The organism is Aliivibrio sp. A6, assembly GCF_028765505.1.
Classification (GTDB): Bacteria; Pseudomonadota; Gammaproteobacteria; order Enterobacterales; family Vibrionaceae; genus Aliivibrio; species Aliivibrio finisterrensis_A.
Map to the genome: position 1 here is coordinate 1 of NZ_JARACR010000028.1, position 51,991 is coordinate 51,991.

General features: G+C 39.2%; 50 protein-coding genes and 2 pseudogenes. 27 read left to right on the top strand and 25 right to left on the bottom strand.

Translation table 11 applies throughout. The annotated features are described in order from the left end of the window. Positions 1-349 precede the first annotated feature (349 nt). The 4 genes and pseudogenes from PVK70_RS14865 to PVK70_RS14880 form a co-directional block, all read left to right on the top strand. Positions 350-2,161: a methyl-accepting chemotaxis protein gene (locus PVK70_RS14865; RefSeq protein ID WP_130047026.1), complete on the top strand. Its 1,812-nt coding sequence runs from the start codon at positions 350-352 to the stop codon at positions 2,159-2,161. A 304-nt stretch (positions 2,162-2,465) separates the two neighbouring features. Beyond that, complete coding sequence (locus PVK70_RS14870; RefSeq protein ID WP_130047027.1) at positions 2,466-2,786, top strand: WYL domain-containing protein; 321 nt, start codon at positions 2,466-2,468, stop codon at positions 2,784-2,786. A 2-nt stretch (positions 2,787-2,788) separates the two neighbouring features. Then, positions 2,789-3,316 (top strand): hypothetical protein, encoded by a 528-nt coding sequence (locus tag PVK70_RS14875; protein WP_130047028.1) that lies wholly within the window; start codon positions 2,789-2,791, stop codon positions 3,314-3,316. 197 nt (positions 3,317-3,513) lie between these two features. Beyond that, positions 3,514-3,624: pseudogene (locus PVK70_RS14880) on the top strand (transposase family protein); the annotation flags it as partial. Here PVK70_RS14880 and ltrA read toward each other — a convergent pair. Together ltrA and PVK70_RS14890 are read right to left on the bottom strand one after the other, a co-directional pair. Continuing rightward, on the bottom strand, positions 3,617-4,885 hold the full coding sequence (gene ltrA, locus PVK70_RS14885) for a group II intron reverse transcriptase/maturase (RefSeq protein WP_242504733.1): 1,269 nt from the start codon (positions 4,883-4,885) through the stop codon (positions 3,617-3,619). The pseudogene PVK70_RS14880 and the gene ltrA overlap by 8 nt on opposite strands. A gap of 460 nt (positions 4,886-5,345) precedes the next feature. Further along, a complete protein-coding gene (locus PVK70_RS14890) occupies positions 5,346-5,837 on the bottom strand; it encodes an ISAs1 family transposase (protein ID WP_130047029.1) in 492 nt (163 codons plus the stop codon). Between the two features lie 126 nt (positions 5,838-5,963). On the opposite strand from PVK70_RS14890, the pseudogene PVK70_RS14895 reads away from it, so the two are divergent. Beyond that, a pseudogene (locus PVK70_RS14895) lies at positions 5,964-6,221 on the top strand (AEC family transporter); the annotation flags it as partial. A 33-nt stretch (positions 6,222-6,254) separates the two neighbouring features. Here the strand turns inward: PVK70_RS14895 and PVK70_RS14900 are convergent. Then, positions 6,255-7,151 carry a LysR substrate-binding domain-containing protein gene (locus tag PVK70_RS14900; RefSeq protein ID WP_130047030.1) on the bottom strand — a complete coding sequence of 299 codons (897 nt, stop codon included), beginning with the start codon at positions 7,149-7,151 and terminating at the stop codon, positions 6,255-6,257. A 129-nt stretch (positions 7,152-7,280) separates the two neighbouring features. Here PVK70_RS14900 and PVK70_RS14905 point away from each other — a divergent pair, with 129 nt between their 5' ends. Both PVK70_RS14905 and PVK70_RS14910 read left to right on the top strand, forming a co-directional pair. Next, positions 7,281-7,943, top strand: coding sequence for a cupin domain-containing protein (locus PVK70_RS14905; RefSeq protein WP_130047031.1), 663 nt, complete (start codon positions 7,281-7,283; stop codon positions 7,941-7,943). A 19-nt stretch (positions 7,944-7,962) separates the two neighbouring features. Next, a complete protein-coding gene (locus PVK70_RS14910; RefSeq protein ID WP_130047032.1) occupies positions 7,963-8,121 on the top strand; it encodes an NAD(P)-binding protein in 159 nt (52 codons plus the stop codon). Between the two features lie 119 nt (positions 8,122-8,240). On the opposite strand, the gene pepE is transcribed toward PVK70_RS14910, so the two are convergent. Further along, positions 8,241-8,978, bottom strand: a complete 738-nt coding sequence (pepE, locus tag PVK70_RS14915) for a dipeptidase PepE (protein WP_130047033.1) — start codon at positions 8,976-8,978, stop codon at positions 8,241-8,243. A 322-nt stretch (positions 8,979-9,300) separates the two neighbouring features. On the opposite strand from pepE, the gene PVK70_RS14920 reads away from it, so the two are divergent. Continuing rightward, positions 9,301-10,158 carry a PA4780 family RIO1-like protein kinase gene (locus PVK70_RS14920; RefSeq protein WP_130044860.1) on the top strand — a complete coding sequence of 286 codons (858 nt, stop codon included), beginning with the start codon at positions 9,301-9,303 and terminating at the stop codon, positions 10,156-10,158. A 50-nt stretch (positions 10,159-10,208) separates the two neighbouring features. Here PVK70_RS14920 and PVK70_RS14925 read toward each other — a convergent pair whose 3' ends face one another. After that, positions 10,209-10,850, bottom strand: a complete 642-nt coding sequence (locus tag PVK70_RS14925) for an alpha/beta fold hydrolase (protein WP_130047034.1) — start codon at positions 10,848-10,850, stop codon at positions 10,209-10,211. 132 nt (positions 10,851-10,982) lie between these two features. Continuing rightward, positions 10,983-11,870, bottom strand: coding sequence for an aromatic amino acid DMT transporter YddG (gene yddG / locus PVK70_RS14930; RefSeq protein WP_130047035.1), 888 nt, complete (start codon positions 11,868-11,870; stop codon positions 10,983-10,985). A 215-nt stretch (positions 11,871-12,085) separates the two neighbouring features. Between yddG and PVK70_RS14935 the strand changes: the two genes are divergently transcribed. Beyond that, entirely contained in the window at positions 12,086-13,972 is a 1,887-nt protein-coding gene (locus tag PVK70_RS14935) for a methyl-accepting chemotaxis protein (protein WP_130060002.1), read from the top strand. Between the two features lie 27 nt (positions 13,973-13,999). Here the strand turns inward: PVK70_RS14935 and PVK70_RS14940 are convergent, their stop codons facing one another. Further along, the gene (locus tag PVK70_RS14940) at positions 14,000-14,170 is read right to left on the bottom strand and encodes a hypothetical protein (RefSeq protein ID WP_130047037.1); all 171 of its coding nucleotides are present in this window, start codon (positions 14,168-14,170) and stop codon (positions 14,000-14,002) included. A gap of 199 nt (positions 14,171-14,369) precedes the next feature. Between PVK70_RS14940 and PVK70_RS14945 the strand changes: the two genes are divergently transcribed. Beyond that, the gene (locus PVK70_RS14945; protein WP_130047038.1) at positions 14,370-15,260 is read left to right on the top strand and encodes a LysR family transcriptional regulator; all 891 of its coding nucleotides are present in this window, start codon (positions 14,370-14,372) and stop codon (positions 15,258-15,260) included. Positions 15,261-15,656: 396 nt separating this feature from the next. Here the strand turns inward: PVK70_RS14945 and PVK70_RS14950 are convergent, their stop codons facing one another. After that, positions 15,657-15,866 carry a hypothetical protein gene (locus PVK70_RS14950; RefSeq protein ID WP_130047039.1) on the bottom strand — a complete coding sequence of 70 codons (210 nt, stop codon included), beginning with the start codon at positions 15,864-15,866 and terminating at the stop codon, positions 15,657-15,659. A gap of 240 nt (positions 15,867-16,106) precedes the next feature. Then, entirely contained in the window at positions 16,107-16,316 is a 210-nt protein-coding gene (gene cspE / locus PVK70_RS14955) for a transcription antiterminator/RNA stability regulator CspE (protein ID WP_012552262.1), read from the bottom strand. A gap of 503 nt (positions 16,317-16,819) precedes the next feature. Between cspE and PVK70_RS14960 the strand changes: the two genes are divergently transcribed. After that, positions 16,820-17,035, top strand: a complete 216-nt coding sequence (locus tag PVK70_RS14960; protein ID WP_130047040.1) for a hypothetical protein — start codon at positions 16,820-16,822, stop codon at positions 17,033-17,035. 54 nt (positions 17,036-17,089) lie between these two features. Here PVK70_RS14960 and PVK70_RS14965 read toward each other — a convergent pair whose 3' ends face one another. Continuing rightward, positions 17,090-18,694 carry a mechanosensitive ion channel family protein gene (locus tag PVK70_RS14965; protein WP_130047041.1) on the bottom strand — a complete coding sequence of 535 codons (1,605 nt, stop codon included), beginning with the start codon at positions 18,692-18,694 and terminating at the stop codon, positions 17,090-17,092. A gap of 238 nt (positions 18,695-18,932) precedes the next feature. Next, complete coding sequence (locus tag PVK70_RS14970) at positions 18,933-19,454, bottom strand: NADPH-dependent FMN reductase (RefSeq protein ID WP_130047042.1); 522 nt, start codon at positions 19,452-19,454, stop codon at positions 18,933-18,935. Positions 19,455-19,631: 177 nt separating this feature from the next. Here PVK70_RS14970 and PVK70_RS14975 point away from each other — a divergent pair, with 177 nt between their 5' ends. Then, positions 19,632-20,534, top strand: a complete 903-nt coding sequence (locus PVK70_RS14975) for a LysR family transcriptional regulator (protein WP_130047043.1) — start codon at positions 19,632-19,634, stop codon at positions 20,532-20,534. Between the two features lie 11 nt (positions 20,535-20,545). On the opposite strand, the gene PVK70_RS14980 is transcribed toward PVK70_RS14975, so the two are convergent. Beyond that, positions 20,546-21,403, bottom strand: a complete 858-nt coding sequence (locus PVK70_RS14980) for a TPR end-of-group domain-containing protein (protein ID WP_130047099.1) — start codon at positions 21,401-21,403, stop codon at positions 20,546-20,548. Between the two features lie 91 nt (positions 21,404-21,494). Next, positions 21,495-22,082: a LysE family translocator gene (locus PVK70_RS14985; protein ID WP_130047044.1), complete on the bottom strand. Its 588-nt coding sequence runs from the start codon at positions 22,080-22,082 to the stop codon at positions 21,495-21,497. 108 nt (positions 22,083-22,190) lie between these two features. On the opposite strand from PVK70_RS14985, the gene PVK70_RS14990 reads away from it, so the two are divergent. Next, positions 22,191-22,634, top strand: coding sequence for an Lrp/AsnC family transcriptional regulator (locus tag PVK70_RS14990; RefSeq protein ID WP_130047045.1), 444 nt, complete (start codon positions 22,191-22,193; stop codon positions 22,632-22,634). Here PVK70_RS14990 and PVK70_RS14995 read toward each other — a convergent pair. Further along, complete coding sequence (locus PVK70_RS14995) at positions 22,631-23,314, bottom strand: cation transporter (protein WP_130047046.1); 684 nt, start codon at positions 23,312-23,314, stop codon at positions 22,631-22,633. The genes PVK70_RS14990 and PVK70_RS14995 overlap by 4 nt on opposite strands. 139 nt (positions 23,315-23,453) lie before the next feature. Here PVK70_RS14995 and PVK70_RS15000 point away from each other — a divergent pair, with 139 nt between their 5' ends. Continuing rightward, positions 23,454-24,338, top strand: a complete 885-nt coding sequence (locus tag PVK70_RS15000; RefSeq protein ID WP_130047047.1) for a LysR family transcriptional regulator — start codon at positions 23,454-23,456, stop codon at positions 24,336-24,338. A 106-nt stretch (positions 24,339-24,444) separates the two neighbouring features. Beyond that, positions 24,445-25,062, top strand: coding sequence for a LysE family translocator (locus PVK70_RS15005; protein WP_165367176.1), 618 nt, complete (start codon positions 24,445-24,447; stop codon positions 25,060-25,062). Between the two features lie 60 nt (positions 25,063-25,122). On the opposite strand, the gene PVK70_RS15010 is transcribed toward PVK70_RS15005, so the two are convergent. Further along, positions 25,123-25,539: a c-type cytochrome gene (locus tag PVK70_RS15010; protein ID WP_242504734.1), complete on the bottom strand. Its 417-nt coding sequence runs from the start codon at positions 25,537-25,539 to the stop codon at positions 25,123-25,125. A 217-nt stretch (positions 25,540-25,756) separates the two neighbouring features. On the opposite strand from PVK70_RS15010, the gene ectA reads away from it, so the two are divergent. The 4 genes from ectA to PVK70_RS15030 all read left to right on the top strand — a co-directional run bounded on the left by ectA (position 25,757) and on the right by PVK70_RS15030 (position 29,512). After that, positions 25,757-26,290 carry a diaminobutyrate acetyltransferase gene (ectA, locus tag PVK70_RS15015; protein WP_165367175.1) on the top strand — a complete coding sequence of 178 codons (534 nt, stop codon included), beginning with the start codon at positions 25,757-25,759 and terminating at the stop codon, positions 26,288-26,290. A gap of 25 nt (positions 26,291-26,315) precedes the next feature. Then, positions 26,316-27,581, top strand: coding sequence for a diaminobutyrate--2-oxoglutarate transaminase (ectB, locus tag PVK70_RS15020; protein ID WP_130047051.1), 1,266 nt, complete (start codon positions 26,316-26,318; stop codon positions 27,579-27,581). 14 nt (positions 27,582-27,595) lie between these two features. Beyond that, entirely contained in the window at positions 27,596-27,982 is a 387-nt protein-coding gene (locus PVK70_RS15025; protein ID WP_130047052.1) for an ectoine synthase, read from the top strand. A gap of 102 nt (positions 27,983-28,084) precedes the next feature. Continuing rightward, a complete protein-coding gene (locus tag PVK70_RS15030; protein ID WP_130047053.1) occupies positions 28,085-29,512 on the top strand; it encodes an aspartate kinase in 1,428 nt (475 codons plus the stop codon). A gap of 34 nt (positions 29,513-29,546) precedes the next feature. On the opposite strand, the gene PVK70_RS15035 is transcribed toward PVK70_RS15030, so the two are convergent. Further along, complete coding sequence (locus PVK70_RS15035; protein WP_130047054.1) at positions 29,547-30,446, bottom strand: LysR family transcriptional regulator; 900 nt, start codon at positions 30,444-30,446, stop codon at positions 29,547-29,549. A gap of 139 nt (positions 30,447-30,585) precedes the next feature. Between PVK70_RS15035 and PVK70_RS15040 the strand changes: the two genes are divergently transcribed. Further along, entirely contained in the window at positions 30,586-31,023 is a 438-nt protein-coding gene (locus PVK70_RS15040) for a PACE efflux transporter (protein ID WP_165367174.1), read from the top strand. Between the two features lie 96 nt (positions 31,024-31,119). On the opposite strand, the gene PVK70_RS15045 is transcribed toward PVK70_RS15040, so the two are convergent. Continuing rightward, positions 31,120-31,458, bottom strand: a complete 339-nt coding sequence (locus PVK70_RS15045; protein ID WP_130047056.1) for a cytosolic protein — start codon at positions 31,456-31,458, stop codon at positions 31,120-31,122. A 398-nt stretch (positions 31,459-31,856) separates the two neighbouring features. Between PVK70_RS15045 and PVK70_RS15050 the strand changes: the two genes are divergently transcribed. The 3 genes from PVK70_RS15050 to PVK70_RS15060 all read left to right on the top strand — a co-directional run bounded on the left by PVK70_RS15050 (position 31,857) and on the right by PVK70_RS15060 (position 33,829). Then, positions 31,857-32,144: a type II toxin-antitoxin system RelE/ParE family toxin gene (locus tag PVK70_RS15050; RefSeq protein WP_105055608.1), complete on the top strand. Its 288-nt coding sequence runs from the start codon at positions 31,857-31,859 to the stop codon at positions 32,142-32,144. Positions 32,145-32,154: 10 nt separating this feature from the next. After that, complete coding sequence (locus tag PVK70_RS15055; protein WP_105055607.1) at positions 32,155-32,472, top strand: HigA family addiction module antitoxin; 318 nt, start codon at positions 32,155-32,157, stop codon at positions 32,470-32,472. A gap of 373 nt (positions 32,473-32,845) precedes the next feature. Beyond that, entirely contained in the window at positions 32,846-33,829 is a 984-nt protein-coding gene (locus PVK70_RS15060; protein ID WP_130047057.1) for a carbamate kinase, read from the top strand. A gap of 91 nt (positions 33,830-33,920) precedes the next feature. Here PVK70_RS15060 and PVK70_RS15065 read toward each other — a convergent pair whose 3' ends face one another. The 5 genes from PVK70_RS15065 to PVK70_RS15085 all read right to left on the bottom strand — a co-directional run bounded on the left by PVK70_RS15065 (position 33,921) and on the right by PVK70_RS15085 (position 40,824). Continuing rightward, entirely contained in the window at positions 33,921-34,718 is a 798-nt protein-coding gene (locus tag PVK70_RS15065; RefSeq protein ID WP_130047100.1) for a Cof-type HAD-IIB family hydrolase, read from the bottom strand. Between the two features lie 193 nt (positions 34,719-34,911). Next, the gene (locus PVK70_RS15070; protein ID WP_130047058.1) at positions 34,912-38,064 is read right to left on the bottom strand and encodes an efflux RND transporter permease subunit; all 3,153 of its coding nucleotides are present in this window, start codon (positions 38,062-38,064) and stop codon (positions 34,912-34,914) included. Between the two features lies 1 nt (position 38,065). Then, positions 38,066-39,184, bottom strand: coding sequence for an efflux RND transporter periplasmic adaptor subunit (locus PVK70_RS15075; RefSeq protein ID WP_130047059.1), 1,119 nt, complete (start codon positions 39,182-39,184; stop codon positions 38,066-38,068). 177 nt (positions 39,185-39,361) lie between these two features. After that, the gene (gene rlmF / locus PVK70_RS15080; protein WP_130047060.1) at positions 39,362-40,324 is read right to left on the bottom strand and encodes a 23S rRNA (adenine(1618)-N(6))-methyltransferase RlmF; all 963 of its coding nucleotides are present in this window, start codon (positions 40,322-40,324) and stop codon (positions 39,362-39,364) included. Between the two features lie 143 nt (positions 40,325-40,467). Then, complete coding sequence (locus tag PVK70_RS15085) at positions 40,468-40,824, bottom strand: YibL family ribosome-associated protein (protein WP_130047061.1); 357 nt, start codon at positions 40,822-40,824, stop codon at positions 40,468-40,470. An 86-nt stretch (positions 40,825-40,910) separates the two neighbouring features. Here PVK70_RS15085 and arfB point away from each other — a divergent pair, with 86 nt between their 5' ends. The 3 genes from arfB to PVK70_RS15100 all read left to right on the top strand — a co-directional run bounded on the left by arfB (position 40,911) and on the right by PVK70_RS15100 (position 44,995). Continuing rightward, positions 40,911-41,324 carry an alternative ribosome rescue aminoacyl-tRNA hydrolase ArfB gene (gene arfB, locus PVK70_RS15090; RefSeq protein WP_130044899.1) on the top strand — a complete coding sequence of 138 codons (414 nt, stop codon included), beginning with the start codon at positions 40,911-40,913 and terminating at the stop codon, positions 41,322-41,324. Beyond that, positions 41,324-43,243 carry a RecQ family ATP-dependent DNA helicase gene (locus PVK70_RS15095; protein WP_130047062.1) on the top strand — a complete coding sequence of 640 codons (1,920 nt, stop codon included), beginning with the start codon at positions 41,324-41,326 and terminating at the stop codon, positions 43,241-43,243. The genes arfB and PVK70_RS15095 overlap by 1 nt, the downstream gene beginning before the upstream one ends. A gap of 111 nt (positions 43,244-43,354) precedes the next feature. Continuing rightward, positions 43,355-44,995: a DUF342 domain-containing protein gene (locus tag PVK70_RS15100; RefSeq protein WP_130047063.1), complete on the top strand. Its 1,641-nt coding sequence runs from the start codon at positions 43,355-43,357 to the stop codon at positions 44,993-44,995. Between the two features lie 82 nt (positions 44,996-45,077). Here PVK70_RS15100 and punC read toward each other — a convergent pair whose 3' ends face one another. Then, positions 45,078-46,271, bottom strand: a complete 1,194-nt coding sequence (gene punC / locus PVK70_RS15105) for a purine nucleoside transporter PunC (protein WP_130047064.1) — start codon at positions 46,269-46,271, stop codon at positions 45,078-45,080. Positions 46,272-46,400: 129 nt separating this feature from the next. Here punC and punR point away from each other — a divergent pair, with 129 nt between their 5' ends. Further along, positions 46,401-47,309, top strand: coding sequence for a DNA-binding transcriptional activator PunR (gene punR / locus PVK70_RS15110; protein WP_130044903.1), 909 nt, complete (start codon positions 46,401-46,403; stop codon positions 47,307-47,309). Between the two features lie 60 nt (positions 47,310-47,369). Here the strand turns inward: punR and pdxH are convergent, their stop codons facing one another. Then, positions 47,370-48,005, bottom strand: coding sequence for a pyridoxamine 5'-phosphate oxidase (gene pdxH / locus PVK70_RS15115; RefSeq protein WP_130044904.1), 636 nt, complete (start codon positions 48,003-48,005; stop codon positions 47,370-47,372). 113 nt (positions 48,006-48,118) lie between these two features. Further along, a partial coding sequence (locus PVK70_RS15120) for a tandem-95 repeat protein (RefSeq protein WP_274441623.1) occupies positions 48,119-51,991 on the bottom strand: 3,873 nt, incomplete at its 5' end.

The window sequence follows — 51,991 nt, forward strand, 5'->3', positions numbered from 1 at the left end:
TCTGGGTAGTGCTATGTGCTACCTTGTATTAAAAAAAACAATATTTAATTCCAATCACCGCTCATAATCATTCAAAAATACAACACCTTAACCCCATTTTATGGACAAATTAACAACCTACCGCCATCAATTAAAATCAACCAAAGATACCAATAAACAACATTTGAAACAAAATACCCTCATTTAAACTTACGTTGAGCCAAAAAAGTAAATGAAAGAGAGTATTTTCAATGAGAAACGCTTTTTTTCTTGCAAGAAAAGAGCATTCTTTTGATATAATGTGAATACTTAAAAACTCGGAAACGTGACTGTGATCAAGAAAATAATCTTTATTTATATAGTTCTTGTTATGATTGTAGGATCAATTATTTCAGGACTATTTTGGTTTGAAAAAAATCAAGAAAAAGATATGGAAATTGAAATATCAACGGAGTTGAATAGAAACATACTAACGGCGAATTATTACTCATCGATAGAGCAGTATCTGAACATCATGAATACGGTAGCTGATGATTTATCATTGTCTATTGATAACTTACCTCATGAAACGCTAGCTCAACGAGCAAAGACAATTGCAGAAAGATACGAGTTAATTGAAGTGCTTTTTGCAAATCGTGATGGTGAATTATACAGCTCACAAAATGGCATCCCAGATTGGAATGCAAAAGAGCGCCAACGACCATGGTTTATGAATGTAATGAATACAAATGAACCGTATTATCAATCTGATTTGTATCAATCGGTTGGTACTGGTGAAATGGTCATTACGTTCTCTGTGCCGATCTTAAAAAATGGTCAACGTATTGGTGTGGTGTTATTTGATTTACCTGGTACGCACTTATTGTCAGAGAAAAAGATGGAATTTGCGGTAACCAACCCAGAAGGTATGGTATTTGCGGCTGATCCTGTTAACAATGAAATTTTGGGGAAAAACCTTTTTGAATTAAGATCATCCTTTTTAACGGTAACAGAAAAGCCATTTATCTATCAAAACCCAAATGAAGATTGGTTCTCTGTATCTAAAACTGTACTTGATGACGGTAACTATTTATTTAATGTTGTGCCATTAAATAAAATTGTTCACAGCATTAACAACGGTATTGTATTAAATATTTTATCGCTACTGTTATTGGGTTGTGTGTTAGTCATTGCTATCTATATTTTATTAATCAAAGAATTTAAGCAATTATTACCAATAAAAAATTGGATCATTCAATTATCTAATGGGCAGTTCAATAGCAAGAAAGTAGATAAATCTAATAATGAATTAGATGAAATCACAGATGCCTTAGTGATTCTTGAGCAGAATTTAGTTTCGTTTGTTCAATCCTCACATGACACAATGAATAATCTCTTAGTTAACCAATCTGAAATTGCTAAGATTATTGTCGAAAATGAACATAATGCACAAGACGAACTGTCTTCTGTTGAGCAAGTAGCCACCGCAGCAACAGAACTAGCCGCAACCGCTCTCGATGTTGCTCACAATGCGGAGTTAGCCGAAGTTGCCGCTACATCAGCGATTGATGTGGTTGGCAGTAGTTCTGAAACATTACGCCAAGTGACTGATATTACCGAGCGTGTAAGCGTATCAATGCTAGAGTCCACAAAAATCATTAATGAGTTGCGAGTGTACTCCCAAGAGATCAGTACCGTGGTAGAGGTCATTAATACCATTTCTGACCAAACTAACTTACTGGCATTAAATGCGGCGATAGAAGCAGCTCGTGCTGGTGAACAAGGACGTGGTTTTGCGGTTGTTGCTGGTGAGGTTCGTGTTCTAGCAGGAAAAACGCAGCAATCAACCATTGATATTCAAAACATCATTACATTATTACAAGAGCAATCTAAAAAAGCAGATGTCTCTATGCGTAATAATGCGGCATTGATTGTTGAATACGAGCAAATGTTCAAAGAGCTCTCTGATGCCTTTACATTAATTTCGAATCGTGTAACTGAAATGTCTGATATCAACGCTTCTGTTGCTACCGCTTCTAAAGAGCAATCAAGCGTGACAAAGGATATTTCTCAGCAGCTAGAAAGCATTAATATCATTGTTCATAAGAACCTAGATCTAATTGCGATAACCAATCAATCAAGTGGTCATATTCAAGAATTGACGACAAATTTAGGCGACAAGTTATCCTTCTTTAAATTATAACGAGTCTCATACTAACTAAATTGATGTTTTATAATAAAGGCTAAGCAACTGTACTTAGCCTTTTTCATTTGATAGACATTGTTTCGTGCAGGATCTAGCTATTCCGTTTTAAACTCGATAAGTGCTTTTACACTCACGAGTCATACCAATGTAACTAATTAGATGATCTATTTATTACGCAGGAAAACCACTGTTTATTCCCCCTAATGCCGATCGTTTAAGATACTTGAACGATCGGCATTAATACAAGTTTTGGGTTTTGGTGCCATGCTTGCTTGGTTGCCAGACTCTCTGATTCCCTGCGATGATTGACGAAGACTTCTCGCTGGAGACATACGTCCAGCAAGGGGAAATGGGGGTTGCCCGTAATTTAGATAAATTGGCAATTAAGCTATGGGTAACACCTGTGCTTGCAAGAATTCTTGACGAAACACCACTGTGTGAAGGGCTGGTAATAGAACCTAAAGATGACGATTTTCTCATCTATGCGAGCGTGGATGACACCGATGAATTGCGCCATTGGCTTCTGTCTGTGTGTAACCACGTAACAGTGTTAGAGCTGTTGACATTACGTGAGGAAATAAAAGAAACCCTTAGAGACAGTCTCTCGTGGTATGAGGATTAAAGATGTGTAGTGAAGTTGTGCCTATTATTGATGTTTATTGGGAAGGACCATTCTCATCAGAAGCAATAAACAAGCTTAAGGGGATTAAGGGGCATTGTCTCTATCAAATTTACGGCAACCATCCTGCCTATGGTCGTGATAGTTTGCTTTACATTGGTTTGTCAGATAGGGATGAAATATTCACACGACTTAAGGAGCACACTTGGATTCAGAACCAAGCTGACCTTTGTCAAATTTACATTGCTTCCTGTGGTAATTTTACTAACTGGGAAGCTTGGAGAAAGGATGAGAGAAAACGATATGACCGTAACGAATCCAAGAACATTACCCTGTCAGCTATCGAATCACTATTAATCTATGCGCACCAGCCAAGCTACAATAGTGCAAGCTTAAAGTCGACTTCTTTTGCGGCGAAACCATTTCGCCTGTTTAATTCGGGTAAAAGAGCATTGTTGCTACCAGAAGTAAGCACACAGTTTTATTCTGATAGTAAGCAAGCACTGCCAGTGGACCTTGAACAGTCCGATTAGCATTTAATACGACAGCCTCTGTCGCATCCTCAATGCATACTCGATAGTGCCAGGGATAAGTTGCTCATCAATCATGATAGGTACAAACATGTTTTTGTTTGGAGTTATCTCTTTTGTAATTAGCCATGTAATTGATTTTAATTGTGATAATAGAAATTAGATCATGGTTACAGATTGGTATCAAGCCAGGGTGAGATCGTGAGCATTTTCACACTGTTACTGACCAACGCCAAAGTGCGAAGACCACTTATTGTCTGTTTGAGGTTCTATTTGGCTCTTTATGCTCTGTAATCGCAGGAGCTAAAGGGTGTTGAGTGATTTGAATTTCCTTCTCACCCAACGTACTAAAGTCTTATTGAAGTGTCTGAATACCGAGTCTAATTCACTACGCCTGAACTTTCCGTAATAATTTATCCAACCATTCAGCATTGGACCGAGCCATCTACTGAGTTGCTCTAAACTGTACTGAGTTTTCTGGCGTACTTTTAGCTCTTTGATTTTCCTACGCATGGCTTTCTTGGCTGCCATACTGACAGCGGGCAGAAATCGATTATAGATTTGACCTGTGCGTTTACACTTATTTGTTCTGGCCCTGAAGGTATACCCTAGAAAATCAAATTGTGTATGCTCGATATGTTTTGCAGACGCTCGTCTTATATCATCCCGGCAGTAAACAACCTTAGTTTTCGTTGGGTGCATCTCTAGACCACACTCAAGGAAACGCTGTGCTAGCTTTCTCTTTAATTTCTCTGCCTCACCCCACGAGTCAGCATGTACTAACCCGTCGTCTGCGTAACGACACCATGGGTTGTCTGGATAATTCTTCTCCAGCCATTTATCGAAAACATAGTGAAGGAATAAGTTAGCAAGTACTGGACTCACTACACCGCCTTGTGGCGTGCCTATTTCTCTGTCCGTTTTCGTCCCATCGGCTTTCTGCAACGGTGCAACTAACCACCTTTCTATGTACAAAATCACCCATTGATAATCTCGGCTCTGACTTTCTTCAGCAAGCTGAATATGTTTCCTAACCGCTTTCATCAACAAATCATGACAAATGTTGTCAAAGAGACCTTTGATATCAAACTCCAGTACCCAATCGTACTGCCAACATCGCCTTCTCGTCACCTCTATCGCGTCATGAGCAGATTTCCCCACTCGATAGCCATAAGAATCATCTAAGAAGTGATGTTCGAGCATAATTTCAAGCTTATCTCTTACCACCGTCTGCGCCACGCGGTCACCGACCGTTGGGATGCCTAGTGTTCTTTCACCACCGGACTTCTTCGGTATACTTACCGCTGCGACGGGTGGGGGAAAGTAGGCTCCCGATGACATTCTGTTCCATATCTTGTAAAGGTTGTTTTTAAGGTCTTTTTCAAAGTCCTCTATCGTTACTCCATCGACTCCGGCTCCGCCTTTATTGGCTTTTACCTTTTCGAAGGCCGTCATTACATCCCATTTGGATATTTCAAAAGGTTTTGATTGCTCGTGCGACCTCCTCCTACCTGTCGGCAGTTGAGTCGTCGTTTCAACCGACTTGACGCAATCCCTTCGCTCCACGCTCATTACAAGCCCTTCATCACTACTACGAATTGCTCCGCCCCAGTATCACGCATCGGTACTCTCATATTCATGATTTTTGTCATTTATATTTCTTCCTTAGCATCATGATGACTGGTTCCCGTGGTTCCCACAAAGAGCCTAGTACAAGGCCATGCCCACTTTACGCCGAGCACCGTACACCCAGCATTCGGAGTTCACCGGTGTACTTATCCTGAAATAACGAAACGATTTCAGTTTTGATGCTACCTTAAGTTAACGACGCGTCCACATGGGTTCGGAATTACTCATCTCCTTGCACCATACCTCGCCAGAATTCTTATTCTGATTTTCTTTCAACGCTTCTGACCATTACTCTTAATAACAGCCACTTGAAAGTGGTTTAGAGCCGGCTTCCGACAGCAGACTCTGGAGGGCCTACCTCCATCTCTTCGTGAGCTTATGCTCATCTTCCTGTTTGCCTTCCTTAGAAAACAGGGTTCAGTGCCCACGGCACACTCTCGTTAGACTTTTCTTCTGTTTTAACTTGACCAAGAACGACACCATATTCAACAGCGAAGGCGCTAACCATATGAACCAGGCAAGATTTTCTTTCTTTGTCGTAAGTACCACGAAGAGATTTACCATCAATCGCAATTGTCTTTATACGACCATCAACATGCTCAATCGATTCTTTCATCCATTGAGCAAAACAAACTGAAAACTCATCAGGGTCGACCATACTCACTGTTCTAGCGATGGTGTCATGACTTGGTACACCGTTTTCAAACTCTCTGAAGTTACGTAACCATTCCAAGTTACACTCACCGAAGGCTTCTATTTCTTTCCATCCTTTGCTTCCGCAAAGAATAGAGCACAGAGTAAGAAATAAGATATCGAAAAAGTTATGTGCTATCTTGGTTTCTTGTCGAGGGTCTGAAAGTATTAAAAATTGCTCAAATAGATTGGTCTTATTCATCTGGAGTTCCCACCTTTGCTTTAGAAAGGTATAAGATCACACATTCATGATGATTAGTAGTGATTTTTAAAATTTTCACCTAGATTTCTGAAAAATACTGCGTTTTATACATGCGTCGGCCCTGGGTTTGCGACTAGTTACAAACTGATATTAAGTCCAGTATTTATTACCATTGGAGGTATATTGTTAGGCTTTAGAGGGCTAGATTTAGGACTTTTATTCTTTATGAGTGCGGCGCCAACCGCTGCTGCAAGTTACGTAATGGCACGCGCAATGGGTGGTAACGCTACACTGGCTGCAAACATCATAGCTCAAACGACAGTAGCATCCTTAGTCACTTGTACGCTTGGGATCTTCATTTTATCTTCGTTTGGTTTGATCTAACTCTACATGTCCGTGCTTTGGTTTTATTCCTTTTCATTGTAGATACTGCAACCAATCTTTAAACGCCTTGATTTTTTCATGTTCAAGTCCATTTGGTTTCCAGACAATGTAATACGCCAATTCTATATGACATTTCAAATCAGGAAATGGCTTAACCAATCGGCCACAATCTAAATCCTCTTGCACTAATACACTTCGGCCTAATGCCACGCCTTGGCCACTAATCGCCGCTTGAATAACAGACGCCGAATTATTAATTTTCAACCCCTTTTCTGCATTTATATCATGAACATTATTCTGCTTCGCCCAACTCGACCAAGAAGGAAACCCACTCTCTTTGGGTAAAGACAGATCATGTAATAAAGGAAAATCGGTAAGGTTATCTAAACTAAACAGCCCCTTCTTTACTAAATCAGGTGAGCAAACAGGAAAGACAGATTCCGTCATTAGTAATGATTTTTCTAACCCTTCCCAATTCCCTTTTCCATATCGGACGCCAATATCGATGCTCTCAGCAAGGTAATCAAGCGTTCGAATATTGGTATCTAACCGGAGATCCCATTCAGGGTGTGATGTTTGAAAGTCATCAATACGCATTAATAGCCATTTAGCAGCAAAGGCAGGGCTAACGGCAACCGTTAAAATGGGATTAACCTCTATCGGTTTTAACTGACTTAGTCCTTGTGATAAAGCATCAAATCCACGCGTAATATCAGGTAAGCCTTGAAGTGCTTCCTTCGTTAACACTAAACGAGAAGCACCAGAGGATCGTCGTTCAAATAGAGAGACACCAAGCCATTCTTCCAGTAATTTCACTTGCTGCCCTATTGCTGCAGGAGTGACATTCAACTCTTTTGCCGCTAAAGAAAAACTCAAATGTCTTGCCGCCACCTCAAAGGCTCTCAGCCCATTTAAATGGTTAATTTTCATAATATTCTATTTACCCTATAACAATACACTAAAGAAAATCTTTATTAATAGTATAGAAGTTCTGATTTGTTACGCCTAGATAAACATTACACAATAGACTTTATTACTCGCCATTCACGCAGGTTTATAATGAAATTACATACTGACTTATCGCTACAAGCGAATGCTTTTTTCACGGAATCAACATGGGTCCCATCACCTATTAAAGAAGTATCACGAAAAATGTTAGAGCGTGATGGCGGTGAAATTGCAACCGCAACAACCTTGGTAAATTACGAACCAAACAGCTATTTCTCATCGCACGTTCATACTGGTGGTGAAGAGTTTTTAGTACTTGAGGGGATATTTGCTGACGAACATGGCAGTTATCCTATTGGCACTTATGTGCGTAACCCTATCGGCACGTCTCACGCGCCAATAGTAAAAGATGGCTGTATGATTTTAGTAAAGCTAGGCCAATATCAAGAAGGGGATACCACACCAGTACATATCAAAACTCAAGAACAAGAGTTTGTTAAAGACGATAATCGCCTAGGGGTATTATTTCAGCCGCTACACCACTTTAAGCAAGAGACCGTTCGCCTTGAAAAATGGAAAGAGGGCCAAATTATTGAGCTAGAAAACCACGGTGGAATAGAAATTCTTGTCGTAGAAGGCGAATTTACTCATCAAGGCATTCGCTATCAAAATTTTGATTGGTTACGTCTACCTATCGGGCATTTACTGCAGGCTACGACGGCTCAAACAGAGTGTCTCGTATGGATAAAAACAGGTCACCACTTACATCAGTAACAAGCGTAGGGAACGAAGAATGAAAACTAAACATCTTATTGTTGGCGCGGGCCTTAGTGGGTTATACACGGCATACCAACTTGAAAAAATGGGTAAAGACTACCTATTACTTGATGCCAGAGAACGTATTGGTATTTTGCAGGAACAGAAGCCGCACGAGAAAATGGTGGCTATTTAGAAGGTGCATTAGAAGCGGCTGATGTGGTGCTTTCAAGTCTCAGTGATAACTAAAAATAAAAGGCCAAGTTATTTGATAACTTGGCCTCTCTTAATTTATCACTCTTATAAGCTCATTACTTAGCAACTATGTTCCATTAAGAACTGTACATCGTCTTCAGCAGTATAATAAACAGGCTCTTTACCGTGAGAGAACAACTTAAGTGGTTTCTCATTGGCTGTATGGTAGCTCAACTTACCATCAAGAACATGCAACCATGTGCCTTCAGGGATCCCTACCACTGGCTCATGTTTATTCACTTCTAGAAATTCTTGAATGCGCTCATCACGAGTTTCACCAAAATGCCCTTCAACAGAGGCTTCTAGATAATGAGGATTAATTTGGAATGGTACCAAATTTAACGAAGGCAGAATTGCACCCGTAATAATAGGCATATCATTGGTCGTACGAATGGTTGGACAACCGATGTTCGTACCAGCACTCCAACCTATATATGGAACTCCATTATCTAATACCGCTTTACGAATAGGACCAACTAAGCCTAAATCATGCAATGTTTTATTTAACACCCAGGTATTACCGCCACTCACCAAAATACCATCCGCTTCTTGAATGGTTTTGACAGGATCTTCTGAGCGATGTAGACCGGTAACTTTACAATCTAACCCAAGATGATCAAAGGTTTGTTGAACCAAGGCAACACGATCATCATGGCTAGAGCGAATAACCGCATAAGGAATAAGCACCAGATTCTTGGCTTTTGTTCGTTGAATTTGCTCAACAATCGCTTCACTTGCAAATTCCATTACAAAATTGTTACCTGCAATCTTGCCATTACTTAATAATAAAATATCCATCTTCTTACTGCCTTATGTCTATTTAACACATCGTTATAGCTCTCTTCTCTTATTTTAAAGAAAATTAAGCTATGTGATGACGAAAGAGATAAAAACATATCAGAAATGATTGGCTAAAAACTTGTGTTAGATCGAATCTATAGTCTATAAATTATGGCAAAACAAAAAGAAATCACAGCATGATCACAAACAAGACAAAAAATATCTGATCATCAAAACTTGTGACCAAGGAAAATATAGGCATAATGCCCTACATAAATTAATACACAGCTCAAAAAAACGTCACACTTTACGACGTCTATCTACGCTCATATGAGGTGCAATGAAAATACCAAACAGATTACTACCATTAGTTGAAGATGGTTTAATAGATGAAGTTCTAACCCAATTAATGAGCGGTAAAGAAGCCTCGGTCTACATTGTGCGTAGTGGCGATAATATTCAGTGTGCCAAAGTTTACAAAGAAATCGAACAACGTAGCTTTAAACAAGCGGTAGCGTATCGTGAGGGGCGAAAAGTAAAAAATAGTCGTCGTGCCCGCGCGATGGAGAAAGGCTCTAAATTTGGCCGTGACGAACAAGAGAAAGTATGGCAAAACGCAGAGATTGATGCGTTATATAAGCTGTCAGAAGCTGATGTTCGTGTACCAACGCCTTATGGTTGCTTTGATGGTGTATTACTCATGGAGTTGGTTACCGATGATGAGGGCTCTGTCGCACCTCGTTTAAATGACGTAACTTTAACCAAAGAACAAGCAATGCGAGATCATGATTTAATGATCCAATATGTCACTCGTATGCTGTGTGCAGGTATTGTGCATGGTGATTTGTCTGAATTTAACGTATTGGTCGATCATCTCGGCCCTGTAATTATCGATTTACCTCAAGCGGTAGATGCTTCGGCAAATAACAATGCAAAATGGATGCTTGAGCGTGACGTAAACAACATGACTACTTACTACGGTCAATACGCTCCAGAGCTGCTTGGTTCTGAATACGCAAAAGAAATGTGGGCACTGTATGAAAGTGGTGAATTAACACCAAATTCAAAGCTTACTGGCGTATTTATTGATGATGGCAAAGATGCCGATGTTGATGGCTTAATGGCTGAAATCAATGCCGTAATGGAAGAAGCTCGATTACGAAAAGAACGCCAACTTGAAGACCAAGAATTGGATTAATCCATACTTTATCGAACATTATAGAAGTAGATAACGGACTATCTACTTTCTCATGCCACCTCTTCCTCTGATTTCTCTTCCTTTTTAAATTTATGATTCTCAATAAAGTAATCCACTTGATTTGCTGTTTCTGTCGCATAAAGCAAACTCGTGTGGGAGTAGTTTAAACATAAGTGGTCAGTCAACTCTGGAAGTAAAGTTTCTTGAACCGTCACTGTCCCATCTGAAGGTTGATGATCTCGAATCATTGGCGGACGTAAACCAATAGGTAATGTCCCAGCAATAGAACCAATAGGACAATTAGCTGTTAATTTAGCAACATCGACCAATCCCTGTCTCTTCGAGCTTCCTAATATAAAACCCAATTTTTTACTTTGAAGTTCTTTAGCAATAGAAGCGCCTTGGAGCGGAGAGCCAATCGTAACAATGGAATCTATTGGTGTATTAATATCTTGATGATAATTAGCAAAATGAACGGCTAAAATGCCACCTAAACTATGTCCAAGAACGACATTTTTTTTAGATACAGATAAACAGCTATGAATGCGCTTAAAAAGGACCATTTCATTAATACGAAGTGAATTATAGCTAATGACTTGTACCGTATGGCCTTTCTTTTTTAACCGGTCAGCAAGAGGTTTCATTACCACGCCATGCATATATAAGCCATGCAATACCACTATATTCGCCATTATCTACTCCTAAAATTCACTCTTTATAAGACTATATCAGGAGGAAATAGTTCTCATAGTCTATAAATATGATTTATTACAATTAACAATAAATCGTACAGATAACTGTGATCATCAATGTATAGTTTATATTTACTCTTTTTCTCGAGTGAACCACCAACATATCAATGAGGCTAATGTCACCATTATAACCCCTTGCCAAAACTGCATGGTTAGCTCAATATCTAAAATCCATGCAGAAAAGAAAGTTGAAAAGATCGGAGTAAAATAAGAAAACGTCGCAAGCAATACCATGTTGCCGCCAATAATTCCGATATTCCATAAAGCATAACCACTGCCCATCACTATACCAGCCAACAATAAATCGATTATTGCATCACTGGTCATCACAATCGACGCTTCATCACTAATTGTATATTTAGCCCATAGCGATATAGCGGTGGCGATAAAAAACCAAGTAATTGCATTTTTACCATTAGCTAGCTTTTTCGTGACATTACAATAAATGGCCCAAAGAAATGCCCCAGTAAATGCCAATAAATAACTAATCGGGTTAGTTGCTGCATTAGCCATTAGTTGAGAAACAGAAAGACCTTCATCCCCACTCAATGTCCATGCAACCCCAAAAAAGGACAAGAGTATTGCAGGGTAAATCACCTTACTTACAGGCTTATTACTAGAAAGCACAGCAAAAAGAACCGTTAATGAAGGCCATAAATAATTAATAATACTCATTTCAACCGCTTGATTACGGCTGTTTGCCATCCCAAGCGCTAACGATAGACATATTTCATAAGTGATGAACAACCCACCACCAATTAGTAAATAACGAATTGAAAATAAACGAAGTTTTGGTAACCCAACCACTATAATTAAAAACAGTGAGCCAACACTGTATATCATCGCAGCTCCACCAATCGGGCCAAGTTGTTCCGTTACGTTACGAATAAGCCCGACAATTAAACTCCATAATAAAATGGCAGTACACCCTGCCACGGTATACTTATATGAGGTATTCAATTTTTTGTTCCTAATTACAAGGTCTCTAATAACAAAAGACACTTTATCATTTTTAATCGACTTATATTGATATAAAAATCAATATAAGAATAGGGAGTTATTTTTAGAACATTATTATCTTCAATAGGTTTTTTATGTCATCATTTATTTTGAAGCTTAAAATTATTAAGAAAAAACAAAAAACTATTCACTATTAAAAAAGATGCTCGACTATTATGTTTAAAAATTTATCGCTTAAAAACAAGCTTGCTATCTCCGCAAGTGCCGCCATTATACTCGGGGGAGTATTAGTTGAGGCCCTTTCCTTTAAAGCCTCACTAGATCGCTTAGATACTGAAGTTGAACAGCGACTAGAAAGTACCACCGCTTCATATAATCAATACGTTACTGATTGGATTCTTTCTAAAGAACGAGCACTCACGTCATTACCTACTGAAGCCAAAAACGATGCTATCGTTACCCACTTAAAACAAATTCGCGATTCTGCAAAATTTGATAATGTATTCCTTGCTTACCCTGATGGCTCCCAAGCTAACGCAAATGGCGTTATCCTTCCTCCTGGTAATGATGACCCAAGAAAGTGGGGATGGTACATAAATGCTCTTGCTGCACCTTCTAAAGTCTTTATGGACAACCCAACTGTTGCAGCAGCAACTGGGGCGAATGTTGTTTCTTTAGGAAAAGCGTTAAATTTACATGGACAACAAATGGTTCTAGGTGCTGATGTAGAAATTACCGATATTTTAAACAGCATGGAAAAAGTTATTTTTCCGGGTGATGGTTTCATGTTTATCGCTAATGATAAAGGCAATATTTTTACTCATCCAAATACAAAGCTGCTGAATAAATCAGTCTCCACTTTAGGCTTAGATTTTTCAACAATCCAGCAAGCAACCAACAGTAACTCTGACATATCTATTGAATTAGATGGTGAGAAATACATTATGTATGCTCAAAAAATTGATGGTACGAGTTTAATTACCGTGAGCGTCATTAATTATGACTCGCTAGTTGCCCCTCTATTTGATGCCGTATCAGGACAGGTTCTAGTAACGGCAATTGTTGTCATTATCTGTACGTTACTATTCAATTTACTGTGTAATATCTTATTCCGCCCGTTAAACAATGTATCTCAAGCACTTGCACAAATTGCAAACGGCAGTGGTGATTTAACCCAACGAATTCATATTGAAAATAACGATGAAGTTGGAAAGTTAGCGAATAACTTCAATATATTTGTTGAGAGTTTACAGCAGCTCATTCAGCATATACGCCAACAATCACAACAACTCACCGCAGGCTCAGAGCAAAGTACTAACCGTGCTAATAATTCAGTGAAAGAATTAAACCTGCAACAACAAGAAATTACTATGGTTGCAACCGCAGTAACTGAAATGGCATCAGCTACGCGTGAAATAGCCTCTCATGCAGAACAAACAGCTGAAGCGGCACAAAATTCATCAAGCAGTACCCAAAAGGGACAATCTCTTGTTATTGAAACCAAGACATCAATTAGTAACCTTGCTAACGAAGTAAATGAAGCTAGTACGGTAATTAGTGATTTGCAACAACACTCTCAAGAGATCAATACTGTACTAGCAACCATTCAAGGCATTGCGGAACAAACAAATTTACTTGCGTTAAATGCAGCCATTGAGGCAGCGCGAGCGGGAGAACAAGGACGAGGTTTTGCCGTTGTGGCTGACGAGGTTCGAGTGTTATCTCAACGAACTCATACGTCAACCGAAGAGATCAAATCAACAATTGATATTCTTCAACAAACAACGAGTCGTGCGGTTAACTTAATGCAGAGCAGTTCTGACCTTGCTAATAGATCGGTAGTAGATGCAGATAGAGCAACTCTTGCCCTAGAAGAAATCAGCGCTTCTGTTACATTGATCAGCGACATGGCTACTCAAATTGCAACAGCAGCAGAAGAGCAAACCCATGTTACTGGAGAAATAACTCAAAATGTCACATCAATTAAAGATGTGACAGATTTACTTGTTATTGATTCAACAGACAGTTTAGCTCAATCTCATACACTCAAAGAACAAGCACTTGATTTAAGTGAAAAGGTGGCGGCATTTAAGCTTTCATAATATCTATGATTATAGTGGAGGTGGTGTTTAGTCCACCACTTCCACCGTTTTATGTTGAGGCCCCAAATACGTACCTTCATCTATCAAATAACGAAGTGATTCTTCACATTCAGGACACTCAAAAACCTCATTGGGTTCAATGGCTTCTTCTTCCACCCACTCCCAACCAATATGCTCTTCACAACTAGGACAATCCATATTTTATACCTCTTAACTATTTTCGCCGAGTGTCATTAACCTCAACTCGGGAGGTGAGGTTAAATCACCAACTACAAAAAGTCATCACCTCACAGCCGAAAAAATCTCACCACCCTCTTATCAAATAAGAAATTATCAATTACTCTTAATCTAATAATCTTTTGTTATCTATTTTTAGTCTCATTTATCTTGGTGATTTATGCTTAATCCTCTTTGGCTCAATACCTTTTGTACTTTGGTTGATGTCGGCCACTTTACTCACACAGCTGAAAAACTTTTTATGACTCAACCAGGAGTCAGCCAACACATTAAAAAATTAGAACTGGCGTGTGGGTACGATTTATTAAAGCGGGAAGGAAAAAGTGTCGAACTCACCGAGCAAGGCCGGCTAGTCTATGATTATGCCAAACAACAACAACGCAATGCTGATAACCTGAATGAAGCATTAAGCTTTGATGACCCATACAAAGGGTTATGTAAATTCGCCTGCTCTGGAGCGTTAGCTTTGTCTCTCTATCCAGAATGTATTGCCTTACAAAAAAAACATCCTAGTTTAGTAACTCACGTAGAGGTTGCACCAAACCATAAAATATTAGAAGACATCCAACGAGGGAATATTGATATCGGGATAGTGACTCACCAACCAGCACCGAACCTATTTCGTAGTGAAGAGATCACCAAAGAATCACTCTGCCTAGTGTTACCGAAACATTATAAAAAAACATCCGTAACTTGGGATACATTAATCGAATTAGGGTTAATAAAGCACCCTGATGCAGAGCATTACCTGTCACTTTATTTTGATCTTTGCCAAGATGCAGTCCTAGAAAAAGGCAATGCTAATGATGTTCCTACGGCAAGTTACATTAATCAATTAAGCCAAATTTTACTGCCTATCGCCCAAGGAATTGGCTTCACCGTGCTTCCACAAAGCGCTATTGATGCCTTTCCTTATAAACACGATTTGCACATACATAAACCAAAAAATCCTGTGTATGAGAGCTTGTTTTTAGTTCAAAAAAGAAATAGAGATTTACCTCAGAGGTATAAAACATTGATAGATAACATTAAACAAGCACTACTTTTATAAAGCCCTAAAACCAAAAAACTCCTGACAGTCAGGAGTTTTCTATTTTTACCACTTTTTAGCCGTGTCTTTTGCAGTGTCTTTCCAATATTGAATTCGCGCACGTTGCAATTGGGCTTTTCTTGTTCTTTTCATAAGATACTTCCTTAAATCACTCGCTCATCTTTGAGCTGCAGTCATAATTCTTAATGACCTATTCAATCTATAGTAGAGGCGAGAGATTTGCGAGGATCAAGATCACGAATATTTAAACGTACTTCGTGTTTTTACTTAATTTTTATGAGATATGTAACATTTTTATAGTTATTCGTTATCTAGTAAGGTCTGAGCAAAGAAAAAATTGGCCGATGTCTTAGGGGGAAAGCCAATAATATTTATGTTTAAAAAGCGTAATACAAATTAAAACGAAATTGAAAAATCACCAATAGGTTGATTATAACTATTGGTAATACTTCCTTTCCCTGTCTCTTCACAATATGAAAAATCAATATCAAGTGAGTCTAACTCACCTTTCATTAGTATGTTACGTAATAAAACATCACTGTTTAGTTGGTGAATTAACGCGTCCCATGAAACATTATTTTTGAAAATAGTAAAATTTACTTTCATTAAGTACCTTTAGGTTTTATAGAAATTATTTATAAATAGAGTAATTGATTGATGTTACAGAAAAATGATTGGATTAAAACTAGGATGGTAGAGGTAACTAAGAGATGTTATGACAAGTACAAAACAGGAGCAGATGTTTGAAATGTTGATATCTTACAAAGTAGAACTAAATCGAGTATTAATAAAACATTTAAAAGTAGCGCAAACGGTACGAATACCCTTTGCGCTACTTATTTGAAATTAAGCAGCTACAACGTTAGCAGCTTGAGGGCCTTTTTGGCCTTGCTCAACTTCAAAAGAAACTTTTTGGCCTTCAGCAAGAGTTTTGAAACCCTCTGAAGCGATAGCACGGAAATGTACGAATACGTCAGCGCCGCCGTTATCTTGAGTGATAAAACCGAAACCTTTTTCTTCGTTAAACCACTTAACGATACCAGTTGTTTTAGACATGTAATGTCCCTTATATATTTAAATTCATAAAAAATCGCATAATGCGATACGCTTAGAGCTTGAATTATTAAATGTGACGAAAAGATAAGGGAAACACTGAGAATAACGACATTACGAAGAAATACTAAGGCTTACTTTACTTGATGTTCATTAACAACTCTGAGCAACAGAGCGAGAGAGATAATACCCTAGAACCAAGCATTGTAAAGGTATTTCTTTATAAAACGGTTAAAATTTATACAAATAAAGAGGTGCCAACCACACTTTTAGATAAATAAATTAAACTATCAACTTGATTAGCATCATTTATATCAAAGATCATAGTTCCAATTTACTCGTCCATTCACTGACATCTAGCTGTCTTCGTATTGCCACATAATGCTTAAATGCTCTTATAATCGTAATCTAACATTACGGATAAAAGCGATTAAATAGGGACTATCTTTAGATATGATGATGTTATTAATTAGTCATTATCATCCTATTTCACGGAGTATTTACGCATGAAAAAAATTGTCCCATTCATCCTCCTCGCCTTTTTTAGCTTGCGTTTATTTGCTTCTGTCGGCCCTCATATTCAACAGCTAGAACATGATAGCTTCACTATTTTACGCTCTGCACTTATTGTAGGCGCACTCTGTTTTATCGTGTCATTGATTATTAAAAAGTTTAAGAAACCTGCTCCAATAGCGATAAAATCTGAAGACGACATAAATTAATGTAAAAAAAAGAGTGACCATTTAAGTCACTCTTTTACATTCACCTTTTTCTACTTACGCTTCGTGCTTATAAATATGCAGATCACGTTGTGGGAATGGAATACTCACACCTTCTGCATCTAAACGTTTCTTAACCGTTTCAGTCACTTCCCAGTACACATCCCAGTAATCATCTGTTTTAACCCAAGGGCGAACAATAAAGTCCACTGACGATTCATTTAATGTATGTAATTTAACCATAGGCTCTGGCGTTTTTAGTACTAATGGGTGGCTCTCTAAGATATCAGTAAAGATGGCTTTTGCTTTTTCAATATCATCTTGATAACCAATACCAAATACCATGTCTACACGACGCTCAGTTTCGATAGTTACGTTCTTAATCACATCACCCCAAATCTTATTGTTTGGGAAAATTAAGTTTTGGTTATCTACCGTTTTGATTGTAGTAGATACAAGATTCATACGGTTAACTTTACCTACGATACCACCAAGGTCAACCAAATCACCCACATCAAATGGACGATAAATCAGAATCATCATTCCAGAAGCAAAGTTAGATAGAGTGTCTTTTAATGCAAAACCAATAACCACACCTGCAACACCAAAACCAGTTAACAGTGGGCCCAAATTAATGCCAATTTGAGATAACGCAATCAAGATACCGATCATCATGATGAACTTTGAGCCCATAGACACAAAGAACTCCTGCATTAACTTACTGAACTTCATTTTAGAATGAGAGACACTTTTCTTAATTGCTGTTTTAGCAAGTCGAGAAAGGAAACTTGTCACCCAAAGAATAAGCGAGAAAATAACTAATTTAACAATAATTGATGGCGCATTCTCTACCGCCCAATCTTTAAAACGAGTAACCCACTCTTCTGTTAAACCATAAGCAACGCCGATGTCCAATACATCGCTGTTGATATCGCCAGTTACAGAGAAAATAAGCTGTTTATACTCTGTAATATCAATATTGTTTTGCTCCATTAATGCCGTTGTTACTTCTAAACTCGCAATCATTAATGAAACTCGTTCAGACAAGTTCGTCGCATCTTGCGTTAGCAGATCTTTCTTCTCTACTGACGCATATTGCATACGTTTTGCAATATCTGATTTTTGTGATTCAAGATAATGAATAATGTTTGCCAATAAATCAGCACGATTTGTTAGTTCTTTTAAAATGGCTGTTTTTTCTTTGGTGAAATCAATATTTAGAGTTTCACCCCATGATAATGTTTTGAATGCTTCTTCATAATACATATCCATGATGCCAAGACGTTTTTGTGCAGCAAATTCTAAATCGTCTTTCTCATCGCCTTTCGCTTTACGGACTGCTTTAGTCAATTCAACCAAATCTTGATGACTTAGTTGCAATAACTCGCCCATAAGGACCATCTCTGAACGAACAACACCATCAAGCCCTTTAGCTCTTGGGTTTTCTTGCAGCTGTAATTCAATATCCGCTCGAACTTTGTCATTTTTACGACGTAACACATCTTCAAAAAACAATTTATCGGCAGGATCAGCGGTAGATAACTGTACTAATCTTTCTTTTAACTCTTGTTGAACCGTAACCATGCTATCAACTGATTGAGCGTAGGCTGAAGCCATCATACTCATCATTAATAACAAAGCGGCAAAATACTTCTTAATCATAAAAAACGTCCTATATAAATCATGACCATATAATAATTGATGCCCATCCATTCTCATTCATAACAATTACAAATAATAGTATTGAATGATGAAAGCTTGTTCATTTGTTGAGAATTTGTGATGCAAAAAGTATCTATTTGATTTTATATATTCACTTTTTTGTTTTTACTCTGAGAATTTATTGTATAAAAAAAGGCGCAACCACAAAGTGGATACGCCCTCGTCTTTCTCTGAAATTTTATAATGCCGACATGATCGTTTTTAGTTCAGCATTCAACTCTTCGTTGCGTAACTCGCCTTTTTCCATATCAAAGTTATCATAAAAACTAGGTACAGAAAGTGAGCCCTTAACCTCTGCTGCAAAGTAAGGCGCAGAGCCTGTAGCCGCAGCTAATACCGTTGCTGCACCACCAGGGCCAGGAGACGTAGCTAGCATTACAACAGGTTTGCCTTGATACACTTTCATATCAATACGAGATGTCCAATCAAACACATTTTTAAATGCTGCTGCATAAGAGCCATTGTGTTCAGCATAAGAAATAACAACAGCATCCGCTTCACCAATTTTTTGGAAAAAAGCTTTCGCTTGCTCAGGTTGACCTAACTCTTTTTCTTTGTCTTCACTAAAGATAGGCATTTCATAATCATTAATGTCTAACACTTCCACTTCAGCACCAGCCACTAAACCTGCTGCATACGTTGCTAATTGTTTGTTAATTGATGTTGAACTGCTGCTTGCTGCTAATGCTAAAATTTTCATAGGGATACCTTCATAATCAGTTTGAATAAAAAGAGTAGTTAATGCTCTGCTCTTTTCAAATATATTGTTCTTGTTTGCGATGGGATAACTATAATTCATTCACAGATATTGATTAATAGCCTAAATGTGCAATGATTGTTTCCATATGACGCTTAATAAATCTAAAGATACGTAAATATGGCATTTAATTCAGCATTATTTGATGGCATGGTCATTTTCTCAGAAGTCGTGACCAGCGGCAGCTTTACCCAAGCAGCATTAAACAGTGGGCATTCGACCTCCTACATCAGTAAAGAGATAGGGAAACTAGAAGAGCGTTTAGGCGTTCGCTTACTTCACCGTACAACTCGAACACTACGTCTAACGCCTGAAGGCGAACTTTATTTTCAGCAATGCCAACAGCTGATTGAAGATGCACAAATGGCTGAAAATGCGATTACCGGACAGCAAGAAAAACCTAAAGGTCGATTAAAAGTCAGTTGCCCTGTTGGGTTTGCTCTTTCACGCTTACGCCCGATTCTTGGTAAATTTACGGATTTATACCCAGACATCACGCTTGAGTTAGACTTAAATGACAGAAAAATTGATATCGTTGCAGAAGGATTTGATATGGCGCTCCGTGCATCACATCAACTTGAAGATTCTAGCTTGATCAGCCGTCGATTTTTACGATCAAGAGCCATCACCATTGCGTCACCAAACTATTTAAAAAAATACGGGGCACCATTGCACCCTAATGAACTCTCAGAACATAAAACCATTGGTTATGCGTATGTAAAACAAGGCGCTGTTTGGGATTTTGTCGATAAAGACAATCACCCTATTGCTGTACCATTGCAATGTCAGGTCATCACTAACAATTCATTTATGGAGTTATCGTTATGTTTGGCAGGGCAAGGGATAACACGCATCCCTCACTTTCATTTAACCGATGAATTAGAAACAGGAAGACTGGTTGAGCTATTTGCTGATTACCCTGAATTAACCATTGATATCTTCATGGTTTATCCTAGTCGTAAACATATGTCAGCCAAGGTACGTTGCTTTATGGACTTTATTTTCGAGCACCTTGGCGAATAAATGATGCCTATTTAAGATACGTTATTTGCATATTCTTCTAATAGTGTTTCGAAACGCTCTAAACCTCTTAATGGGTCAAAGTCTGTCTCTTCTAATACAAGTTCACGCATAGAAGTACTTGCTTCAATAGAACGTTGCAAATCATCAATGGCTTGCACTTCAGCCCCTAATTGCGCATACGCACATGCTCGTTGGAATAGCGCGTGTGCATTTTGATCATCCACTTCTAATACACGATTACATAAATTCAATGCCCAATGGAACTCACGCATCTCCATTGCCGCATCCGCTTTATAGGTTAATGCTTCTAAATCACCCGGTCTTACTTTTAGGATCTCATCGTAAATATCCATTTTCTGTTCCGGTGTTTGAACACTTTGAGCTCTCAACCATAAGTTATGAACTTCATTGATGATTTCAATTTCACGGTTATTCTCAGTGATAATTCGTGTTTTACGTTTTAGATCTCGCTCTAACGCTACAAATTTTTTCTCATAATCTTGGGCGATCTTATTGAGCTGCTTATCTGCCATCTCTTTGGTATTTTGCTTCATCTCTCTTAATGATTGCCAACCAATCAATGCAATCAAAGAAGCCACCGCCGCAATGACATAGAAAAAGTACGTTACCGTTGTATTGGAGTAATTTAATGATTTATCAGCAACCGCTAGCTCACGGTCGGTAATTTGAATAGTTAAACGTCGCTCTAGGTCTTGTTGTTCGGTACGCAAAGCCTTCAGCTCATCTAAAATATAACGCTCCATTAATGGACGATCTAAATACTCTTGTTCTGAATAAGTCACTTCTTCTGCCTGCAATGACAATGAAGTAAAAAGAGTGATGAGAAGCAAAAAGAAATGTCGATACATAGGAATACCCTTGTTAATCGTGTATTTAGAAGTGATATACATAAAGATAACACATCCAAGACAGCAACACCCGATTAACAAAGAAAACCAATTAAAAACCCATCACCATAGAGCCGACAAGTAAACCTGCCATACTGTAATTAAAAAACTTCAAATGCTTTGGTGTTTTCAATCTCTTTTGTAATTCTTTACCTGCAACGGTCCAAAAACTAACGGTAGGCACATTAATACAAATAAACACAAATGCGATTAGAAACACACTAAACATATCTGCACTGGTCGCGTAAATACTCATAACCGATAATGCCATTGACCACCCTTTTGGGTTAACCCATTGAAAGCTCGCAGCTTGTAGGAACGACATCGGTTTGTAGTCACCATTAATATTATCAACGGGTTTACTGCTCGCAATTTTATACGCCAGATAAAGTAAATACGCCGCACTGATGATCTGCAATGCCATCTCTAATTGAGGGTAGGTCTGAAAAATTTGAACTAAACCAAACCCAACTAAAACCAACATAAATGCAAAACCAAATATCACTCCAAGCATGTGTGGAATAGTACGAACAAAGCCCACATTCGCTCCTGAAGTCATCAACATAATGTTATTTGGTCCAGGCGTAAACGCGCCAACAAAAGCAAATGTGGTTAAAGCAAGTAGGTAGGTGTAATCCATAATAAGCATCTTATAAAAATAAATTCTACTTGTATCTTAATGCGAGACTGAGTAAATTTTCTGTCTATATTTGTTTAAAATAAAATTAATACGCAAGGATTAATCGTAATGGATAGGTTTGACGAAAGAATATTGCAAGAGTTAAAAAGGAATGGACGACTCACTAATGTGGAGCTATCTGAGCGTATTGGATTATCAGCTTCCGCAACGCTGCGTCGTGTACAAGAATTAGAACGAAATGGGACAATTCAAGGCTATCGTGCAATATTAAATCCAAGCAAATGTGGGGTAGGATTCGTTGCTTATGTAACAATTGGATTATCTGATCACAGTAAAAAATCGCAAAAAGATTTTGAAGAACAGATCATGGAATCGAAAGAAGTGACAGAGTGCCACAATATTACGGGAGCAAATGAATATTTATTACGAGTTGAGACTGAGAGTCTCGCATCCTACAAGCAGTTTCATTCAAACGTACTTGGGGAGATCTCTCAGGTCAACTCAATTGGCACCTTAGTGGTGATGGACACGCCTAAAGATGAACGAACTTAGGCGTGTGAATACTTTGCTAGAACACCATCTCGGTTCAATTGGTGTAGTTGTTTTGATGAACTAATGATCATTTTTACTGGAACAATAATAAAATAGATTGAGGCAAGAACAACCATCACCGGATCAGCAAGCTCAGCATAATGCGCGTGAGATGTTAACAACAACAATTTCGCTACCATAAAACCAATAAATACAGCAGCACTGATCACAGTATCCATTAACCATTGCTTTGCTTCAGCTTCAATTAATGCCGAGTTAACAGCACGACCTTGTGTTTTCATTACCCAATAACTGGTGTAACAACCAATCATGCTAAACACACCAAAAGCTAATGCGATACCTGTATTCACTTCTCGACCACCATCCATAATCGCTTCAACTGCAGAAATAAACGACAGTACACACATTAAGGTAATTGCGATCCCCTTTAGTAAAATCACTGAAAACTCAATTACCTTAACGCGCTTAATGTTTTTCGCTACTTCTTCTTTTCGAATATACATCACAGCAGCAAGCGACACTAAAGTGAGCCCTAAACTGACAAGTGAATACACACCATCAAAAATAATCACTAATGAATGGATCAATGAACCCAATGTAATGCCTATCATGGCAAACAATAACGCTGAAAATGTAGAGATAAGCAATAACTGCCTCTCTTTATGAATTGAATATGACATAATTTACCCCTTCGACTTATTTTTCGTCTTTTTTATATATACAACGCATAATATAGACAAAATTGGTGATAGGATAATCAGTCAGCGTCAGGTTATTCGTCGCTTAGTTTAGCGTTGTATAAATTAGTGAGAAATGTTCATGAAAACCAGTCAGATTGAAATGCTCTTATATACGGTCGAATTAGGCTCTATTGCAGAAGCGGCTCGTAAGCTTCAAAAAAGTCGAACCACTGTCAGTGCGGCTCTTAGCACCCTTGAAGATGAGCTAGGAGTAACCTTATTAGTTCGTACTGGCAACCGTATTACCCCTACCGAAATAGGTGAATCAATCGTTAATGACTGCCGACGTATGATGGTTATTAGCAACGATATTATAAGTAAGTGCTTACAATACAATGAAGGCATTGCTTCAACTATTCGTGTTGTTCGTGATGACTCACTGCCTGAACCCATTTGGCGTGATATTTTAACTCGCATGAGCCGAAAATTCCCAAACACCAGCATCTCTATTTATGTTGCTCCATCACCAGAGCTTGAAGAAATGGTAGAGCAAAATGTCGTTGATGTGGCCTATGGGATATTACCTATAAATAGCCAACTTCTGCATGTTCAACAAAATGAGCTGGGACAAATTCGTATGATGTCGGTAGCACATAAAGAACACCCACTAAGCCGACTACGAAAAGTAAGCCCGACAGATTTGGAAAGCCACACAGAAATCATCGTTAATTACATTGATGATGATGAACTAATGGTATTTGAGCCAACATCCAGCAAATACATTGCACTTACTTTTTATGAGCACCTTCGTGATGCGGTATTAGATAAAACGGGATGGTCGTCAGTCCCTGCATTATTAATTAATGAGTATTTACGTGATGGTACGTTAAAGGTTCTCAAACATAACCGTGCAATGAACTGGCAATCTTTCGCAGAAATGACCAAAACGAACATGCCTCGTGGTGTGATTATTGACTGGCTATCTGAACAAGTTGAAGACTATTTATTAGAAGTCTCAGAATAATGATTTCTTTCGTTCAAAATAAGCAGTAAATTACCCATGATTCACATATGAAAATGGGCTTAATCATAGCCCTTAATACCAAATGCAGCAGTACATGGAATTATTTATGAGCATTGAAACTTACCTTCTTTTTATCGCAGGGATGTTCGCCTTTTGTGCGATGCCCGGCGCCGATTTCTTTTACGTTCTTTCAAGAGCCTTAGGCGGTGGTGCCAAAACAGGGGTTTATGCCGCTGTGGGTATTGCCACAGGTGTGCTTTTTCATACCTTTTTAGCTGTTGTTGGCTTAAGTGCACTACTGCTGTCTTCAGCAACCGCATTTATGGTGATTAAATACATAGGTGCCGCTTATCTGTGTTATATCGGATTTAAAATGTTCACAGCAAAAGGCGGCTTTGGCCAAGTAGAAACAACTAATCGTACATCTGATATGAAAGTATTTCGCCAAGGTATTCTAACCAATGCCCTCAATCCAAAAGTATGTTTGACCTTTGTTGCTTTTATTCCTCAGTTTTTAACTCCAGAGACATCATCACCTTTAATGATCGGAATGCTTGGTATTACAACCGCCGTTATCGCTCTATTATGGTTTACTTGTGTTGCCATTTTTTCAGCCAAGTTCAGAACTGTCATTGCGGAGAGCAAAACATTTTCAAATATCTTGAAATACGGTCTAAGCTCTTTATTAGTGGGCTTTGGGGCTAAGTTAGCACTGACTAACTAATTTACAGAGCTAAAACGTAAAAAAGGGTTGAAGAGGCATATCTTCAACCCTTTTTTTAACTTAAAAGCGTGAACGGTAAGAACGGTGACACACATTACACGTATCTTGTGCTTGCTCTAAACCCGTTTTTGCCGCTTCTTTATCTTGTTTCAGGCTTGCTTGATAAAGTTGAACAAAGCCACTATCCATCTCTTGCATTAATTGATTAAATTTTTCAGGTTTACCCCATACCGCTTCTTTTGCTTTACTGCCGTCTTGGCTACCTTCAGGAAATGCCGTGCTTAGTAATTGGCTATGTTTATAAAGTTCATGACTGACCGACTCAATTTCATTCCAATTAGGATCATCTTCATCAAGCATGTCCTCTACTTGCTCTGATTGATTTTCGATATGTACAAAAGCCTGTTGTCTTGCGTTAATTAAATCAACACTCGCTTGAGCAAATGCAATATTTGGTAAGAAAAAACGAAATTGCACAAGTAAGATAGTTTTTTTATAAAAAAGCCAGGATCTCATCCACTTTACACAAACAAATACGTAGCACTCTAACTAAATAAAAGCATACATATGTGATCAATGTCGCATTAATAGGCTAATAAACACGCTTTTATTGTGATTGACTTGCCTTTACACCTCTGAAAATGCCCATAATAAAAATGAATTTAATTAGAGTACAAAGGATATGTATTTACATATGACTATTGCAGCGCCCAGAATCTTGTGTTCAAGCATGGATATTGAACCCAGCAAAAAATGGACATTTAGAGAACCTTCAAGGACAGACGGTGACGATGTTTACGCATTGATCACCGAGTGTCCTCCTCTTGATATCAACTCTTCATACTGCAATTTTCTCCAATCTACCCATTTCAGTAAGACCTGCGTTTTAGCAGAGAAAGACGGCAACCTTGCTGGTTTTATCTCTGGTTACCATAAGCCTGATGACCCAAAAACATTATTCATCTGGCAAGTCGCTGTCTCTCCTCGCTACCGAGGTAAAGGTTTAGCTTACTCAATGCTAAATGAGCTTTTACAGCGCAAAAACATCAAACATACCGAATTCGTAGAAACAACCATCACCAAAGCCAATACCGCTTCATGGTCGCTATTTAAAAAGCTGGATGCCGAACACGGTGACCAAGGTAAGGTAACCACGTTTCTAGACAAAGAAGCCCATTTCAAAGGCAAACACGATACTGAATATTTGTATCGTATCGCTCTAAAATAAAATAGGAATCATAAACGGACTCATCATGAATATTTTCAAGAAGCAAGAATCACAAGTACGTTCATACTCAAACAGTTTTCCAGTTGTCTTCCAAAAAGCAAAAGGATGTTGGCTAGAAACCGAAAGCGGCGAACGTTACCTAGACTTCCTTGCTGGAGCCGGATCACTCAACTACGGTCACAACAACCCAGTCTTAAAGCAAGCTTTACTTGAATACATCGAAAATGATGGCATTACGCATGGCTTAGATATGCACTCAAGTGCAAAAGCCACTTTCTTGAATGCATTGAATAATTACATCCTAGAACCTAGAGATCTAGATTATAAAGTTCAATTTACCGGTCCTACCGGAACCAATGCCGTTGAGGCCGCTTTAAAACTGGCACGTAAAGTCACTAACCGAACTAACATTGTCGCCTTCACTAATGGCTTCCACGGTTGTACTGCTGGTGCACTTGCAGCAACAGGTAATCAACACCACCGCCAAGGTGCAGGTTTTAGTTTAAACAACATCACTCGCATTCCTTTTGAAGGTTATGCCGACATCGATGGTCTTAATCTGTTTGAAACCATGCTATCTGATAATTCAAGCGGTTTAGATAAACCAGCTGCGGTACTTTTAGAAACCGTACAAGGCGAAGGTGGTTTAAATGTTGCGTCCAATGAATGGCTACAGCGTTTAAGCAAAATTTGTAAAGCCAACGACATTCTAATGATTGTTGATGATATCCAAGCAGGCTGTGGTCGTACTGGCACCTTCTTCAGTTTTGAACCATCAGGTATTAAACCAGATATGGTTACATTATCTAAATCCATTGGTGGCTACGGCTTACCAATGGCGGTTGTCTTACTAAAACCAGAATTAGATGAATGGAAACCGGGTGAGCACAACGGTACCTTCCGTGGTAACAACCACGCTTTTATTACCGCAGCTAAAGCTCTGGAGATTTACTGGGCAAACTCAGATTTTGAAACACACATCAAACAGTGCTCTCAAAAAGTCAGTGATGTCATTCTTCGTGCTGTAAAACGCTACCCTAAATTGTTTGTTCAGCAAAAAGGTCGCGGCATGATGATTGGTATTGAGTGTAAAGATGGCATTATCTCAAGTGATATCGCTAAAGATTGTTTTAAAAACGGCATGATCATTGAAACTGCTGGTCCATCTGATGAAGTAGTGAAATTCTTCTGTCCATTAACGATCACAGAATCAGAGCTAGAAGAAGGCCTAACTATCTTTGAAAACGCAATTGATAATATTGCAGAAAAACACTTCAAAAAAGCATCTTAATCAGGGACGATACAATGATTGTTAGAACACTAGACGAATGTCGTGATAGCGAACGACGCGTAGCATCAGAAACATGGGAAAGCGTAAGAATGTTGTTGAAAGACGACAACATGGGCTTCTCTTTCCACATCACCACAATTTACCAAGATACAGAAACGCATATTCACTACAAAAACCACCTAGAGTCAGTCTATTGCATGAGTGGCGAAGGTGAAATTGAAGTCATTGGCGGTAAAACCTACCCAATCAAACCGGGCACCTTGTACATTCTTGATAAGCATGATGAACACTACTTGCGTGCTTATAAAGATAAAGAAATGGTGATGGCGTGCGTGTTCAATCCACCAATCACAGGTGCCGAAGTTCATGATGAAAACGGCGTCTACCCTATCTTAGATTAAACACTCATTCCCCCTAGTGCTTATTTAAGTTAGTAGTAAATCCACTTGGGTTCAAGGTGACTCAAGTGGATTCTCCCTCTCAAAGTCAAAAAGGATTTACCCATGACTTATACCGTAGAAAAAATCGGCGGTACTTCTATGACTGCGTTTGACGCCGTTTTAGACAACATCTTTCTTCGCCCTCAGAATCCATATAATCGCGTTTTTGTGGTCTCTGCCTATGGTGGCATTACCGATTCATTACTTGAGTGCAAAAAGACAGGCAAACCTGGTGTTTATAAACTTATCGCTAAGCGCGACGATAGCTGGGATGAAGCATTAGAGTATGTGAAAAATCGTATGCTATTAACCAATGAACACCTCTTTATTGATCCTTTAAATCGTTTAAGAGCAGATAAGTTCATTTGCTCACGAATTGATGAAGCCAAAACCTGTATTTCTAATATTCTTGAAACCTGTCAATACGGCCAGTTTTCACTGCGTCGTTATTTACCTCAAGTGCGTGAATTTCTATCTTCTATTGGTGAAGCTCACAGTGCCTTTAACACGGCATTAAAGCTAAAAACCGTTGGAATTAACGCGAAGTTCGTCGATCTCTCTGGTTGGGATAACCAAACTCCGAGAACATTAGATGAAACCATCACTGATGTATTTAAAGATATAGATGTCACCACAGAGCTACCAATTGTTACTGGCTATGCCTATTGCAAAGAAGGCTTAATGGGCACGTACGATCGTGGTTACAGTGAAATGACCTTTAGCCGCATCGCATCACTTACTCATGCTGATTTGGCGATTATCCATAAAGAATATCACTTAAGCTCGGCTGATCCGCGTGTTGTAGGCACCGATAAGGTATTCCCGATTGGACGTACTAATTACGATGTTGCTGACCAATTAGCAAGCTTAGGAATGGAAGCGATTCACCCTAATGCTGCGGCAGGGCTTCGTGAAAGTGACATTGAAATCCAGATTAAAAACACTTTTGAGCCAGAACACAAAGGCACATTAATCTCATCTGATTACCAGCCAGAAACCAACAAAGTCGAAATCATTGCAGGTAAAGAAAAAGTGTTTGCCTTACATCTGTTTGATCAAGCAATGGTAGGCCAGGTAGATAACGTCGGCTATGAGTTAATGGAAATCATCTCAGACGCACAAGTGAGTTTAATTGGTAAAGAAATGAATGCTAATTCAATTACTTATTACCTTGGCGGTAGCACTGAAAATCTCAATAAACTGTTATACAAAGCAGAAAAACGCTATCCAAACGCCTCTATTAAAGGTCGTATGGTGGCATTAATTTCGGTGATTGGCTCGCAGATTGATACTAACAAAGCACTAGCAAAAGGGGTTTTATCATTGATGAATAATGACGTCACTCCTGTTGCTCTGCACGCGTCTATGCGTAACGTAAACGTGCAATTTGTAGTAAGCGATCAAGACTATCAAAACGCTATACGAGCGCTGCACCACGAATTTTGTGAAAATACAGCCACCACACAAGTAAAAACTGAACAGGTCGCTTAGTTCCGTTTTACAGTGTAAATAAACCGTTAGTTCATTAATAATGAGCTGGCGGTTTTTTTTGGCTAATCGTTTGTAAAGAGGACAATAACTCTTCTAATACAGGGCCAAAAACATGACTACGCGATACCAAGCACCCCATAGGGGTAAGCCAACCATCAAATTCATGTGCAATCGGCAGCGCCACAAGTTTATTCTGCTCTAGTAAGCTTGCAACACCATGCTCTGGTACTATCGTCCAACCCACTCCTTTACAAGCAAGATCCATCAAGGTTTGATGCGTATTGGCGTACCACAACTTTGAGCTTATTCCATAACTGAACCATAACTCTTTACGCTTTGAGCTGCGATGCACTAACTGTCTGTGCCCTTTCAATGCTGCATCATTCACAACAGGCAAACAGGCTAGCTCATGCTCTGGAGACACTACCGTCAGAAAGCGCACATGACCTAGAGTAAAGAAATCCATGTCTACTTTTAGCTCGCCATCTGCATAGACAATCCCTACTTGGGCTTTGCCTTTTTTTACTAACTCTTCAACATCAAAAGTTGAGGTTGTGATGATCTCAAAATCCGTCACAGGAAACTTATCTGCCAATGCCGCCAATATTTGTAATACATCGTCATTCATTAAGCTCTCATCAATGGCGATGACTAACTCATATTCGTGCTCTCTTTCTAGCGACTCTACTTTTTGGTCAAAGTATTTTTGTTGATGCAAAATAGATTGAGCAATCGGCAATAACGCTCTGCCTTTCTCTGTTAGCACAGGCGTGTTTTTCTCACGATTAAACAGTTCTTGGTTAATGGTGATCTCTAAATTGGCAATGGCCTGACTCACACCTGATTGAGCGCGCTTTAACTGACGAGCTGCGGCAGAGAATGAACCGCACTCACACACGGTGACAAAGATTTTTAATTGCTCGAAACTGTACATGATATTAACTCAATAAATAGTTTAAGCATTTAACCTATCACGATTTGTGATGGCTGTTAACTTTATCTCTTTCATTCGCTCTCTATAATCGCTGATTCATTATCTTTAAATGTATCAATAATCATTAAGAGTCATCGCTATGAAAACCACTGAACGTATTTTCCACGCTGTATTATTTGAGGTATTGGCGGTATCACTGTCTATTCTTGGGTTAGCTATTTTTACTAATCACGACGTTACTTCCCTATCAGGAACCATGATAGTCGTTGCCACTATCGCGATGATCTGGAACTTTATTTATAATTGGATTTTCGATCAATTCTTCACTGGCGAGAAAACACAGCGCACCCTTTCATTACGCATCTTCCACGTTGTTTTGTTTGAATTAGGGTTACTGTTCGTAACTGTACCTGTGATGGCTTACTTATTAAACGTAGGCATCTGGGAAGCGTTTGTGATGGATATTGGCGTGACTATCTTTATCACCATTTACGCATTTACCTTTAACTGGGTATACGACAATGTAAGAGTTGTATTGGTAAGAAAAATGGCGAGAGATGAGTCGGTCGCTGCGTGATGCATGAGATATAATGTAGAGAACAGATGGTAAACAACCCGCTGATTGGCGGGTTGTTTATTTTTTTAGTTACTTGGTATTGGTACTGAATAATGTTCAGTCCATTCTGGTAATAAAGGTTTGCTCGTCATCCACAAAAGCCACAAAGCCACCGTGATAGATAAACACCCGACCACGCCCCTCAACTAGGCAAGCAAGCTGTGGGAGCAAATCTTCTTCGTTATCCTGACTTTGAAAAGTGCCTGTATCGGTGATTACGCCACTGAATGTAGGCAAATACCCATAAGTGCGCTTAGCTTGATCAATCAAGCTCAATTCGCTGGCAATAGAAAAGCAAGAGGGGATCACACCGGCTTCTTCGATAAACATCGTTTTAAGTTCTTCAAAAGCGGTAATCACCAGCCAGTCGATATCGTTAACATGATGGATAAACATAGCGTTTCTCGGTTATTCTGATACGACGATTTTATCACTATTAAGGGGTAACCTAGTAGATATTTAATGGCTAAATTATTTCCTAAGATTCATTAGATCCACCTTGAAATGCGTTTTGTTTATTTCCTAAGCCAATCACTTATTTTCGATATCACTCCTTATATCCTCAAACTCCCTCGCACCAAACCCAACTTTTAGAAAACACAGTTACACGATTAATTTAGCTCACTCGCAAGCCAATACCTTTTCACACACTCCTTAAAATAAACCACTAATCTAATACCATTAGAGACAATGAGCACTCGTTCATTGTTTAAATTTACATCAAACCTTGTGCACAGCATGATTGTGCGCTAATCTTTCACTTATCAGGCGCACAATAGTATTGTGCGATAAAAATGTCATTAGAATTTAAAGAACAATGGTTAGAACAATTTTATGAGCAGGACAAACGCCATCGTTTAATTCCTAAAAATATTGAAAACGCTTTATATAGAAAACTAGAAATCTTAGATGCCGCTCACTCTGAATTTGATTTACGTATACCTCCGGGAAATCGTTTCGAGCATTTAGCTGGTAACTTAAGCAAATGGTGCTCTATCAGAGTAAATAAACAATATCGATTAATTTTTCGCTGGGATGATGGTATAGCTAAAGATACCTATTTAGACCCTCATAAATACTAAGGTAGGCCGTATGCGTAAAACAAAACGTCGCCCAGTAAGCGTTGGAGAAATGCTGAAAATCGAATTTCTCGAACCACTAGAAATCACATCAAAAACATTAGCTGAGGCAATGGGGGTTCACCGAAATACAGTGAGTAATTTAATCAACGGTGGGATCTTAACTGCACCAATTGCGATAAAACTGGCTGCAGCACTGGGTAACACGCCTGAGTTTTGGCTTAATATCCAACATGCGGTTGATTTATGGGACACTCGAAATCGCTATCAAGATGAAGCTAAATTCGTAAAACCACTAAATATTAATTTTGAACAACAAACACAAGATTAACGCCATAAGTTAACATTCTCTATATTCAACTTATGGCTCTTGTTTACGCCTAGCAAAAAAGAAAATAAGATTTATCTGTATATCTACTTACTATAGCTCAATATACTAGCAAACCACCATATATAACCTATCCAACCGAGAAACACCTACTTACATATATTCTCTATTTATAAAATAAATACGGTGCGTTGCTGATATTTCCAGTATAGAATCCCCGCTCAATGTCCAGTCTATGTCTTCGCAGCCCTTACTTTCTAGATAAGGTGATGCTGAACACGGTAGATTTGTGATAAATAGACGCTGGCTAAATACAGAGAAAAAATGAATCTCTATTTAGTGATAACAGCACTGATGTGGCATTGAGAAAATTAAAATGAGTCGTACAACAATGAAACCAACAATTGTTATTGCCCTAGGCGGCAATGCACTATTGCGTCGTGGCCAGGTTCTTTCTTATGAAAATCAACTTGAAAACGTAAAGGTAGCGGCAGAATCTATTGCGAAATTAAGTGAAGATTACCGTATTGCTATTGTTCATGGAAATGGCCCACAAGTTGGTTTATTAAGCCAACAAAATGATGCCTTTGATGCTGTTCCTTCTTATCCTCTTAGCTGTTTAGTTGCCGAGTCCCAAGGGATGATTGCAACCATGCTTGCGCAAGAATTACGTAACCGTGTTGATTGTAACGTATCAACAATTCTTACTCATGTTGATGTTGATAAAGCCGACCCTGCGTTTAACGACCCGATGAAATTTATAGGTCAAGTCTATTCAGAAGCAGAAGCTAAAGCACTTGCTGAAGAGTTTGATTGGTCTATTCGCCAAGATGGTGACTACTTTAGACGCGTTGTTGCCTCTCCTGCTCCTAAAAATATTCGTGAAAGTGAATTGATTTCATTAGCTTTGCAGCACGATAACATCGTTATTTGTTGTGGCGGTGGCGGCATTCCTATTTGTACTGATGAGAATGGCATCACTTCAAATATTGATTGTGTTATTGATAAAGACTCAACGGCATCGTTACTTTCTCAACAAATTTCCGCCGACTTTTTCTTAATTTTGACCGATGGTGATGGGGTATTCTTCCATTACGGTAAGCCAAACCAAATCAAATTAGACATTGCGACAACCGAAGAATTAAAAGGTTATGCGTTTGATAAAGGCTCTATGCAGCCAAAAATTGATGCGATGATCAACTATGTTGAAAATGTCGATATTTCAATTGGTATCATTACCGATTTGCATTTGGCTTTAGATGCTCTTAATGGCACCGCAGGTACAAAAATTGTAAAAAATAAGTTCTATGATGATTCTATTTCTCATCAACAGAATGATGGTGAATTAGCCCTAGCTTAATGGTTCTAATGTCATTTCAATGCACTAGAAAAACAAAAGCCCTAACGTGTTGTTAGGGCTTTTTAATATCGAGTATGCGATAAGTAAACGCTTATAACACTTGCTCTTTAATCACCGTAAACACGCCAGCGTCTTTGTTATTTGGCGCGATAAAGCGTGCTGTTTCTTTCACCTGCTGATGTGCGTTTTCCATCGCATAAGAATAGTAGCTCTCTTGTAGCATTTCTAAATCATTTAAGTAATCACCAAAGCTCATTGTCTCTTCGAAGCTAAAGCCAAGCGTGTTTTGAAGATGTTTGATCGCCGCGCCTTTAGAGGCAACCGCATTCATTACATCGAGCCAGATCTTAGCGCTGACCACCACTTGATGTGTATGACCAAACTCTGCATTTATTACCGGATTAATATGCTCTTCTGAACCATCAAAATGACAAAGAGCGACTTTAATGAACTCATCATCCACTGCTAATAAATCTTCTACGTATTGGCAACGCTGATAATACTTAGAAAACTCAGCTAATGCTTGTGGGTCTTGAGTTTCAATATAAGCCGATTGTTTTCCGCACAATACAATGTGTGCTCCATCTATAGAACGCGCGGTTTGAATAATGTTTTTGATTGATGGTGTATCTATCGTGCAACTGTAAAGCTCTTGGCCTTTATGCATCACTAACGTGCCGTTTTCAGCAATGAACATCATGCTATCTTTCACTGGCTCAAAGGTTTCTAATAAGCTGTAGTACTGACGTCCAGACGCCGCAGCAAACATGATACCTTTGTCTTCTAATTGCTGATAAAGATCAAAAAAACTTGGGTCTAACTGGCTGTGCTCATTAAGTAATGTGCCATCCATATCGGTAGCAATAAATTTTACGTTCTGTTTTTGCATTGATAAGTACTCAGAATAAATTGGATAATAGAATGCGCTGAGGCGAGATAATGACAAAAGAGTATATACCTTAGCATTATGGGAACCGAACCACTCTAGTTCAAAATGAGAGGTTAATATCACTCTTTTTGTAAATAAAAAAGGAGCCACGAAGGCCCCTTTTGGTTTAATCACTCAGTGATTTACTGAAAAATTACTCATCATCAATGTGAACAAGCTTGGTACTTCCGCCATGCAGTTTCTCACGACGACGTTGCACCATGGCATAAAAACCAGGGATAAGTAATGTACCCACCAATAACACGCACAGTAAGCCGCCAATCAGTGACACACCCAGAGAGTTTTGGCTGATGTAACCGGCTCCTGATGCAAACACCAATGGCAAAATACCTAGAATAAATGACCACGATGTCATGTTTACCGCGCGGAATCGTAAACGACCACCATTCACCGATGCGTTATCTAAATCTGTCTCTTTCTCTTCACGCTCGTTTTTCGCAAACTCTACAATCAATATGGCATTTTTTGCGGCCAGTGCGATTAAGAGAACCAAGCCAATTTGAGCGTATAGATTCAATGGCATTCCGGCTAAATTCAAGGCCACAAAGGAGCCTAATGTCGCCACAGGAACCACAAGGATAATCGCCAGAGGGATACTCCAACTCTCGTACTGTGCCACCATGAATAGATAGATAAAGATCAGCGCTAAAGCAAACGCATAAATCGCTTGGTTACCCGCTTTCACTTCTTGGTAAGCCATGCCTGTCCACTCGTATTGGTAGCCGTGAGGAAGCACCTCAGCGGCAACACGCTCCATCGCAGCAATCGCATCACCACTTGAATAACCTGCGGCAGGTTGACCTTGAATAACGGCTGAACGGTACATGTTGTAACGCCACGCTACATCGGGTTCAAATACCGTGTCATAAGTCACTAATGTGCTTAGTGGCACCATTTGACCCGAGCTTGCACGCACGTGAAATTTATCCAAATCATCCATACTGCTACGGTACTGCCCATCAGCTTGCATAGTGACACGGAAGTTCTTACCAAACATGGTAAAATCATTCACGTACATCGAGCCCAAATTACCTTGCAGCGTTTGGAAAATAGAACCAAGTGATACCCCAAGTTGTTTGGCTTTTTCACGGTCAATATCCACATAGTAGTGCGGAACATTGGCACGGAACGTACTGAATGTGTATTGAATTTCAGGCTGTTGGTTGGCCGTTTGAATCACTTGATTCATTACATTCGCTAAATCCGTACGATTACGACCTAGCGTATCTTCTAACACAAATTCAAAACCAGAAGCTGCGCCCATCCCCGGAACCGCTGGCGCACCCATCGCGAAAATCACCGCTTCTGGTAATTCCATTGCGGCACGGGCATTGATACGATTCGTGATAGCGAATGACGAGTTATCTCCCTCCATGTCATTACGAACATCCCAAGGCTTTAATTTCACAAACAATGACGCGCCATTTGATGCAGCAGCACCCGTTAAGAATGCATAACCATTGGCAATAGTAACGCCATCAACACCCTGCTCTTGATTCAAGATCTCAAGCACTTTGGCTGACACCTCTTCAGTACGAGAAAGTGATGCGGAATCAGGCAACTGCACGTTAACCAGCAAGATCCCTTTATCTTCTTGAGGAACGAATGCCGTTGACGTATTTTTCGCAAGGTAAGTCACCGAGCCAAGCGCTACGGCAAAAAATACCATCAAGATCGTTGTTTTTCGAACAAAGAAACCCGCAATTTCACCGTATTTATTAGTAACTTTATCTAAACCACGGTTGAAGGCTTTAAACCAACGAGCCGTATTATCTCCACCTTGCTTTAGCACCAAAGAACACAGTGCAGGAGAAAGCGTTAACGCATTAATTGATGAGATAATTACCGCAATACAGATGGTTAATGCGAACTGGCGATACATGATTCCAGTAATACCCGGAAGCATTGCAACAGGAATAAACACCGCAAGCAAAACCAAAGTAGAGGTAATGATTGGGCCTGTTACTTCTTTCATCGCGATTAACGTGGCTTTTCTTGGGCTTAATGACGGATCACGCTTCATAATGGTATCGACGTTTTCGATAACCAAAATGGCGTCATCCACCACGATACCAATGGCCAAGATAAGGCCAAACAAGGTTACGGTATTAATGGTAAACCCGGTCATAAGCATCACAGCAAAGGTACCAATTAACGATACTGGGATTGCAACAACTGGAATTAGCGTTGCACGCGCACTGCCCAAGAACAGGTAGGTCACAGCAATAACCAATAGAATCGCTTCAATTAGGGTTTTTACTACCCCTTTAATCGATTCTGCAACAAACAGCGTGGTGTCATAACTGGTTTCATACGCCAAGCCTTCAGGGAAAGTCGCACTAAGCTTTTCAAGCATCTCCATTACCGCTTTTCCACTCTCTAATGCGTTGGCATCCGATTGCAGAGACAGCGTTACGATAGAGGCGTCTTTTCCTCTAAATTGGCCATTACCGTCGTAGAATTTCTTACCTAACTCAACACGCGCAATGTCTTTTAGATAAACTGATGACCCATCGTTATTTGCACGAAGTACGACGTTTTCAAACTCTTCAACTGATTCTAAACGTCCTTTTGTCACCAAGTTAAACTGCACATCTTGTGCACTGGCATAAGGCGCAGCACCAATTTTACCCGCCGCAACTTGTACGTTTTGTTCAGCTAATGCGGCATGAACATCAGAGGTAGTTAACCCTAAGTTGGTCATTTTATCTGGATCGAGCCAAACACGCATTGCGTATTCACCACCACCAAGTACACCAACTTCACTAATACCCGTAACACGAGCTAGCTGATCTTTAATGTTTAGGTTTACATAGTTAATTAAAAATTGGTCATCATACTTACCATCAGGCGAGTAGAAGTTCAGTACCATTAAAAGATCAGGAGAGCGCTTTTTAACCGTCACACCTACCATGCGAACTTCTTGTGGCAGTTTAGATTCTATTTGCGCAACCCGATTCTGAACGTTGACCTGAGCCATGTCAGGATCAGTGCCCACATCAAAGGTAACGTTAAGAGAGTACGACCCGTCATTGGCACTTTTTGAGGACATATAAATCATATCCTCAACCCCATTGACCGAGGTTTCTATCGGATCGGCAATGGCTTGCTCAACCACCTCTGCACTTGCCCCTGTGTAGTACGCATTAACGCTTACTGAAGGTGGACTTATTTTAGGGTATTCCGCCACAGGAAGAATAGCTAAAGAAATGGCTCCGGCAAGAGTGAGAATAATAGAAATAACCAGAGCAAACTTTGGACGCTGTATAAAAAATCGACTTAACATATTAAGACTCCGCGTTCTCTAGACGAACCTGAACGCCATTTCTTACACGTTGTAATCCTTTCACTAGCACTTGCTCATTCGCATCTAAACCAGAGCTGATAATCACCCCTTCTGGCAGTTGCTTACCCAAGGTAACATTGCGTCGTTCAACAATATTTCCTTCTGTCAGTACCATCACAAAGCTGCCTTCTAAGTCACTTTGCACCGCACGACGAGGCGTAACAATGACGTCAGTTGGTTTCTTTTCTCGTAGATTTACGTTGATATGCTGACCCGGAAGCAAGGTGAAATCAGGGTTTTGAACCAATGCACGAAGTGTTAACGTACCTGTGGTTTGGTCGATACGGTTACCAATGTAGTCAATCTTACCTAAATGATTATATTCTTTACCATTCTCAAGATTCAGAACGACTTCAACTTGGCTTGATGCGCCATCACCATCGCCTTTCACTTGATCGATCCCCATTAATAAACGTTCGCGCTCACTAATGGTAAAACGGGTGTGAATTGGGTTTAAACTCACCAAAGTAGTCAATACACCAGAAGCCGGTGAAACCAAATCACCGATGCTGACTTTACTGTCGCTAATACGTCCTGAAAATGGGGCGATAATGGTGGTGTAAGAAAGGTTAACTTCTGCCAATTTTAATTGCGCTTGAGCCGACTCAACTTGTGCTTCACCACTTAATAGTTGTGCGGTTAAGCCATCGAATTCAGCTTGGCTAATGTTGCCTTTAGGAAGTAGGTTTTTACCACGCTGGAAATCAAGTTGTGCTTTTTTTAATGCTGCATTCGCTTGAGTGATGCCCGCTTTGGCATTGGCTACTTGCGCTTCAAAGGTAGAAGGATCGATCTGAAAAAGTACATCGCCTTTCTCAACCATTTGGCCTTCTTTAAATGAACGAGACTGAATATAACCAGAAACATGAGCAACAATAGACGCATCTTCCATCGCTTCAATACGGCCAATATAAGTTTTACCTTGTTGATATTGAATAGACTCTACGGTATGGGTTGCTACAAGAGGGGCAGGAGGTGCTGTTTTTGTCGCTGCTTCATCACTGCAACCGACAAGAAAGGCCGCACTAATTAAAGAAGCAAGAAGAGTTTTTGATTTCATAAAATAACCATTTAACTGTCAAATTCTGTGTATTCTGACAGCTAAATGATTGAAATTATTAATGTTAAATCGCAGAGATTGTTACTGAATGTGTCTGCAATTTACGTTTAGTCAAATTTAGAAACGCTTTATAACTAACCTATTGATAGATAAAGAATAAAATCAGTATCTAAAAGCTTACAAATTTACATTAGCTTGGAATGTCCATGCCACAAAACGGCTGATTTTCTGACCTTGCGCCATATCAACTGTCTTAATCGTTTTAACACCTAATCGTGCAAGCTCTTGATGTAAAGCTTCTACGTTTTCTTTCTTAGAAATCAATGTCGTAAACCATTGAACTTGCAGTGCAAATTCACAACTCTCTTTTGCCATTTTAGTAATGAATGCTAATTCACCACCTTCACACCAAAGCTCTGCTTTTTGGCCACCGAAATTCAGTTTTTTCACGCCTTTTAATTCATTGTAAGCGTGACCTTTCTTCGATTTATTTGTCGCTAGATTCTGTTGTTTACGCTCAGACCCTGCTGTTGCTTCTGCTTCTGATGCATGGAACGGAGGGTTACACATGGTGAACGCAAATTCATCTTGTGGCTTGATAATACCTCTAAAGATATTCTCTTCATTTTTCTGCTGACGACACTCAATACCCTTCTTCAGACTTGGGTTATTGTTTGCAATAAACGACGCCATTTTAAGCGCTTGAAGATCAATATCAGAACCAACAAAGTTCCATTTGTATTCGCGGTGACCAATGATAGGGTACACACAGTTAGCACCCACACCGATATCTAAACCACGCACGTTTTTACCTGTTGGGATCTCACCGTCATTAGTGATTGCAAGTAAATCAGCAATGTTATGAATGTAATCTGCACGACCTGGGATTGGTGGGCATAAGTAACCTTCTGGAATATCCCAAAATGGTACATCATAGAAATGCGCTAACAGTGCTTTGTTCAATGCTTTAACAGCAAGAGGATCTGAAAAGTTGATTGATTCATTACCATATTGATTCGTTTCAACAAATGCTTTCAGTTCAGGAGATGTTGCAATCAACGCAGGAAAATCATAATTAGCATTATGTTTATTGCGAGGGTGCATCGGTGTTTTTGTAGGAGCAGATTTAGAGTGAGTCATGTAATTTTCTGATAATGAATAATAGCGGACATCATAGCTGATGTATGAATGAATTACTTAAAAAAATAGCCATGCTCTTAACGATATCATGGCTATTTATATTTCAACACGTACTTGTGTTTTGAGTTTGAAATGAAAAGTGATTAGAACGCTTGTGGTGCGAATCCTGTCATTTCTTTAAGTCCTAGCTCTTTGCCAAGCGCTGTCATTGGGTGAACAACGACTAAACCGCGAACCGATTTTTTCAGTTTACCCATATCAGCTTGCTCAGCTTTAGTAATAGCACGCTTGAACTCAAGGTTACGAACTTCAGTACCCTTGTTGCCCATTTCGTATTGCTGCTTACCTTTTAGCTTAGTGATTTTCTTTTCTAGTGTTTGAATTTCCTGCAAGAATTGCTTAACGACAGGCTTATCATCGCGCTTTTCTGCTGCCGCTAAACGGTTCTTACAACGATCTAGACGGTGATGAATTTTTTGCAGCTCTTCTTTTACACTCATGGAATTACCTTTGTATTGAAAATGGTGCGCATTGACGCTAACTGATAGTATACCCTCTATTAGAACAACGATCATAGGTTTATTACATGCTAACCATTTCAAACCAAGTCCAATTAGCCGATTGGGAAATTGAACTGACTGCGATTCGAGCTCAAGGTGCGGGTGGACAGAATGTGAATAAGGTCTCAAGTGCCATTCATCTTCGTTTTGATATTGCAAAATCAACGTTACCTGCCTTCTATAAAGAGCGTCTATTAAAAATGAAAGATAGCCGTATCACTAAAGAAGGCATTATCGTGCTCAAAGCACAACAATTTAGAACTCAAGAAAAAAATCGAGATGATGCGCTTGAGCGTCTAAAAGCATTAATATTATCAGCAGCAGAAACTCAAAAAGCGCGCCGAGAAACAAAACCAACACGCAGTTCTCAACGCAAACGAGTGGATAACAAAACCCAACGTGGCCAAACTAAAAGTATGAGAAAAAAGGTAGATTATTAATGAATTATCAGCAGACATTAAAAGAGGTATTTGGCTTTGACTCTCTAAGAGGTGGTCAACAACACGTTATCGAGAAGGTCCTCAATGGCCACTCGTCTGCGGCTATTTTTCCTACCGGCTCAGGTAAATCATTATGCTATCAGCTACCTGCTCTTTTATTGCCTAATCTAACCCTCGTAATTTCCCCTTTGCTTGCCTTAATGAAAGACCAAATTACGTTTCTTAAAAGCAAAGGTATTGCTGCTGCATCGATTGATTCGACTCAAACTCGTGAGGAGACTCAAGCGATCTTACAAGGGGTAAGAAATGGGGAGATTAATATTTTAATGATCTCTGTTGAGCGATTAAAAAACGAACGCTTCCGCCAGTTTATCGCTCAAATCAATATCTCTTTACTTGTTGTCGATGAAGCGCACTGTATTTCAGAGTGGGGCCATAACTTTCGACCTGATTATTTAAAGTTGCCACAAGATTGTGAAGAACTGAATATACCTCAAGTACTCCTATTAACCGCAACAGCAACGCCAGCGGTTATTGAAGACATGGGGAAGAAGTTTAACATTGCAAAAGAGAATGTGGTGATCACCGGCTTCTATCGCCCTAACTTAGATATCTCAATTATACCTGTAGAAGAAGAGCAGAAACGATCAGCACTGTTTGCCACCTTAAAACAAAAGCCAAATCAGGCAAGTATTGTTTACGTTACCCTTCAGCAAACGGCTGAAAATGTGGCTCAGTGGTTACAATCAAATGGTATTCAAGCCAAAGCCTATCATGCCGGACTAAAATACGACATTAGAGAATCTATTCAACACCAATTTATGAATGGCGATATTAATTGTATTGTCGCTACTATTGCTTTTGGTATGGGTGTGGATAAATCTGATATTCGCCAAGTCATTCACTTTGATTTACCTAAATCCATTGAAAACTACTCGCAAGAAATTGGTCGTGCCGGGCGAGATGGCAAGCTCTCATTTTGTACCGTTCTTGCCAATACCTCAGGTTTAAATGTATTAGAAAACTTTGTTTATGGTGATACTCCTGATAGAGAAGCGATTCAATATGTATTGGATGACATCTATAAGTCATCAGAAACGTGGGAAACTCAATTACTGCGTTTATCTAAAGACAGCAATGTTCGCCAATTGCCTTTAAAAACCTTATTGGTGTACTTAGAGCTAAAACACATCATTCAAGCAAAATACAGCTACTATGCTGATTATCGCTTTAAAACACTAATCTCTATTAATGACATTATTGCTAAGTTTCAAACTGAGCGTCAGCAATTTGTATCTACTATTTTTCAGTGTTCTCCAAAAGCCAAAACATGGCACACGGTTGATTTTGATGCATTGTGGATGGGTTACAGAGGTGAACGTAAACGTGTCGTTGCGGCATTGGATTATTTTCATGAGCAAGGTTGGATTGAACTGGAAAGTAAACAAGTCACAGAGGTTTATCAAATTCTAAACAAGGTAGAAAGCACCCATGTTTTAGCTCAAGAGCAGCACCAACTGTTTAAAAATAAAGAGCAGAATGAGATAAACCGAATTCATGCAATGCTCGATTTCTTTGAAACAAAGACTTGCCTCAGCCATGAGTTAGCACGTTATTTTGCCGATTTTAATGCACCAGAGAAATGTGGACACTGTTCAGCTTGTCGCTCTGAAGCGGCAGTCTTACCAAGAGGCTATACGCATTTCATTGCAGATGATGAACAAGTAAAATGGTGGTGCCAAGAGCTACAAAATAACAGTAAAGAACCGTTAGCCAACGCCGTTTTTGCTCGTTTTTTATGTGGTATTCCCACACCATTAACCACAAAGATAAAAGCCAACAAAATGGCTGGTTTTGCTAAATTTGAGTCCCAACCTTATTTCGAAGTTCTTGAATTAGTAGGGAAACTTAATGGGTAATTTTATATAATTGTGAATCGGTTTGCACTTACAACACTTAATCTAAACCCTATACGCTATAAGTGATAATATCCTCTCCAATATGCTATAAAAAGTTTCTTTGGAGAGAATATGATTGAGCAGTTCTTAATCTTATCGGATGACAAATCTACCGTACATTTTGTGATTCCTGAAAACATCGAATTACCCCACCTAATCGAAGCGCATCATATCCACCAAGCTTTAAAAAATATGGGGGTAGAAAAATACTATCTATTTGATAATGAAATAGAAAATATTATTTCTTCGATAAAAAAAGGAAGTATATCTGAGTTAAATGGTCTTCTCATTTCACAACGTTTAGATGCGCAGTTATCTATCGATATGCAAGAAGATGAAATGACCGCGACCATGACCGTAACTGGTGCTTATGGTGGCATACCATTACGCGGCCCATTAATAATAGAAGCATTAACAAATAAACATATTTTAAAGGGTATAAATAAAGATAACCTTAAAAATCTATTGTTAAAAAGCCAAGTTCTTAATCCAGGGGAAACAATTTCAAACATCATTGCTGTCGGCCAAGCACCAATAGCAGGACAAGATGCGCAGTTTAAGTCTCTTGTACCTAATATTCTAGAACGTATATTACAACCACAAGAAATGGATGATGGCCATGTTGATATGCGAGATCTAGGAGAAGTTATTAGTGTTAAAAAAAACACACCGTTAATGGAAAAAATCCCTGCCACACTAGGAAAAAACGGCCTTACAATAACAGGAAAAAGTATCATTGCGGCTTCTGGCATTGATTCTGATTTTCAGCTTTATCCAGGTTCTTCAATCTCTCCTTCTGATTCAAATATATTGATTTCCGATATCGATGGCTCGCCTTTAATTCATGCTTCTGGCGTTACGGTTGATAATCTTCTAACCCTAAAAAATGTGAATGCGACATCAGGCCACGTTTCATTTAATGGCAGTATTTTTGTTCAAGAAAACATTGAACCAGGGATGAAAGTATCAGCAGAAGGAAATATTACCGTTGGTGGCTTTATCGAGAATGCAGAGGTCAATGCTAAAGGTGATGTCACCGTGATGAATGGGATCATTGGACGGCCTGTCGCTGATGGAGAAGCTTTAATATGCCGCATAACAGCAGAAGGTAGAGTAACCACAAAACTCGCTCAAAATGCACATATAATGGCACACAACGATATTCATATTGCATTGCATTCAAATCACTGCGAACTTGAATCTCTAGGCTCTATTTTTGTTATCGATAAATCAGAAAAACACGGAACAATTAGTGGCGGAAGCGCTACAGCAAATGGCCTAATTAAAACAGCGAATCTAGGTATTGAAGGAGGCGCTTATACAAAAGTTCACGCTTTTCACGATTTCAGTAATCAAAAAGAAACTCTTCACTCACTACAAAAGCACTGTGATGATATCAATGCACAAATCATTAAAATTGAGCAGATAAATATTGAACGACAATCACCTGAATTAGCTGAAAAAATCCTTCGTTCAAAAGAAAAATCTAACCAAGATTTAAGTACTTTAAGAGCGACATTAAAAAAAGAACAAATCACGTTTAATTTAAACCTTAAACAAAATCATGTCTTTGTGACTAATAAAATTTTTCCACGAGTTGATATTCAATTTAATACGGAACATTTAGTGACAAAAAGAGAATACAGTCCAAGTAAGGTTTTTTATTCTGGTTATGAGATCGATATTGAACCTGTACTGATAAAGAAAAAATAAATGGATTTTTGTTTCTTATAAGCAAAAAAATAGTATTGGCAGTTACGCTCAATGCTATTTTTATCACATTATTTTATACAGATTATTGCTCTGCTAATACCATATTTTCTTCTTTGTTCGCTTTAAACACCATGACTGCACCGATGAATAAGAAAACCAATTGCAATAACATGATGCTCCCCATAGAGATTGCGCCCATGTAGCTAATGCTCGATACCATTGCACTTGCCGCTACACAGAACAACATTTGTAAGAAGTTAAGCAAACCAGAAGCAACAGCACTTCCTTCTTTAAAATCAATTAATGCGTTATTCACTACAATTGGGTACACCGCACCATTTGCCGCCGCTAAGAAGCAGAACGGAATGAGCATTGGAATGATTGATGATACATCCATTCTCCATGACACTAAGAAAACCGTAACCACACTCGCGATAGATAATTTTAAAATCCATGGCAGTACTTGTTGTGCATTAAAGCGTTCTAATGCCCAACGACAACCGTAACCACCAACGATAAAGGCAATAGTTTGTGGAACATAGCTTAAACCGATATCAGAACCTGAATAACCCATTTGAGTCATTACAAACGGTGACCCCGTTAACCACGCAAAGAAGATTGCTGAACTTGCTGCGTAAATTAACATATTTCCTGTGAATTTTTTTGACTTGATAACATCACGAAAAGTAATGGTTTTTCCTGATGTTGCTTGCTCTTGTTTTGGTTCTTTATCTGCAAACGTTCTTACTGCTAAGCCAACACCAATAATCGTTAATGTTACGAAGATCATTGACCAACCGTAGAACTTTTCAATCGCAGCACCTAATAAAGGAGCCAATGCAGGAGAAAGAGCAACTAATGGCATAATTGTCGCAAAAATACGCTGTGATGTTTTCGCATCGTAACGCTGAATAACCATTGCTTGCCAAATAACGTTAGCACTACAAGCACCCAGCGCTTGGAAGAAACGTGCAACTAATAGCATTTCGACACTGGTTGAAAATGAAGCAGCTAAACTACTGACTGCAAAAATGCTTAAACCAATGATCAGTGATTTTTTCGTTCCTAACTTTTGAGTTAATCGTCCGTAAAAAAGTTGACCAATCGCCATACCTAACAAGAAAATACTTAGGGTTAATCCAATCATATTTTCTGTCGTTGCTAAATCACCACGAATAATATCGAATGCAGGTAAATACATATCTGTTGCTAAAAAACCTAACATACTTAGGCCTGCAAGCCAGATATAAGGTATAGATTGTTTTTTGTTTTCCATGTTCTTCTCCAAAGCTGAACATTTTTAAAATTCGTTGCATTCTATGTGCTAGTTGCTACTCTTGTGAAACGATATAATTTGCACTTTGCATCAAATAGTTTGATGCGAATAAATAAACATCAGGTTTTTATGTTTTCATACCACGAATTAATCACTATTGAGTCCGTTGCACGATTAGGCAGTTTTAGCCATGCGGCAGATGAGTTACATAAAGTACCTAGCGCGATCAGCTACACCATAAAGTCTGTAGAAGAGCGCTTAAATGTATGTTTATTTACTCGCTTACACCGTAAAGTCGAACTAACTGCCGCCGGAACCTATTTTGTCGAGCAAACAAGAAAACTCCTTAAAGAGATGGAAGACATTCGATTTAACACTCAACGAGTGGCAAACGGCTGGCAACAAAGTGTGTCAGTTGCTTTAGATAATGTCGTTCGTGAAAATGGGGTAAACCAGCTCGTTCGAGACTTTTACGCCACCTTTCCCGATATTGAGCTTCAACTAACCATGGAAGTGTTTAACGGTGTGTGGGATGCCTTAATGACGGGTCGTGCCGATATTGGTATTGGTGCAACGGCAACCATTCCGATTGGTGGTGATTTCTCATACCGTCCTATGGGAGAGCTCGCCTGGGAATTTGTGGTTGGCCTTAATCATCCATTAGCGGCTTATGAAGACCAAATCCCACATTCCGAGTTAATTAAATATCCTGTAATTTGCTTAGAAGACACCTCTCAGATATTACCAAAACGCTCGACATGGCAGTTAGATAATCAACGTCGCCTTATCGTTCCCAATTGGCACAGTGCTGAACAGTGTTTTATTGATGGTTTAGGCGTTGGTGTTATGCCAGCTCATAGAGCCAAAAGATTATTAGAAACCGGTCAAGTAATGAGTAAGAAGATAGAAAATCATATTGACCCGAGTCCATGTTGCCTTGCTTGGAACAATAACAATCAATCTATAGCCATTCAGTGGTTGTTAGATTATCTCGGTGATACAGAGAAACTTAATACTGAATGGCTAAAAGAGACATAAAAATGCCGATGAACTGATGATCATCGGCATTTTTATTTATTCATTAAGATCAAGCCAAGATCATGGCGCTAATCGGTCGATCTCCCAGTTATCTTGATCTTTACTGTATAGGAATCGATCATGAAGCCGATGATCTCCACCTTGCCAAAATTCAATTGATTCAATATTCACTCTAAAGCCGCCCCAAAACTTAGGAACAGGGATCTCCCCTTTAGCAAACTTCTGTTTAAGCTCTAGATATTTACCTTCAAGAGCTGAACGTGCCGTTAAGCGACTGCTTTGTTTACTTGCCCATGCTGCGATTTGGCTTTCTTTTGGCCTTGAGGTGAAATATTTCATATTTTCAAGTGCGCTTAGTTTCTCAGCCGTCCCTGTAATGTGAACTTGACGCTCAAGAGTGTGCCAAGGAAAGTGCAGAGAAATTTTACTATGGTCTTCCAAATGCTGTGCTTTACGAGATGCAAGGTTGGTATAAAAAACAAACCCTGTCTTATCAAAATGCTTCAATAACACGATACGTTGAAATGGTTGTCCATTTTTATCCACAGTAGCAACGGTCATCGCGGTTGGATCAGTCAATTTTGCTTCTACCGCTTGTTTTAACCAGAGTTCAAATAGATCTACTGGCTCTTGTGGTAAATCAGCTCTACGTAAGCCTCCAAGGCTATAATCACGACGAATATCTTCTAATTCCATGTAAATCTCACTTCGACTTGTTTGTTGAAATTGTGCTCTTTTGAGCGCCCTTAAACAAGGGAAAAATAAAAAGGGCCCAAAATAGGCCCTTAATTTAAGGTAAGATCCACTAATTAAGTAATATCATCTAATTTAAACATCTGATCATTCAATAGTTTTGTTAGTACTTCTGATTGATTAGAGAAATCTGCATTCTCAAGACCAAATGAAGCCACTGCTCCTTCAACGACGATGTCATGCTCATTTCCACTGTCATCTGTAATCGATAGTGTTAGATCGTCTCCATCCTCTGATACTGTAATATGAGAAAGAAGATCTCCCATATTTATAACATCATCATCGCCACCGATAATTTCAGTTAGGTCAATTAAGTCCTCACCTACAGTAAAGTCTTTGATGGTGTCTGTACCGTTATCTAAACTATTATCAACACCTTGGTCAACCCACTTAAAGATATCTTCCCCTGTTCCACCAGTAAGAATATCGTCACCAAGTCCACCTATTAAGATATCGTTACCTGAGCCACCATCAAGAATATCATTACCGCTACCACCGCGAAGACCGTCATTATCATTACCTCCGTTTAGGTAATCGTCGCCTTTACCACCAAACATAATATCAACGCCATTTTGACCAAAGATCTTGTCATTACCGTCACCTCCATGGCCAAGATCAAGATAAGCATTACTGTCAGCAGATATGTTTTTAAATGATCCTGATTCAACTCCATCCTGAAGATGACTTAAATCACTCCCTTTACTAAAAATATTTTCAACTACATTTTGAGCATTTATAAGCTTAGGATCATCAGGGTTAACATCAAATCCCCCTGCATGACTATCTCCTAGGTAAATTATATCGTCACCAGAGCCTAGGTATATATCATCACCAGCAGCACCAGCGTCTACAATTAATCCAGATTGTGTATCATTTTTGTCAAACATTACATTTGGCTTCCCTGACCCTGAAGAAGCCCATATGGTATATTCATGTTCCGTCCCAGCATGAACAACTTGAACAGAGTCAACTAAATCACCTTCTGAGTTAACGTCTTCATCAACATTTGGAATATCTGTTACTACCCAGTCAATGATTTGAGCTTCACTTCTAGCTTGGTCTCCATTACTCGTCTCTGTAGAAATAGCAACAATTGACACCGAAAGCTTACCGGTATAACTCAATGGCAATTGGATTTTAGCTGTTGATAATTGATCTGCTGTTAGCTCAACTATTCCATTATTAATTGGAATTAGTTCGTCACCCACTAAGATCACCGCATCCGATGGTAGGTTTGATAATTCATAACTTAATGTCTCTGAACCATCTGTATCTGTTAGCTCGCCACCAATGTATTCACTTAATATGATGTCAGTTACAAATCCATTATTACCAAATGAAATATCATTCACTTCTTTAATAGTTAATTCAGGAACATCTGCAACAGCATCAATATTGATTGTTACTGTAGCTGTATCTGTGCCGCCATTTCCATCACTGATGGTGTAATCAAAAGTAACGTCACCACTAAAGTTTTCTGATGGCTTAAATTCAATTTCACCATCATCATTAATCGAAACAGTTCCATTAGTTGGGTTTGATACACCTACGATTGTTAATTCGTCTCCATCAACATCGGTATCATTTCCTAATAAGTCTTCTGGCGTAATAGTGACAATGTTATCTTCTGTTGCCAAACTACCTTGATGTGATAACGGATAATCACCTAAATCTTTATATTCGATTAATTGATTATTTTCATCAAACTTTCCTAGCTCAATAGAAAGCTCACAAGCACCACCGTGATCCCAATAAACAATTTCAATCTCATGGAATCCAGGAGTATCTATGTCAAAATAAATATGACCATCTTCTCCAGGAGTTGTTGTTGAAGAACTTTGATTTCCATCATACTGAGCAACAATAACGCCATCGATTTTAATTAAATAACCATCATCTGCAGTTACTTTAAAGCCGTATCTTCCTGGTTCTAGATCAACTTGACCTTCAATATGCAAAATTGCATCAGTAGAATCGCCTGGATCACTCGATAAGGAATCAGCATCAACACCTAAGAAATCTTGCAATGTATCATCTTCGCCAAGATCATTAGCTTCACGCTCATAATCTAATTCTTTCGCTATAAAACTGGCATCAGGATCATTACCATTAATAAACTCAAGTACCTGTTCTATTGATGATAAATCATTACCATCTTTATCAGGTCCTCTGTCGTTATAACCATAGTAACTTCCAGCTAAACCATCAAAAATAAGGGTGTCATTTACTGCATCAGGGGCTGAGTTTGATTCCATAACTGCCTTATCAGAATCTGAGAAAGTTTGTCCTTCATAACTCATACTTGCATCTGCGTTAATGCTTTCACCATGTTCTGGAACATCAACTTCACGAGTTACAGTACCTAACTCTATGTCAGCTTCCGTTAACGCGTAAGGTTCTGCATTACCATCAATAGTGATCAATAAAATCATTCCAGCTACAGCTGCTGGAGGCAAAGTAAATGTTGCGGTTACTTTTCCTTCTAGCTCTGATTTATTAATAACGCCATCATTGTTTTTATCGTCAACTATAGTAACTACTGGTTTGAATAAATCTGATACAGACTGAGCATCTTCTTTATCTTTAAATTCAAATTGTTCGAAGTCACGGAAGATGTTTGTATCACTCTCTTTATCAACAATAACAATTTCACCGTTTTCATTAAGGCTAACTTTACAATCAGATAAATTTGAGTCTAATACTGCTGTATCTGTTCCTGCACCACCATCAACAACCACTCGATCATTTTTATCATCATCGTTTAAATTGAAGGTGTCGTCTCCCTTACCTAGTAATACGTAATCATCATAGTCATCTGTACCACTAAATGCACCGTGAGCATAATGAGATTGTTCAGAAGGAAGGCTTACATTACCATTCTCATCTGTTTGCGCGACGCTAAAGAATTCATTATCACCGACTGGGGTTTCTGATAAGTCAGAAATATCAAATGTCCAGTTACCATCACTATCTACGGTTATAACTGTAGAAGAATTAACAACGTTATTATCTTCATCATAAATAGTAATTGTTGCTCCCGGCTCACCAGTACCGTGTAATGTCACCGTTGAGTAATCACTCGCTGCTGAGTCGTCGGTTATGTTTGTAATTGCAGGAGGGTTTGGTGCGACTGTATCTTTCGCTACATCATCTTTCGCGGTCGCTACGTGGCCATCGCTGTCGGTGAACGTCGCATTTGCCGTTAAGGTGCCATCCGCCAGCGTTTTCACGTCTACGTCATTAATAGTGTAAGTGCCATCGTCGTTCTGCGTCACCGTATAACCACCATCGATTGTGGCCGTGCCATTACTATTCAACGTCACGTTCAACGTGATGTCGTTTGCTGTGTCACCATCTTCATCACTAATAACCACTTGCGCTGTGCCTGAACTCACGCCCTCACCGAAGCTCACCGTGATGTCTGCGTTTTCTGTGCCACTGATAAGCTCGGCCTCATCACCCGTATTATCCGTGATACTCACCGTTGGTTGAGTAATATCATTACCTGGCTCATCAATGTCTTCACCATAAGTCGTATCAACCTCAGCACGGTCTGAGCCTTCCACGGACTCATTGCCTGCCGCGTCAACAATAATCGCGTCAACCTTCACTGGCGTACCATCTACGATGGCACTTGCTGGGATAGAAACCACAACTTTGCCACCCTCATCGAACGTTGCATCCGACAGTTTGATTGTTTGTAGCTCACCGCCATTAATTGAAATAACTAGGCTATCTGCGGTCAGATCTGTGCCTTCTGGCAGCTCAATACTCGCCGTAACACCCGCGTCTTTTTCCGCCGCATTGATGGTGTCATCATCGCCAGAATCGATAAGAACCGTTGGTGCTACATCACCGCCGTTGTCGCCTTCACCATCACCTGGTGCCACCAAATCAACGTCTGCCGTATCGCTGCCCGTAGCTGACTT

What these genes read in the sequence shown, in the direction of transcription:
- PVK70_RS14865 (WP_130047026.1), top strand. Translation starts at nt 350, where the DNA reads ATGATTGTAGGATCAATTATTTCAGGACTATTTTGGTTTGAAAAAAAT.
- PVK70_RS14870 (WP_130047027.1), top strand. Translation starts at nt 2,466, where the DNA reads ATGATTGACGAAGACTTCTCGCTGGAGACATACGTCCAGCAAGGGGAA.
- PVK70_RS14875 (WP_130047028.1), top strand. Translation starts at nt 2,789, where the DNA reads ATGTGTAGTGAAGTTGTGCCTATTATTGATGTTTATTGGGAAGGACCA.
- ltrA (WP_242504733.1), bottom strand. Translation starts at nt 4,885, where the DNA reads ATGAGCGTGGAGCGAAGGGATTGCGTCAAGTCGGTTGAAACGACGACT.
- PVK70_RS14890 (WP_130047029.1), bottom strand. Translation starts at nt 5,837, where the DNA reads ATGAATAAGACCAATCTATTTGAGCAATTTTTAATACTTTCAGACCCT.
- PVK70_RS14900 (WP_130047030.1), bottom strand. Translation starts at nt 7,151, where the DNA reads ATGAAAATTAACCATTTAAATGGGCTGAGAGCCTTTGAGGTGGCGGCA.
- PVK70_RS14905 (WP_130047031.1), top strand. Translation starts at nt 7,281, where the DNA reads ATGAAATTACATACTGACTTATCGCTACAAGCGAATGCTTTTTTCACG.
- PVK70_RS14910 (WP_130047032.1), top strand. Translation starts at nt 7,963, where the DNA reads ATGAAAACTAAACATCTTATTGTTGGCGCGGGCCTTAGTGGGTTATAC.
- pepE (WP_130047033.1), bottom strand. Translation starts at nt 8,978, where the DNA reads ATGGATATTTTATTATTAAGTAATGGCAAGATTGCAGGTAACAATTTT.
- PVK70_RS14920 (WP_130044860.1), top strand. Translation starts at nt 9,301, where the DNA reads ATGAAAATACCAAACAGATTACTACCATTAGTTGAAGATGGTTTAATA.
- PVK70_RS14925 (WP_130047034.1), bottom strand. Translation starts at nt 10,850, where the DNA reads ATGGCGAATATAGTGGTATTGCATGGCTTATATATGCATGGCGTGGTA.
- PVK70_RS14935 (WP_130060002.1), top strand. Translation starts at nt 12,086, where the DNA reads ATGTTTAAAAATTTATCGCTTAAAAACAAGCTTGCTATCTCCGCAAGT.
- PVK70_RS14940 (WP_130047037.1), bottom strand. Translation starts at nt 14,170, where the DNA reads ATGGATTGTCCTAGTTGTGAAGAGCATATTGGTTGGGAGTGGGTGGAA.
- PVK70_RS14945 (WP_130047038.1), top strand. Translation starts at nt 14,370, where the DNA reads ATGCTTAATCCTCTTTGGCTCAATACCTTTTGTACTTTGGTTGATGTC.
- PVK70_RS14950 (WP_130047039.1), bottom strand. Translation starts at nt 15,866, where the DNA reads ATGAAAGTAAATTTTACTATTTTCAAAAATAATGTTTCATGGGACGCG.
- cspE (WP_012552262.1), bottom strand. Translation starts at nt 16,316, where the DNA reads ATGTCTAAAACAACTGGTATCGTTAAGTGGTTTAACGAAGAAAAAGGT.
- PVK70_RS14960 (WP_130047040.1), top strand. Translation starts at nt 16,820, where the DNA reads ATGAAAAAAATTGTCCCATTCATCCTCCTCGCCTTTTTTAGCTTGCGT.
- PVK70_RS14965 (WP_130047041.1), bottom strand. Translation starts at nt 18,694, where the DNA reads ATGATTAAGAAGTATTTTGCCGCTTTGTTATTAATGATGAGTATGATG.
- PVK70_RS14970 (WP_130047042.1), bottom strand. Translation starts at nt 19,454, where the DNA reads ATGAAAATTTTAGCATTAGCAGCAAGCAGCAGTTCAACATCAATTAAC.
- PVK70_RS14975 (WP_130047043.1), top strand. Translation starts at nt 19,632, where the DNA reads ATGGCATTTAATTCAGCATTATTTGATGGCATGGTCATTTTCTCAGAA.
- PVK70_RS14980 (WP_130047099.1), bottom strand. Translation starts at nt 21,403, where the DNA reads ATGTATCGACATTTCTTTTTGCTTCTCATCACTCTTTTTACTTCATTG.
- PVK70_RS14985 (WP_130047044.1), bottom strand. Translation starts at nt 22,082, where the DNA reads ATGGATTACACCTACCTACTTGCTTTAACCACATTTGCTTTTGTTGGC.
- PVK70_RS14990 (WP_130047045.1), top strand. Translation starts at nt 22,191, where the DNA reads ATGGATAGGTTTGACGAAAGAATATTGCAAGAGTTAAAAAGGAATGGA.
- PVK70_RS14995 (WP_130047046.1), bottom strand. Translation starts at nt 23,314, where the DNA reads ATGTCATATTCAATTCATAAAGAGAGGCAGTTATTGCTTATCTCTACA.
- PVK70_RS15000 (WP_130047047.1), top strand. Translation starts at nt 23,454, where the DNA reads ATGAAAACCAGTCAGATTGAAATGCTCTTATATACGGTCGAATTAGGC.
- PVK70_RS15005 (WP_165367176.1), top strand. Translation starts at nt 24,445, where the DNA reads ATGAGCATTGAAACTTACCTTCTTTTTATCGCAGGGATGTTCGCCTTT.
- ectA (WP_165367175.1), top strand. Translation starts at nt 25,757, where the DNA reads ATGACTATTGCAGCGCCCAGAATCTTGTGTTCAAGCATGGATATTGAA.
- ectB (WP_130047051.1), top strand. Translation starts at nt 26,316, where the DNA reads ATGAATATTTTCAAGAAGCAAGAATCACAAGTACGTTCATACTCAAAC.
- PVK70_RS15025 (WP_130047052.1), top strand. Translation starts at nt 27,596, where the DNA reads ATGATTGTTAGAACACTAGACGAATGTCGTGATAGCGAACGACGCGTA.
- PVK70_RS15030 (WP_130047053.1), top strand. Translation starts at nt 28,085, where the DNA reads ATGACTTATACCGTAGAAAAAATCGGCGGTACTTCTATGACTGCGTTT.
- PVK70_RS15035 (WP_130047054.1), bottom strand. Translation starts at nt 30,446, where the DNA reads ATGTACAGTTTCGAGCAATTAAAAATCTTTGTCACCGTGTGTGAGTGC.
- PVK70_RS15040 (WP_165367174.1), top strand. Translation starts at nt 30,586, where the DNA reads ATGAAAACCACTGAACGTATTTTCCACGCTGTATTATTTGAGGTATTG.
- PVK70_RS15045 (WP_130047056.1), bottom strand. Translation starts at nt 31,458, where the DNA reads ATGTTTATCCATCATGTTAACGATATCGACTGGCTGGTGATTACCGCT.
- PVK70_RS15050 (WP_105055608.1), top strand. Translation starts at nt 31,857, where the DNA reads ATGTCATTAGAATTTAAAGAACAATGGTTAGAACAATTTTATGAGCAG.
- PVK70_RS15055 (WP_105055607.1), top strand. Translation starts at nt 32,155, where the DNA reads ATGCGTAAAACAAAACGTCGCCCAGTAAGCGTTGGAGAAATGCTGAAA.
- PVK70_RS15060 (WP_130047057.1), top strand. Translation starts at nt 32,846, where the DNA reads ATGAGTCGTACAACAATGAAACCAACAATTGTTATTGCCCTAGGCGGC.
- PVK70_RS15065 (WP_130047100.1), bottom strand. Translation starts at nt 34,718, where the DNA reads ATGCAAAAACAGAACGTAAAATTTATTGCTACCGATATGGATGGCACA.
- PVK70_RS15070 (WP_130047058.1), bottom strand. Translation starts at nt 38,064, where the DNA reads ATGTTAAGTCGATTTTTTATACAGCGTCCAAAGTTTGCTCTGGTTATT.
- PVK70_RS15075 (WP_130047059.1), bottom strand. Translation starts at nt 39,184, where the DNA reads ATGAAATCAAAAACTCTTCTTGCTTCTTTAATTAGTGCGGCCTTTCTT.
- rlmF (WP_130047060.1), bottom strand. Translation starts at nt 40,324, where the DNA reads ATGACTCACTCTAAATCTGCTCCTACAAAAACACCGATGCACCCTCGC.
- PVK70_RS15085 (WP_130047061.1), bottom strand. Translation starts at nt 40,824, where the DNA reads ATGAGTGTAAAAGAAGAGCTGCAAAAAATTCATCACCGTCTAGATCGT.
- arfB (WP_130044899.1), top strand. Translation starts at nt 40,911, where the DNA reads ATGCTAACCATTTCAAACCAAGTCCAATTAGCCGATTGGGAAATTGAA.
- PVK70_RS15095 (WP_130047062.1), top strand. Translation starts at nt 41,324, where the DNA reads ATGAATTATCAGCAGACATTAAAAGAGGTATTTGGCTTTGACTCTCTA.
- PVK70_RS15100 (WP_130047063.1), top strand. Translation starts at nt 43,355, where the DNA reads ATGATTGAGCAGTTCTTAATCTTATCGGATGACAAATCTACCGTACAT.
- punC (WP_130047064.1), bottom strand. Translation starts at nt 46,271, where the DNA reads ATGGAAAACAAAAAACAATCTATACCTTATATCTGGCTTGCAGGCCTA.
- punR (WP_130044903.1), top strand. Translation starts at nt 46,401, where the DNA reads ATGTTTTCATACCACGAATTAATCACTATTGAGTCCGTTGCACGATTA.
- pdxH (WP_130044904.1), bottom strand. Translation starts at nt 48,005, where the DNA reads ATGGAATTAGAAGATATTCGTCGTGATTATAGCCTTGGAGGCTTACGT.